We start from the raw sequence: 57,671 nt of genomic DNA, 5'->3' as shown, positions 1-57,671 counted from the left end.
TCGCTCGAGGTCGCGCCGGACGTCGTCGTCGGCACGCCGGGCCGCATCCTCGAACTGATCGCCGAGAACGCCTTGTCGCTCGAACAGGTGGCGACGTTCGTGCTCGACGAAGCCGACCGCATGCTCGACATGGGCTTCGTCGAGGACATCCGCACGCTGGCCAAGCGCCTGCCGAAGACGGCGCAGACGCTGCTGTTCTCCGCCACCTTCAGCAAGGACATCCGCGCCATCGCCGCGACCTTGCTGCGCGACCCTGTCGAGATCGCCGCCGCGCTCGACGACGCGCCGAAGATCGACGAGTGGGTGCATGTGGTCGAAGGCGGCCAGCGCCACTGGGCCGTGATGCAGGTGCTGGCCGACAAGGCCCCCGAGGCCACGCTGGTGTTCTGCAACACGCGCAAGGAAACCGCCGCGCTCACCGAAGCGCTGCAGCGCGAGGGCTTCGCCGCCGATGCCCTGCACGGCGACCTCGAACAGCGCGAGCGCGAGGAAGTGCTGGCCCGCTTCGCCAACGGCAGCCTGCGCGTGCTCGTCGCCACCGACGTGGCCGCGCGCGGCATCGATATCGCCGGCCTGCCGATGGTGCTCAGCGCCGAGATCGCCTCGGACGCCGACCAGCACGTGCACCGCATCGGCCGCACCGGCCGTGCCGGTGAGACGGGCCTCGCCATCAGCATCGTCACGCCCTCGGAAGGCCACTGGCGGCGCAGCATCGAAGCCGCGCGTGGCGCACCGTTCCAGGAACGTGGCCTGCGCCTCTCGCAGCAGCGTCCGAAGCCGCTGCCCGCCGCGTTCCGCACGCTGCAAATCGACGCCGGCCGGCAGGACAAACTGCGCCCCGGCGACGTGATGGGCGCACTGACCGGCGCCGCCGGCCTGCCCGCCGAGGCGGTGGGCAAGATCAGCCTGTACCCGACGCGCTGCTACGTCGCGGTGGCGCGGGCACAGGCCGAAAAGGCGCTGGCCAAGCTGCGCGAGCAGGGCATCAAGGGCCGCAAGCTGCGGGTGAAGGCCATCGGCTGACGGCAGCGATGGCTAGACTGGGCGCATGAGCCCGACGCCCTCGCGAACCCTCGTCCTCCTCGCCCATCCCCGCCTTTCCGCCAGCCGCATCAACGCGGCACTGCGGGAGGGCCTCCGCGACCTCGACGGCGTCGCGGTGCACGACCTCTACCACGCGTATCCGGACGGCGATATCGACGTCGCCGCCGAGCAGCAGCGACCGCTGGCGCACGACACCGTCGTGCTGCAGTTCCCGATCCAGTGGTACGCGATGCCCGCGCTGCTGAAGCACTGGTTCGACGAGGTGCTGCAGTCGGGCTGGGCCTATGGGCAGGACGGCCATGCGCTGAGGGGCAAGGGGCTGTTCGTCGCGGCGACCAGCGGCGGCGACCCCGCCGGCTACGGCCGCCACGCGGCGCAGTTCACGCTGGCCGAGCTGTTCCGGCCCATCGAAGCCAGCGCCCGCTACTGCGGCATGCGCTGGCTCGGGCACGCGGCCTATGGCGCGAGCGAACGCATCAATGCGCGGCTGCCCGAATTCGCCGCCGACTACCGGGCGCGACTCGCGGCATTCACGCGTGGCGACGCCCACCCCGAACACGACAGCCGCTGAGGGCCACCCCATGCTGCACGACGCCCTGATCTACCTCGCGGCCGCCGTCATCGCCGTGCCACTGTTCAAGCGCCTCGGCCTCGGCGCCGTGCTGGGCTACCTGATCGCCGGCGTGCTGATCGGCCCCTCGGTGCTGCGCCTCATCGACGATCCAGAGACGGTGCTCAAGTTCTCCGAGCTCGGCGTCGTCCTGCTGCTCTTCCTCGTCGGCCTGGAATTGAACCCGCGCAAACTCTGGCAGCTGCGTGTGCCGATCTTCGGCATGGGCAGCCTGCAGGTGTTCGGCACCATCGGCCTCGTCGGTGGCGCGCTGTGGGCGCTGGGCACGCCATGGCCGGTGGCGCTGATCGTCGGCATCGCCGCGTCGCTCAGTTCCACCAGCCTCGGCCTCGCATTGATGGGTGAACGCGGCCTGCTGCCGACGGCGGGCGGGCGCAGCGCGCTGTCCGTGCTGCTGTTCCAGGACATCCTCGTCATTCCCATCCTGCTGCTGGTGGCCTGGCTGGCGCCGCCCGGTGCGGCCCACGCCGACGGGGGCGGCCATGGCCCGTTCTCGCCGCTGGCCGCTGCCGGCCTCGTCGTCGGCATGGTGGTGCTGGCGCGCTTCGCCATGCGTCCGCTGCTGCGCTTCATCGCCAACACCGGCCTGCGCGAGGTGTTCGTCGCCTTCGCCCTGCTGCTGGTGATCGGCGCGGCGCTCGCGGCTGAAGGCGTCGGCGCCTCCGCCGCGCTTGGCACCTTCCTCGCCGGCGTGCTGCTCGCGGAAAGCGAATACCGCCACGAACTCAACATCGTCATCGAGCCCTTCAAGGGCCTGTTGCTGGGCCTGTTCTTCATCGCCGTCGGCATGGGCGTGCAGCTGTCGCTGTTCGTCGAGCAACCACTGCTCGTGGTCGGCGGCACCGTCGCCTTGGTCGCGGCCAAGCTCGCCGTGCTGTTCGCCGCGGCGCGGGCGTTCCGCCTCTGCGGCCAGGACGGCCTCGTGTTCTCCGTCGTCCTTTCGCAAGTAGGTGAATTCGCCTTCGTGGTGCTCGCCGCGGCGCGCGCCAACGGCAGCCTGCCTGCCGACGTCGCGGCCACGATGAACGCGATCGTCGCCGCCAGCATCCTCAGCACACCGCTGCTCTTCCTCGCCGTCTCGCGCTTCGTGATGCCGCGGATGAACCGCGCCGAGGCCCGCGAGGCCGACGCCATCGACGAGCGCAATGAAGTGATCGTCGCCGGCGTGGGCCGCTTCGGCCAGGTCGTCTCGCGCCTGCTGATCGGCCGCGGCTACGGCGTCACCCTCATCGACCACGACCCCGAGCAGGTCGAGCTGATGCGCCGCTTCGGCTTCCGCACCTACTACGGCGACGCCGCGCGCCGCGACGTGCTGGAGGCCGCGGGGATCGAGGAGGCGAAACTGCTGGTGCTGGCCTTCGACGACCCCGAGCGCGTGCACGAGACGGCGGCGCTGGTTCGCGAACGCTTCCCGCACCTGAAGCTGATCGCCCGGGCACGCGGCCGCACCGAAGCCTTCGAGTTGGCCGAGCTGGGCGTGGCGTTCGAGCGCGAGACCTTCCGCGCCGCCGCAGCCGTCGGCGAACGCGCCCTGGTGGCGCTCGGCGAGCACCCGCACGACGCGCACCGGGCGCAGCAGGCCTTCGTGCGTCACGACCTGCAAATGCTGCATGAAGCCGCCAAGGTCCGGGACGACGACCAGACTCTCATCAGCCTGGCCGAACGCGCCCGCGCCGACCTCGCGCAACTGCTGAAGCGCGAAGGCCTGCCGGACGCCGCGGACGGCGATGGTGAAGGCGCGCCGATACCGGGCGACTGGACGCGCTGAGTCCCGGCGCGGTGCTAGGCTGGCTTATTGGGGATAGCACGCAGGGAAGGCCATGACGGCGCAGCCGAGGCGATCCGCGAGGGAACGGTGGAGCCGCACGCTGCTGCTCGCCGCCGCCCTGTTCGCCGCGGCGCCGTCTCAGGCGGCGGATCGGGCGCTGCAGGACCTCTACCGCGACCACTGGACCACCCGCGACGGCCTGCCGCACAACTCCATCAACGCCATCGCACAGACGCCCGAAGGCTATCTGTGGTTCGCCACCTGGGAAGGCCTGGTCCGCTACAACGGCCAGTCGTTCACCCAGTTCGACCGCCGCCAGATCCCGGTGCTTCAGGATGGCGCGCTTCGCGCCTTGCACGTCGATGCCCGCGGACGCCTCGTGGCAGGCGGCGCCCGCGGCAGCCTGGTCCGGCAGGACGGCGAGGGCGGCTGGGAGCCCCTGCCTTCCGCGCCCGTCATGGTCACCATGATCCACGGCGGGCCCGACGGCGGCCTGTGGGTGGGCACGGAGACCGCGGGCGTGGTGCATCTGCCCGCCGCCGGCGCCGCGCAGGTGCTGGAGCCGCCGGCCGACGATCCGGTCGGCAGCAGTTTCGATATCGCCGTCGATGCGCGGGGGCGGCACTGGTCGGCCCACGCAGGCGGCCTCCGCCGCGTCGACGGCGATGGCTTGCGACGCGCGGACGTGAGCGGCCTGCCCGACGGGCCGATCACCGCGCTGGCCAACGATGGCACCCGGCTGGTCGCCGGCAGCGCCCGCGGTGTCTACGTCGCCGACGGCGCCGCGGAATCGCTGGTGTTCAAGGCCCTCGACCCCGCGCTCGACACCGTGAGCATCTCGCGCCTGCTGCCGGACGGTGCCGGCGGGCTGTGGATCGGCACGCTCACCGACGGCCTGATGCGCTGGACCGCGAACGGCCTCGAACGCCTGGGCGTGGGGCCGGACCGGCCGAGCTCGCGCATCGTTTCGCTGTTCGTCGACCGCGAAGACAACCTCTGGGTCGGCACGAACAGCGGCCTGTACCGATTCACCGATGCGCCGTTCTCCAGCATCGTGCGCCAACACGGCCTGCCCGACGACTACGTGCGCAGCGTGCTCGCGCGCGACGACGGCAGCGTGCTCATCGGCACCGCCCAAGGGCTGGCGAGCAGCCGCGCCGACGGCACGGTGACGCGGCTGGGTGCCGGCACGACGCTCGCCGACGCGTCGGTGCTCAGCCTCGCCGATGCCGGCGGGGGCCGCGTGTGGGTGGGCACCTACGACGACGGCGCGATGCTGTGGGATGGCGAACGTGTCGTCTCCCGGCTCGATACCGCGAATGGCCTGCCCGCGAACGAAGTGCGCGCCCTGGTCGCCGATGGCGACGCCCTGTGGCTGGGCACCTCCCGCGGCCTCGCGCGCTGGTCCGACGGCGCCATGCAGCAGTGGACCGAAGCGCAGGGCCTGCCGACGAACTTCGTCATCGCCCTGCATCGCGACGCCCGGGGCCGGCTCTGGGTGGGCACGGGCTTCGGCGCCGTCATCGTCGAGAACGCACGGCTGCGGCCCATCGACCTCCGGGCGAATGAGGACGCGGAGTACGCCTTCGGCTTCCTCGAAGACCGGCAGCGTGGCGCGATGTGGATCGCCTCCGACCGCGGCCTGCTTCGCTTCGACGCCGACGGCCGGCCCACCGGTGCGGTCGGCCTCGCCGCGGGCCTGCCCTACGAGAAGGTGTTCGGCCTGCTGCTCGATCCGCAGGACCAGCTCTGGGCCAGCGGCAATCGCGGCATCCTTCGCATCGACATGGGTCGCGTGAATGCGGTGGCCGATGGCAAGGCCCTGCCGCTCGACGTCGAGCGCTTCACCGAAGCCGACGGCATGGCCAGCGCGCAGTGCAACGGCGGTTCGCAGCCGGTGGTCGCGCTCGACCGCGGCGGCCGTCGATGGTTCGCGACCTCGGTCGGCGCCACCCACGTCGATCCTGCCGACCTGCAGCGCCACACCCGCCATGCGCCGCCCGTGGTGATCGAATCGGTGATCGCCGACGGCCGTGCGCTACCGCTTTCCTCCCAGGCCGAAGTGGTGCTGCCTGCCGGCGCACGCCGGCTGGAACTGCGCTATGCCGGCCTTGGTTTCGTGCTGCCCGAGCGCCTGCGCTACCGCCATCGCCTCGACGGGTTCGACAGCGACTGGGTGGAGCGCGGCAGCGAAACCTTCGTCGAATACACGCGGCTTCCGCCCGGCCGTTACGCGTTCCTGGTGGAAGCCGCCCACCCGCGTGGCGCCTGGGGCCAGAGCCGCGCCCGCGTCGTGATCGAGGTGCCGCCCTTGTGGTGGCAGCGCACGCTGGTGGTCTGGAGCTTTGCGATCGCCGCCGTGCTGGGCGCTGGCCTGCTGCTGCGCTGGCGCCTGCACCGCCTCGCCGCCAACGAGCGCCACCTCGCGCAGCTGGTCGACGAACGCACGCTGGAGATCGAGCAGCAGAAAGCCCGCCTGCGCCACCAGGCCGAGGAGTTCGCACGCCAGGCGCGCGAGGATGCGCTCACCGGCATCAGCAACCGCCGCGCCTTCGACGAAGCACTTTCGCGCGAGTTCGCCCGCGCCAAGCGCAACGACGCCCCGCTGAGCATCGCCATCGTCGACCTCGACCACTTCAAGCAGGTCAACGACCGCTTCAGCCACGCGGTCGGCGACGTCGTGCTGAAGCGCGTGGCCGCCCGCCTGAAGGCCGACTCGCGCGGGTTCGACGTGGTGGCGCGCTGGGGCGGCGAGGAATTCGCCCTGCTGTTGCCGGAAACCACCCTCGAGGCCGCGCTGGCCACCGGCGAGCGCCTGCGCCAAGGCGTGATGGCCATCGACTTCAGCGACATCGACCCGACGCTGGGCATCACCGCCAGCTTCGGCGTGGCCGAAGCGGCCGGCGCCGACACCCATCACCGGCTTCTGCTTCAGGCCGACGAAGCGCTGTACCGCGCCAAGGCCAACGGCCGCAATCGCGTGGAAGGCTGAGCCGGCACCACGCGCCGGCTGCCACCCTCAGTGCAGGTTCGGGTCGGGCCCGGCGGCCACCGCGGCGGCGCGCTTCTTCTCGGCATGCTCGGCGCGCTCGGCCTCCAGCATCGCCAGCCATTCCTCGAGCGTGTGCCCGCCCTCGGCGGCTTCCTCGGCAGCGGCCTTCTCCAGCACCGGCGACATCCGCAGCGTGGTGCCGCGGCCTTCCGATTCGCAGCGCGACGCCGTGTGCTTGAGCATGGCGATCAGCAGGCCCGGGCTGTCGATGCCGTCCAGGGCGCGCCCCGCCACCACCATCACCCACTCGTCGCCGTAGAGCCCGCCCGCGGCCACGAGGGCGTCGGCGTCATCGACGAGTTGCGCATGCGCGACGAAGGGCGTGCCGGTGCGGCGAGAGGCCGCCGCGTTCGCGGCCTTCTTTTCGCGCTTCTTTCGGGCCGCGCGCTTGGCCTGGGAGTGCTGGGACATGCAGGCATCCTACAATGCCCCCATGCCCCACCTCGAACTCTCCCTGCGCTGCCGAGCCAAAGACGAGCCCTGGCTCGAGCGCGCCCTTACCGACCTCGGCGCGATGAGCGTCACCCTGCTCGATCCGCAGGCCGACACCACGAACGAGCAGGCCATCCTCGAGCCCGGCGTGGGCGAGACGCCGCTGTGGGCGGATTGCCTCGTGGTGGCGCTGTTCGATGAAAGCGTGCCGCGCGAACCGCTGCTGGCCGCGCTGGAATCGATCGACCCGCGCGCCGATCTCGCCTCCGCCTCGTTCCGCGTGGTCGACGACCAGGATTGGGTGCGGGCGTGGATGGACCAGTTCCAGCCGATGGCCTTCGGCACGCGCACGTGGATCGTGCCGTGGGATCACGAACTGCCCGGGGCTGCGCAGGCCGCGAACGCCGCCGTGGTGCGCCTCGATCCCGGCCTCGCCTTCGGCTCGGGCACGCACGCCACCACGGCGCTCTGCCTCGAGTGGCTCGATGGCCTCCATCTCGCTGGCAAGACCGTGCTCGATTTCGGCTGCGGCAGCGGCATCCTGGCGCTCGCCGCGCTGAAGCTGGGCGCGGAGCGCGCCGTCGGCGTCGACAACGACCCGCAGGCCATCCTCGCCACCACCGACAACGCGCTGCGCAACAGCGTGGCGGAGCGGATGAACGTCCATCTGCCGCCGGAGGAGCCAAAGGCGACGTACCCCGTCGTCGTGGCCAACATCCTTGCCGTCGCCCTCGACGCGCTGGCCGACGTGCTCGCCTCGCGCGTGGCGCCGGGCGGCGTGATCGCGCTCTCGGGCATCCTGAAAGGCCAGGACGAGGCGCTGGTCGAACGCTATTCGGCCTGGTTCGACGACCTGGTGGTGACGCAGCGCGAAGACTGGGTGCGCATCACCGGGCGCCGTCGGCCGGACTGAAGCCTTTACACTCCGCCGCCATGCCGCGCCCGCTGCCCAGCTTCGTCCGCCCACCGCCGAAAATCGCCCCACTCTCGCGGGCGGGACGGTGGCGCGTCGGCGCCCTGCTGGTTGGCGCGGGCCTCCTACTGCTCGTGCAGATCGTGCTGGCCGACCGCGAACGCTTCGCCGCCAGCCCCACGTGGCGCCCGTGGATGGAACAGGCCTGCGCCTCGCTGGGCTGCACCCTGCCGGCTTGGCACGAGCCGCGAGCCTTCGTCGTGCTCAGCCGCGAGATCCAACCCCACCCGACCAACCGCCAGGCCCTGCTGGTGACGGCCAGCTTCCGCAACGACGCGGCCTGGACGCAGGGCTGGCCGCTGCTGGAACTGGCCCTTACCGACCTCGACGGCCAACGCATCGGCCTGCGGCGTTTCCGGCCGGTGGAATACCTCGGCGGCAGCCCGTCCCGGGAGGGCCTGGCCCCCGGCCAATCGGCCACGGTGGCCTTGGAAATCCTCGATCCGGGCAACCGCGCCGTGGCCTTCGAGTTCGATTTCCACTGACACCAAAATCGAGGTCGCGCGGCGTCCGGAATTGGGGCAGACTCCCCCCCCCCGTCGTCCACTGGACGGTCGACGGGTTCGATCCTGGGGTCTCCGTGAACGCTCTCCATTCCCGTGCCGAAGCCGCTCCGGCCGTGCCCGCATTGCGCGAGGCCGTGGCCCGTGCCACGCGCCGCTATCTCAGCGACCGTGGCGACTGCGAGGCGGATTCGCTCTACGCGCTGATGCTGTCCGAAATGGAAACCGGCCTGCTGACCGAAGTGATGAAGCACTGCGAGGGCAACCAGAGCCGCGCCGCGGCCGTGCTGGGCATCAACCGCGCGACGCTGCGCAAGAAGCTCGAAGCCGTCGGGCTGCTGCGCTGATCCTGACGGGACCCGCGCCCGTATAATTCGCGTCTTTCCGCCCGTGATGGGCCGAGGGAGACGCATGACCGACCACCGCCAGCCCGTCCGCCGGGCCCTGCTGTCCGTTTCCGACAAGACCGGCCTGTTGCCGCTGGCGCAAGCCCTCGCCGCGAAGGGCGTCGTTCTGCTCTCGACGGGCGGCACGGCCAAGGCGCTGCGCGAGGCGGGCCTCGACGTCACCGACGTCTCGTCGGTGACCGGCTTCCCGGAAATCATGGACGGTCGCGTCAAGACCCTGCACCCCAAGGTGCATGGTGGCCTGCTCGGCCGCGCCGGCACCGATGACGCGGTGATGGCCCAGCACGGCATCGAAGCGATTGATCTGCTGGTGGTGAACCTCTACCCGTTCGAAGCGACGGTCGCGCAGCCGGATTGCTCGTACGAGGACGCCGTCGAGAACATCGACATCGGCGGCCCCGCCATGCTGCGTGCGGCGGCGAAGAACCACGCCCGCGTCGCCGTGCTCACCGACCCGGCCGACTACGAGGGCTTCCTCGAAGCGCTCGCCGCCGGCGGCACCACCGCCGCGCAGCGCCGCGGCTACGCCGCCAAGGGTTATGCGCACACCGCACGCTACGACGGCAAGGTGAGCATGTGGCTCTCCGCGCGCGTCGAGGACGAGGCCCAGGCCGCCGAGTGGCCGAGCACGCTGAACCTGCAGCTCGACCTGACGAGCAAGCTGCGCTACGGCGAGAACCCGCACCAGCGCGGCGCGCTGTACGTCGAGCGCGGCGCGCCGATGGGCATCGTCGCCACCGCGCGCTTCCTGCAGGGCAAGGAACTCAGCTACAACAACCTCGCCGATGCCGACGCCGCGCTGGAATGCGTGAAGCAGTTCCACCAGCCGGCCTGTGTGATCGTGAAGCACGCCAACCCCTGCGGCGTGGCCGTGGCGCAGGACATCTTCGCCGCCTACGACCGCGCCTACGCCACCGACCCGACCTCGGCCTTCGGCGGCATCATCGCCTTCAACCGCCCGCTCGATGCGGGCACGGCCGAAGAGATCCTCAAGCGCCAGTTCGTCGAAGTGGTGATCGCGCCGGTCGTCAGCGACGAAGCCGTGGCCGTGTTCGCCAAGAAGCCGAACGTGCGCGTGCTGTCCTGCGGCGCGCTCGATGTGCCGGCCAAGGCTCTGGACTACAAGCGCATCGCCGGTGGCCTGCTGGTGCAGGACGCCGACGTCACGCCCTGGGCCGCCGGTGATGGCCGCATCGTCACGAAGCGCCAGCCGAGCGCCGAGGAGATGGCCGACCTCGTGTTCGCGTGGCAGGTGGCGATGTACGTGAAGTCGAACGCCATCGTCTACGCGAAAGACGCGCAGACGGTAGGCATTGGCGCGGGCCAGATGAGCCGCGTTGTGAGCGCGAAAATCGCTGCACTGAAGGCCGAAGAAGCCGGCCTCGTCGTGCCCGGCGCGGTGATGGCCAGCGATGCGTTCTTCCCGTTCCGTGACGGCATTGATGCCGCAGGCAAGGCCGGCATCCGCGCGGTGATCCAGCCGGGCGGCTCGATGCGCGACGCCGAGGTGATCGCCGCCGCCGACGAGCACGGCATGGCCATGGTTTTCACCGGCACCCGCCACTTCCGTCACTGACCGCCGGCCGATGCCGATCCGGACTGCCACCACCGCCGACCACGCGCGCATCGTCGCGCTGAATGCGGCGGAGGTGGCGCAGACCAGCGCGATGGACGCAGCGCGGCTCGCCGAACTCGAGGCCCTCGCCTGCGCGCACTGGGTCGTCGAGCACGACGGCGAGGCCGTGGCCTTCCTGTTGGCGATGAACGAGACGGCGGCCTACGACAACGACAATTTCCGTTGGTTTGCCGCGCAGCTTCCGCGCTTCGTCTACATCGACCGCATCGTGGTCGACGCCCGCGCCGCGGGCCAAGGCCTCGGAAAGCAGCTCTACCAGCACCTGGCCGATCACGCGCGCGAGCGGGGCATCGACGCCCTCGTGTGCGAGTACAACATCGACCCGCCGAATCCCGGATCGAAGGCCTTCCATGATCGACTCGGCTTCCGCGAGATCGGACAGCAACGCGTTGCGGGCGGCCAGAAACTCGTGTCCATGCAACTTTTGAATCTTCGCGAAGGCAGCTCCCCATGAAAATCCTCGTCATCGGCAACGGCGGCCGCGAGCACGCGCTGGCTTGGAAGCTCGCGCAGAGTGCGCGCGTCAGCGAAGTACTCGTCGCGCCCGGAAACTCCGGCACGGCGACCGAGCCGAAGTGCCGCAACGTCGATACGAAGGCCACCGATCTCGACGGCCTGCTGGCGCTCGTGCAGCGCGAGGGCGTGGCGCTCACCGTCGTCGGCCCCGAGGCCCCGCTCGTCGCCGGCGTGGTGGATCGCTTCCGCACCGCGGGCCTGCGCATCTTCGGGCCCACGGCCAAGGCCGCGCAGCTCGAAGGCAGCAAGGCCTTCGCGAAGGATTTCCTGAAGCGCCATGGCATCCCCACTGCCGGCTATGAAGTGTTCACCGAGGTCGACGCTGCGATTGCGTACATCCGCGCGCGCACCACGCAACTGGGCGACACCCGCATCGTGGTCAAGGCCGACGGCCTTGCTGCCGGCAAGGGCGTCATCGTCGCGATGAGCGTCGCAGAGGCTGAAGACGCCGTCCGCGACATGCTGGCCGGCAACGCCTTCGGCAGCGCCGGTTCGCGCGTCGTCATCGAGGATTTCCTCGACGGCGAGGAAGCCAGCTTCATCTCGATGGTCGACGGCGTGAACGCGCTGCCAATGGCGACGTCGCAGGACCACAAGCGCGTGGGCGACGGCGACACCGGCCCGAACACCGGCGGCATGGGCGCGTATTCGCCCGCCCCGGTCGTCACGCCCGAGGTGCATGCGCGCGTGATGCGCGAAGTGGTTGAACCCACCGTGCGCGGCATGGCCAGCGATGGCATCCCGTTCACCGGCTTCCTCTACGCCGGCCTGATGATCGATACCGCGGGGAACCCCAAGGTCATCGAGTTCAACGTGCGCTTCGGCGACCCGGAAACGCAGCCGGTGATGCTGCGCCTCGACTCCGATCTCGTCGGTCTCGTCGAAGCGGCCATCGACGGCAAGCTCGACACCGTGGAAGCCCAGTGGTCGCCCGAACCCGCCCTCGGCGTGGTCATGGCCGCGAAGCCCTATCCCGAAACGCCCATCACCGGCGATGTGATCCACGGCCTCGATGCCGTGCCCGCGTTCGCGAAGGTGTTCCATGCCGGCGCCATTCTCGACGCCGGCACGGTAAAGACGAGCGGTGGTCGCGTGCTCTGTGTGTGCGCCAAGGGCGCCGACATCCGCGAGGCGCAGCGCAAGGCCTACGCAGCCGTCGCCAAGATTTCGTGGGCGAACGAGCTTCACCGCAGCGACATCGGCTGGCGCGCGGTGGCGCGCGAGCAGGGCTGATTTCCACCGCGAATCGGAGGCGACCATGAAGCTCTTCTGCTCCCTGCCCTCGCCCTTCGCGCGCAAGGTGCGCGCCCTCGCCGCCGAGAAGGGCTTGGCCCTCGAACTCGTCGAAGTCGACGTGCTCGATCCCGCCAGCCCGGTCGCCGCGCTGAACCCGCTGCGCAAGGTGCCCTGCCTCGTCACCAATGACGGCGAGGCCTGGTTCGATTCGCCGCTGATCTGCGAGTGGCTGGATGCCCGGCCCGGCCCGCGGCTCATTCCCGAGACCTTCGATGCGCGGATGCGGGTGAAGCGCATCGAAGCCCTCGCGGACGGCTTGCTGGATGCCGCCGTGCTCACGCGCCTCGAGGGCGTGTGGCCCGGGCGCACGCCGGAACAACGCAGCACGGCGTGGATGGACTGGCAGTGGCTGAAGGTCGAGGGCGCCATCGGCGAGCTCGAGCGCCACCTAGCGGCGCGCGCGACGGAGGGCGTGCCGCCGGCCTTCTTCGAGGGCGAAGGCGTGACGCTCGCCGACCTCGCCGTCGCCAGCGCGCTGGAGTGGATCGACTTCCGCCTTCCCGACCGCCCCTGGCGCGCGCAGGCCCCGCTTCTCGCGACCTGGCTGGCGCGTTTCTCGATGCGCCCCGCGTTCGCCGCCAGCGCGCCGGTGCCGCCGAAGCCCTGAGCCCTCGCAGGTTTGCTACGTTCTGCGGGCCCTCGGAGATCCGCATGTCGCACAGCCAGTTCGCGCTGCTCACCCAACGCCGCTTCTCGCCGTTCTTCGTCGCGCAGTCGCTCGGCGCGTTCAACGACAACGTCTTCAAGCAGGCGCTGGTCATCCTCGTCACCGTCAAGGCGGTGGGGCTGAGCAGCGACGAGCGCAGCCTCTGGGCCAACCTCGCCAGCGCGCTGTTCATCCTGCCCTTCTTCCTGTTTTCCGCCACCGCCGGCCAGTGGGCGGAGAAGTACGAGAAGGCGCGCTCGATCCGCCGCATCAAGCTGCTGGAGATCGTCATCGCGGTCCTCGCGGCCGTGGGCTTCTGGCTGGATTCGCTGCCCTTCCTGCTCGGCGTGCTGTTCCTGCTTGGCGCGCAGAGCACGCTGTTCGGGCCGATCAAGTACGCAATCCTCCCGCAGGCGCTGAAGCCCGAAGAGCTCACCGGCGGCAACGGCCTCGTCGAGACCGGCACCTTCCTCGCCATTCTCGTTGGCACGATCTTCGGCGGCGTGCTGATCAGCGAGTTCGAGAACGGCCCCTTCCTTGCTTCCCTCGCGGTGATCGCCATCGCCGTCGCCGGCTACGTCGCCGCGCGCTTCGTGCCCGAAGCCCCGGCCACCGCACCCGACCTCACCATCGACCGCAATCCGCTCCGCGCCACGCTCTCGACGCTGGCCACGCTGAAGGGCCAGCGCGCGGTGTTGAACTCGGTGCTTGGCATCAGCTGGTTCTTCTTCTTCGGCGCGCTGTTCCTCGCCCAGTTGCCGAAGTACGCCATCGACGTACTCGGCGGCGATGCGACGGTGATCCCGCTGCTGCTCACCCTGTTCTCGCTCGGCATCGGCCTCGGCTCGCTGCTCTGCGAAACCCTGTCGCGGCGGACGGTCGAGATCGGCCTCGTGCCGCTCGGCGCCATCGGCATGACGGTGTTCGGCGTCGACCTCTGGCTGGCGCAGCCGCAGGCCAGCGTGCATGCACTGGAAGTCGCCGCCGGAACCGCCAGCGCGCTCGACTGGCGCGGCTTCCTCGCCACCGAAGGCAGCGTGCGCATCGCCATCGACCTCGCGCTGATCGGCGTCTTCGGCGGCTTCTTCATCGTGCCGCTGTTCGCGCTGGTGCAGCAGCGCGCGCCGCGCGAGCAGCTCTCGCGCGTCATCGCGGCCAACAACATCGTCAACGCCCTCTTCATCGTGATCGCCGCGGGCCTCGCGGTGCTGCTGCTCGGCCCCGTGGGCCTGTCGATCCCGGAGCTCTTCCTCGTCACCGCGGCGCTGAATGCCGTCGTCGCGGTGTACATCTTCAGCCTCGTGCCCGAGTTCCTGATGCGCTTCCTGGTGTGGCTGGCGACGCTCGCCATGTACCGCATCGACACCAAGGGCATCGAGGAGAACATCCCGGACGAAGGCGCGGCCCTCGTGGTCTGCAACCATGTCGGCTACATGGACGCGCTGCTGCTGGCCGGCGCCATCCCGCGCCCGGTGAAGTTCGTCATGTACTACAAGATCTTCCGCATCCCGGTCATGAACTGGGTGTTCCGCGCGGCGGGCGCCATTCCCATCGCCGGCAGCAAGGAAGACCCCGAACTGATGCGGCGCGCCTTCGACCGCATCGACGCGGCGCTGGCGAACGGCGAGATCGTCGGCATCTTCCCCGAGGGCGGTCTGACGAAGGACGGCGAGATCGCGACGTTCCGCCCCGGCGTCGAGAAGATCCTCGGCCGCCGCGCGGTGCCCGTGGTGCCGATGGCGCTGAAGAACCTCTGGGGCAGCCTCTTCAGCCGCCGCGATTCCGCGCTGGGCCGCATGCGTTTGCCGCGGCGCTTCCGCGCGGCGATCGGCATCGAGGCGACGACGGCGGTGCCCGGTGAAGTCGCCACCGCGGCCCTGCTCGAGGAGAACGTGCGCGCGTTGCGCGGTGACGCGGCATAGCGGAAGAGCTCGCTGTCGCGCCTGCCGCGCGGACGCTGCAGGCCGCTTTCCGCGGACTCGGGGCTCCGCCGTCTTCCGACACTGATGGAGGATGAGCGAGGCGCGCGCCTTGGCGAAGGCCGCCAGCGAGGCGACTAAGGAGCCCCGGCGCGATCTCCAGGCGCTGCCCGAAGGGTGGCGCAGGATGCGCCATCGATCCGAGGGGCAGGGACGCCCCCTTCGGATCGACCGCCGGGAACGTCGCGAGCAAGGTGACGGGGCGGGCCAGCCTCGTTGGCGGCCTTCGCCATGGCGCGCCTACCCGCCGTCGCTACCCGACAAACCCCGCGACGACGAACAGCGCCAGCACGCCCATCCAGATCACCAGGACGCGCCACACCAGGCTCATCGCATCGCGCAGTTCCAACAGCGCTGGGGCCTGCGCCGGGCCATCGGCCGCGTAGGCTTCTTCCTCGGCGAGTTCGACGGCCACGCTCACGCGCGCGGCGGCTTCCAGGTGGCCGAGGCCGAGGCGCACGCCATCGGCGTGCCAGCGGCGCCAGGCGCCGATCACCGCGTCGAAATCCGCAGCAAGAGCCAGCGTCAGCGTCATCAACTGCGCCACCGGCCAGTCGAGCACGCCGAGCAGAATAGTCGCGGTGCCGCGCTGCGCCTGCGGCAGGCGCTCCTGCGCCGCGCCTTGCGCGGAGAGAGCGACAAGCCGGTAGCCGACCGCGCCGACCGGCCCGAGGACGAGAAACCAGAACAGCGGCCCGAACCAGCGCCACAGGGCGCAGCGGAACACCGCCTCCACCAGCGGGCCGCCCTCGATGACCACATCGTCGCGCTGCGGGAACAGCGGCTTGGCCGCCTCGCGCCGGGCCTCCGCGCCGTCGGCTTCGATGACCGCTTCGACGTCGAGGTCGAGATCGCGCGGGCCCCAGGCGTAGAACACCGCCGCGATGCCGAGCAGCAGGCTCGGAAGGCCGTAGGCCCAGCCCGACAGCCACCATTGCAGCGCGGCGAGCAGAACCAGCGGCAGGCCGAGGCCGAACCAGAGCGCGGCGCGACGGAGGCTGCCGCCTTCGGCGCCCAACACGCCCAGCCACGCGACGAAGCCATCGTGGTGGCGAAGCGCGGCCAGCGGCTTGGCGAAGTGGCCGAGCAGCAGGGCGGCGATGACGGCGACGAGGGTGATGGACATCCGGTCTCGAGGCGGCGGGCTCGTGCGGAGGGGCAGTCTAGCGCGCGGGCGCGAAGGGCTCGTGGGGTCGCGTCAGGCGCCCCCGTTGGCCCAGGCTTCGATCAACGCGCGGGCGATCGAGAGCCGGGGCGCGAAGGCCAGCGGCGGCGGCTCGGCGCCGCGCGGCGTGTCGCCGACCGCCAATCCGGCCAGCACCTCCTCGCGGGTGAACCAGCGTGCAGCTTCCAATTCGTCGTCGACTTCCGGGGCCGGGGCATCGGGCGCGGCTTCGGCATGGAAGCCGAGCATCAGGGCCATCGGGAACGGCCAGGGCTGGTCACCGGCGTAGCGCACGGTGCCGACGTCGATGTGGGTTTCCTCGAACACCTCGCGGCGCACGGCCTGGGCCAGCGACTCGCCGGGCTCGACGAAGCCGGCCACCACCGACCAGCGGCCCGGGGGCCAACTGCGCTGGCGGCCGAGCAACAGCCGATCCCCGGAGCTGACGGCCACGATGATGGCGGGGTCGGTGCGCGGGTAGGCCTCGAGGCCGCAGCCCGGGCAGCGCGCGGCCCAGCCGGCCTGGCGACGCTCCACGGCCGTGCCGCAGGCGCCGCAGAAGCGCGCGCGGCGCTGCCAGTTCAACAGGCCTGCAGCTGCCGCGAACAGGGCAGCCTCGCGGCCCGGCCACTGCAGGCCGGCGCGGCGCAAGTCGACGGCAGGGGCCCCTTCGGCCAGACGCTCCCAGACGAAACAGGGCACGCCGTCGACCAAGCCGATGAAGGCTGCGTCCTCGGGGCGCTCGCTGGCCAGCGCCTCGCCCGAGGGCCAGGTCCCGAATTCGCCGTCCTCGAGGCTGCGCGATTCGGCATCGAGCCGCAGCACGCGGGCGGCGGGCCAAGCAGCGTCGAGGGTTTCGGCCGAGGAACGCAGGTGCGCGGCGCGGTCGAAGCCGCCGTCGATGAAGGCGAAGCCCGAGAGACTCACACCGAGAAGCTGCTGCCGCAGCCGCAGGTGGTCTTGGCGTTCGGGTTGCGGATGACGAACTGCGAGCCCGCGAGGCTTTCGCGATAGTCGACCTCGGCGCCCATCAGGTACTGCAGGCTCAGCGGGTCGACGACGAGGGTGACGCCATCGCGGTGCACCGCCACGTCGTCCTCATTGCTCGCCTCGTCGAACTCGAAGCCGTACTGGAAGCCCGAGCAGCCGCCGCCGGTGATGTAGACGCGCAGCTTCAGTTCGGCGTTGCCCTCGTCGGCGATCAGCGCCGCGACCTTGGCCGCGGCGGCGGGCGTGAAGCCCAAGGGGGCGTCGAGATCCTGGTAGCTGGGCGTGTTCATGGGCATGAGGTGGCGTTCGGCGACGTCGGATTCAAGCACGTCGCCCGTCAGGCCGGCGTCGCTTCGCGCTCGCCGGCGGTGCGGGGCGACGAGGCGGGCTTGCCGCCGCCACCGTTGCCGGACGCCACTGCCGCCGAGGACAGCACATGCACCAGTTGCCCCGTCACCGCGGCGCCGGCCGCCATCTCGATGACGGCGTAATGCAGGTTGCCTTCGACGCGGGCTTCCGGGCCCAGCTCGAGCCGCTCGAAGGCATGCACGTCGCCCTTCACGAAACCGTTGATCACGATGACCGGCGCATGCAGCTCGCCTTCGACACGGCCACGGGCCGCCACGGTGATCGTCGCTTCGGTCCCCACCTCGGCCAGCGCGCGGCCGACCAGCTGCCCTTCGAGGTACAGGCCACCGGCGAACTGCACGTCGCCGCGCAGCACGACCTTCGGGCCGATGAGGGTGTCGACACTGCCGCCGGCGCGGGGCGCGCGGGCCTTGGAATCTCTGAAACCGAGCATGGAACGATCCTTTCGGGGGAATCAGGGGGGCGCGCCGCCCTGCCAGGGCAGGGTGGCGTCGATCGGGCCCCCGCCGCCGTCCAGGGTCACGCGGACGCGCTGCGGGGTGAAGCCGGCCGGCAGCACGATGCTGCCTTCGAGCTTCTGGAAGTAGCGGAAAGAATACGCCTGCCCCGGGGCCTTGTCGGCCTGCCGCAACGTATCCCAGTCGATGGTTTTCAGGGCCCCGTCGGCCACGCCTTCCACGGCGAAACGCAGGCGTCCGGCGCTGATCGCGCCGCGATTGAGGTTCTGCGTGAGGGTCAGGGTGTAGCGCCAGCTGCCGCCGGCTTCGGGCTGGAACTCGGCCGCATGCACGGAAAGGCCGCGGCGCTGCCCGGTGGCGCCCACCAGTCGCTCATAAAAGGCCACGTCGGCGCGCAGGGCGGCGATTTCCTCGTCGCGCTCGGCCAGGGTCTCCTGCACTTCGAGGTTCGCGGCGCGACTGATCTGCTCGGAGCGCGACAGCGTCGCCACTTGCTGTTTCGCGGTTTCAAGCTCGGAGCGCACCTCGGCATGCAGCTTCAGGAGCTCGCCGTGCTCGGCCCGCAGCGCCGTGAGCGCCGGCTCGGCGCGCCATTCCATCCAGCCCCAGAGCAGCGCCAGCGACAGGGGCCAGCCGACCAGCACGGCGAGGCGACGCATGCGGTCGGAGGTACGGCGGGGCACCACGATGAAGCGGGAATCGTCGTCGCGTTGGTGGCTCACGGCTCGGATCCGGCACGGGGGCGACCGGTATAGCGGCCCCCTTCAGGCAGGGTCAAGCCATCGCTTCCATACTCGGGCCGTCCCCCGCCGCCCCGTGGAGTGCCGCCGTGCCCGAAGCGCCCCTGTTCGCCCTTGGTCTCGCCCTCGCCTGCCTAGCGGGTGTCCGCGCCTACCTCACGGTGTTCGGCGTCGGCATCGCCGCCCTGCTCGGCTGGGTGTCCCTGCCGGCCGGGATGGACGTCGTCACCTCCCCATGGGTGCTCGGCACCGCCGGCGCCCTCGCCGTGGTCGAGTTCTTCGCCGACAAGATCCCCGGCGTCGATTCCGCCTGGGACCTCGTGAACACGCTCGCCCGCGTGCCGGCCGGCGCCTTCCTGGCCTCGGCGGCGTTCGCGCCGGACGGTGAGTGGAGCATTGCCGCCGCGGCCCTCGGCGGTGCCGCCGCGCTGTCCACCCACACCCTGAAAAGCAGCACCCGCGTGGCCATCAACGCCTCGCCCGAACCGGTCTCGAACTGGGTGGCCTCGGGCACCGAGGACGCCGTGGCCGTCGGCGGGCTGACCCTCACCCTGCTCGCGCCGGTCCTGGCGGCCGCGCTGCTGCTCGTCTTGACGTCCGGCGGGCTCTACCTGGGCTGGCGGCTGGTCCGCGGCTTCAGCAAAAGACAAGAAAACAAAACGCGAACCGCGTCACAAGTGTGAATCTTGATGAACGCGGATTGCCGCGTTCCGGGGGGCGACCAACAATGCGGAAACCCCTTGGAGCACGCCGCCCGTGTCCGTTGCCGCCGCCCTTGAAGCCGGCCGAATCGCGGCCGAAGACCTAGCGCCTGTCCTGCGCCACCGCTGCCGGCTGCTGGAACGGCGCGTGCGTCGTGCGCGCCGCAGCGGCTGGGACATCAATGCCGTCGCCCAGATCCGCGAAGAGCTGGGGCCCCTCGTGCATGGCCTGCACGCGCTCGGCCGCAGCCCCGCCGTCGACACCGCGCTGCTGCTGGCCGAGTCGCTCGCCCGCCCGCTGGAGAAACAGGACCTGCCGGACCCGATCCTCGGGGCCCGGTTCAGTGCCCTGCTCGAGACCCTGATCGACCAGCTGCCCGCCGGCGGCCACGACGAGCTCGAGCGGTCCTTGGTGATGCTGCCGCATCCGCCACGCGCCGAAGCCCTTCCCCTGGGGTTCTGGCGACGCTGGGTGGCCGATGCCGCGCCGCCCCGTTGCGTGCCGGCCATGCCCGTGAATCGCCCCCCGCTCCCCACCTCTGGTACACGCCCGACCCCCGCTGACGCGTCTACACTCGAAAATCCTCGTTTTGGCAATGGATCGCTGCCCATGACCGCACTGCGGCTGTACCTCCTGTCCGACGAAAGCCGCGAGGCCGAGACCCTGGCCGAGCAGTTGCGCTCCCGCCAGTTCGAGGTCGACGTGCTGTCGGACATCGACGAACTCGTCGAACTGATGGGTGCGCTGCCCGCGGACGTGGTGCTGGTCGACCGCATGCATGCGGGCTCGATCGAGCGCATCGGCAACGCGATGAAGCCGATCCGCATGCGCGCGAACCAGCCGATCCGCATGGCGCTCATCACCGACACCGACGACGTGATGGCGCGGCTCTCGGCCCGCCGCGCCGGCATGGACGCGGTGCTGGTCCGGCCGCACGGCGGCATCGACGTGGCCAACCGCCTGCGCGACCTGTTCAGCACCGGCGAGCCGGTCTACCGCGTGCTGATCGTCGAGGACGACCGCGCCCAGGCCCTGTTCGCCGAGGGCGTGCTGCGCAACGCCGGCATGGACACGCGCATCGTGCTCGAGGCGCTCGACGTGCTGCCGACGCTCGACACCTTCGAGCCGGACCTGATCCTGATGGACTTCCACATGCCGGTGGCGAACGGCATCGAGCTCACCGCCCTGATCCGCGAGCGCGAGGCGTTCGCGCATACGCCGATCGTTTTCCTCACCGGCGAACAGGACGAGGAAGTGCGCTTCAACGCGCTCGATGCCGGCGGCGACGACTTCCTCTCCAAGCCGATCCGCCCGAAGCACCTGATCGCCAGCGTGCAGGGCCGCATCCGCCGCTACCGCGACGTGCAGCAGATCCGCGAGCGCGAATCTGATGGCGCCGCCGCAACGTCCAGCAGCGTCGACAGCGGCATCGTCGAGCGCGGCCGGATGATGGCGAGGATCGACCAGCTCATCACCGAGGGGCGTGCCCGCGGCGGCATGGTGTTCCTCGAGATGGAAACGATCGCCAAGCTGCGCGAGCGGCTCGGCCTCGGACAGTTCGAGCGCCTGCACGTCGAAACCCTCGACCTGCTCAAGCCGCTGGCCGGCGAGCGCATGCTGTGCCGCTTCGCGGACGGCGGCTTCCTGGTGCTCGACGCGAGCCTCGACCCCGACGAGCTGCTGATGCTCGGCGTGCAGCTGCGCGAAGCGCTGGTCGCGCACGAGTTCCGCCTCGGCGACCAGAGCGTCATCACCCCGGCCGTGGCCGGCGTCGCCCCGCTGGTGGAGGAGTTCACCGACGCGGGCGCCCTGCTCAACGCCGTCGAGAAGACCGCGCACAACGCCCGCAAGCGCCCCGACCGCATCGACATCTACCGCCCGCTGGCGGCCGAAGAGGCGCAGCGCCAGAAGGCGCTCATCGACGACATGCGCAAGGCCATGTCCGATGGCCGACTGTCGCTGCTCTACCAGCCGATCGTCGCCGTCGCCGGCGGCGAAGACAGCCGCTACCAGGCCCTGTTGCGCCTCGACACCAGCAGCGGCAAGCGCATGACCGCCGCCGAGGTGATCCCGGCTGCCGAGCGTTCCGGCTTCATCGTCGAGATCGACCGCTGGGTGCTGCGCGAATCGATCGCGAAGATCGCCAAGGCGCGCGAGCGCGGCGCGGCGATGACGTTGTTCGTCACCCAGTCGCCCTACACGCTCGCGCACGGCGGCCACGCCGAATGGCTGCGCAATGAATTGCGCGCGCTCGACGTGCCGGGCGGTTCGCTGGTGCTCGAGATGCGGCTGTCCGACGCCAGCGTGCACACCGGCACGCTGCGCGAGTTCTGCTCGGCGATGGTGGCGGACGGCGTGCAGTTCTGCCTGTCGCAGTTCGAGCCGGGCCAGGAGGTCGAATCGACGATGGAACAGCTGCCGCTGTCGTTGATCAAGCTGGCCGGCAAGTACTCCACCGGCGCGCTGTCGTCGGCCGTCCGCGACGAGTTGAAGGTCATCATCGACCGCGCGCACCGGCGGAGCCTCGAAGTGATCGGCCACGGCGTCGAAGACCCGCAGGCCGCCGCCACGCTGTGGATGAGCGGCGTCGACTTCGTGCAGGGCAACCTCGTCCAGCAGGCGGCCGACGCACTCGACTTCGACTTCAACCAGGCGATCCTCTGACGTGCTGCCGCCCCGCCTCCCGAACCGGCTGCTCGCGGGCTGGCTGCTGCTGGCGGCTGCCTGTGGCCTGCTCCTCGCGGTGCTCTTCGCCCTGCTGCCCTTCGGTGGCTTCTGGCCCACCGTCATCGCCGCCTTGGCCTTCACCATCGGCGCGACCTTCGTCGTACCAGGCGGCCTGCGCCAGGCGCGCGAGCTGCTCGCCGAGCACCAGCGCCTCACCAGCGAGAACCAACGCATGGTCGAGACGCTTCAGCAGGAGCTGGAGCGCCACCGCCGCCTCGAGCTCGAGCTGAAGGACGCGAAGAAGCAGACCGAGGCCGCGATGATGGCCAAGGGCGAGTTCCTCGCCACGATGAGCCACGAGATCCGCACGCCGCTCAACGGCATCCTGCCGGTGATCGACATGCTGCTGGCCGCGCGCCTCACCGCCGACCAGGCCGACCTGCTGCGCACCGCGCACGGCTCGGCCAAGCAGATGCTGCGGATCGTCGACGACATCCTCGACTACTCGAAGCTCGAGGCGAACAAGGTCGACCTCGAAACCACCGGCTTCAACCTGCGCGAGCTCGCCGAGTCGGTCGTCCGGCTGATGACCAAGCAGGCCGAGACCAAGGGCCTGCTGCTGCACCTCGAGATCGATCCCGGCGTGCGCCTGCCGGTGCGCGGCGACCCGACGCGCCTGCGCCAGGTGCTGTCGAACCTGCTCAGCAACGCGATCAAGTTCACCGACCGGGGCCGCGTCACCCTGCGCATCCAGAAGAACGGCGAGGAGCGCTTGCACCACCCGCTGCGCTTCGAAGTGGTGGACACCGGCATCGGCATCCCGAAGGACAAGCTCTCGCAGCTCTTCGTGGCCTTCTCGCAGGCCGACGCCTCGACCACGCGCATGTACGGCGGCACTGGCCTCGGCCTGGTGATCTGCAAGCGCATCATCACCCTGATGGGCGGCCGCATCGGCGTCGACAGCGACCCCGGCCAGGGCTCCCGCTTCTGGTTCGAAGTGCCGCTGTCCAAGGCCGTCGGCGACCTGCCCGCGGCGCGCGCCGACCTCTCCGGCGCCCGCGTCCTGCTGATGACGCCCGACCCGGCGCAGCGCGAACGCCTCGCCACCGCCATGCAGAACTGGGGCTTGCGCCTGTCCTACTCGAGCACGCCGCCGGAAGCGCTGCAGATGCTGCGTTCCGCCGCGGCCCGCGGCATGGGTGGCGGCTTCGAGGCGTTGGTGGCCGACCTGCGCGACGGCGCCTCCGCCGCCGTGGTGCTGCAGCGTGCGCTCTCGCGCTCGCCGGAAGTCGCGGGGCTGAAGCTGCTGCTCCTGACCGGCGCCGAGCCGCTTCCGCCGGAGACCACCGCCGCAGCGACCGTCGCCGTGCTGCGACGCGACGCCGCGTCGGCCGACCTGAAGTCGGGGCTGGCTGACCTGCTCGTGCCCGACCAGGCCATGCCCTTGCCCGGCGCGGCCGATGCCGAGGACTTCGGCCTCGGCACCGAACCCGCGCCCTCACTGGCCCTGGCCGCCCTGCCGCAAGGCAGCAGCGTCGGCGCGTTCTCGGAGGCCGCCATCGGCCGGCGCGCGCGCGTGCTGCTGGTCGAGGACAACCCCGTCAACCTGCTCGTCGCGCAGAAGCTGATCGCGCAGATGGACCTCATCTGCGAGTCGGCCGGCGACGGCGAGCGCGCCCTGGAGCGCATGGCCGCGGGCAACCTCGATGTCGTGCTGATGGACTGCCAGATGCCGGTCAAGGATGGCTACACGGCCACCCGCGAATGGCGCGAGTACGAGAACGCGCACCGGCTGCCGCGCTTGCCGATCGTCGCCATGACCGCGAACGCGATGGCCGGCGACCGCCAGCGCTGCCTCGATGCGGGCATGGACGACTACCTGTCGAAGCCGGTCGATCGTTCACAGCTCGAGGACACCCTGAAGCGCTGGCTGCAGCGTGGCGCACTCGCGCGCCGCAACGCCGCTCCGGCCGCTCCCACACAGGCGCCTGCGCCGGCCGCTCCGGCCCTCGCCCCGACCCTGCCCACCATCCCCGGCCTGCAGAGGCCCGAGGCGCCGCTGCCGCCGGCCGTTGCCCCCGCGGCCGTCACCCCGCCCTCTCCGGCGCCGGCGACCCCAGCGCCGAACGTGCTGGACGACGACGTGCTCGCCGAACTGCGCGAGGTGATGGGGGCCGAATTCGGCAACCTCGTGCAGATGTTCCTGGTGGATGCGGCCAAGTACATCCAGCAACTCGAGGAAGCCGCCGCCGGCAGCGACCTGGAGAAGTTGATCGCGCCGGCGCACACGCTGAAATCGTCCAGCGCCAACCTCGGTGCGATGGCGGTCTCGGCCGCCGCGAAGCGCATTGAGGTGGGTGCCCGCGAGGGCGCGCTGCCGCGGCCTGCGGTGGCCGTCGCCGTGCTCGAGGCGGAGTTCCAACGCGCCGGAGAGGCGCTGCGCAAGCTGGTGGCCTGAAACGCGAACGGCCGGGTCGCCCCGGCCGTCCGCTTCTCCTCGCGATGCCGCGTCGCGATCAGTCCTTCGACAGCGTCGTCTGCAGGTAAGGGCCTTCGCCAAGCCGTTTGATCAGGTCGAGCTGCGTTTCCAGCCAGTCGACGTGCTCCTCTTCGGACGCGAGGATCTTGGCGAACAGGTCGCGGCTGACGTAGTCACCCACCGATTCCGCATGCGCGACGCCGGCCTTCAGGTCGGGGATGGCGATCATCTCGAGCTTGAGGTCGCAATCGAAGACTTCCTTCGGGGTCTCGCCGATCATGATCTTGCCGAGGTTCTGCAGGTTCGGCAGGCCCTCAAGGAAGAGGACGCGCTCGATGACCCAGTCGGCGTGCTTCATCTCGTCGATCGACTCGTGATACTCGTGCTCGCCGAGTTCCTTGAAGCCCCAGTTCTTCAGCATGCGCGCATGCAGGAAATACTGGTTGATCGCGGTGAGTTCGTTGTAGAGCACCTTGTTGAGGTGCTGGATGACCTGCGGGTCGCCCTTCATGTCGGCTGCTCCTTGGCGCGTGGTGCGCGAAGCCTAGCGCCGTGCAAGGGACGACGCGTAAACGCGAATCGCTGCGCGAGATGGACGCGAAGTGAAGACCGGCTCGGTGTGGCGCCGCGACGACGCCTCAGGCGGCGATGGGCAGACCGAGGCTCTTCGACTTGGCCTGGAGGATCGCTTCCTCCGCGTACTCGCGGCAGCAGCCGCAGGTGCTGCCGCAACCCGTGCGCGCGGCAAGCGCGTCGAGGCTGTCGCAGCCCTCGTCGACGGCCCGCTGGATATCGCGATCGGTGACCCCGTTGCAGACGCACACGTACACGGCTTGCATCCAGTAATACGAACAGTTCGCATTACAAAACGCAATCTGCGGGCTGTCAAGGGCCGGGGCCACCCGGCCGTGGCCGGATTCAGCCCCGGGTCGACGGCGTGAAGGCTCAGGCCTGGCGGCGGTTCCGCGCTTCGCCCAACGGCGCCGGGAAGGTCGGCTCGGGCACCGCCTCGTTGCCGGCCAAGATGCGGGCGGCCGGGGCCACGTGGCACAGCGCCCGCGTGTAGACGTCGCGCTTGAAGTGCACGACGTGCTCCAACGGGTACCAGTAGTCGACCCAACGGAAGCGGTCGAACTCGGGTTTCTCGTTGGCGTCGAGGCGCACGTTGGATTCGCAGGCCACGAGGCGCAGCAGGAACCACACCTGCTTCTGGCCGATGCAGCGCGGCTTCTCGCCCTGCCTCACGCAGCGCGAGGGCAGGCGGTAGCGCAGCCAGCCGGGCGTCGAATGCATGAGCTCGACGTGCTCGGGGAGCAAGCCGGTCTCTTCCTGCAGCTCGCGGTACATGGCCTCGAGCGGCGTCTCGTCGCTGTTCATTCCGCCCTGGGGGAATTGCCAGCCGTCGCGATGCACGCGACGGGCCCAGAACAGGCGGCCGTCGTCGCGCATCAGGATGATGCCGACATTGGGGCGGTAACCGTCCGGATCGATCACCGTACGGGCTCCAAATTCAATGGGCTCACCATGCCACAGCGGCGAGAGAAGCCTCAAGCCTCGGTGTGTCCACCGAGACGATGCAAAGCCTGTTCGCCGAGATGGCGACCGGCCTCGTGCAGGGTGAGGTGCGCCTCGTCCGCGCCATCGGCACGCAGCAGGGCCACGTGGTCGGCGTAGAGCGCGTGGGCGACGATCGGGCCGCAGAACCCACGGGCGCGCAGATGACGCGCGGCCGCGCGCTTGGCGTCGATGGCATCCATGGCCAGCACGGCCACGCGCAGCGACGCCAGGTCGGCGATGCGCCAGACGTCGGCGTCCTCGGCATCCACCATCACCACGTCGCGTCCGGCCTCCTGGTGCTCGCGGATGCGGAACGGGTCGGCATCCAGGCCAACCACCCCGCCCATCGCATCGCGAAGGCGATCGTAGGCCGCCGTGCCGGTGCGGCCCATGCCGAACACCAAGGCATGGGCATGACCGAGGCCGGGCGCGATCTCGTCGGGATGGCGCGTGTGGCGCTGGAAGCGCACCAGCCAAGGCTCCAGGCGGTCGTACAGGCGCTGCGCATGGCGATTCAAGGGCGCGGCGACGGCGAAGGACAGCGCCACGGCCAGGGCCAAGGGCGTCAGCCAGCCGTCGAGGCCGGCGACGCCCGCGGCAACGATCAGACCGAACTCGCTGTACGCCGAGAGCGACAGCGCGGCGAGGAAGGCATTGCGCGCGCGCAAGCGGAACGCCAGCAGCAGGGCGAAGAACAGGATCGATTTCAGCGGCAGCGCGAGCAGCAGCAGCGCGGCGACAAGCCAGTCGCGGCCGGTGGGCAAGCCCGCGAGGCCGATCCACAGGAAGAAGGCGACGAGGAAAATCTCCTTCATCGCCCACAGGTCGTGGCCCAATTCGCGCGCCCGCGCGTGGCCGCCGACCAGCACGCCCACCACCAGCGCACCGAGCTCGCCCGACAGGCCGAGCGCGGCGAAACCCATGCCACCGAACACCACGGCGAGCCCGAGGCCGGCGAGTACAAGCAGCTCGTCGTGGCCGCAGCGGTCGAGCAACCGGTACAGGAGCGGGCGCAACAAGGGCAATCCGAGCAACAGCAGGGCCCAGGCCGACGGTGTCTTGCCGCCCCAAAGAGCGAGCGCCGCGAGGGCGACGAGGTCCTGCACGATCAGGATGCCGATCGCGATCCGTGCGTAGAACGCCGAGAGTTCGCGCTTGCCCTCCAGCATCTTCGCCGCGAGCACCGTGCTGGAGAACGACAGCGCGATGGCGACCAGCAGCGCCTCCTTGCCACCGGCGCCGGCCAGTAGCACGAGCAGCGGCGCGAACACGGCCGCGATCACGACGCCGTGCGCGAGACCACCGAAGAGCACCGCGGGCTGCGCGATCTGCCCGGGCTTCAGTTTCAGGCCGACGGTGAACAACAGCAGCAGCACGCCGAGGTGCGCGATGCTCTCGACCGTGGCCACGCCGGCGTCGCTGATGACATTCCAGCGCACATCGATGGCATGGAGGGCGAAGCCCGCGGCGAGGAAGCCGACCAAGGGCGGCAAGCCGACGGCGCGGGCCACCAAGCCGAACAGCAGGGCCGCGCCGATGCCGAGCGCTTCAAGCACGTTCAGTCGCCCACGACGCCGGCGGGAACGCGCACGTGGCCTTCCATCAACACGCGGGCGCTGCGGCTCATCAGCGCGCGGCGCACCAACCACTGGCCGTCCACCTGCTCGGCCGCGGCGCCGACGCGCATCGTGCCGCTCGGGTGGCCGAAGTTGACCGCCTCGCGCGCGCCACCACCGGCCGCTTCGTTCACCAACGTCCCGGGGATGGCGGCCGCCGTGGCGATCGCCACCGAAGCCGTACCCATCATCGCGTGGTGCAGCTTGCCCATCGACAGCGCGCGGGCGACGAGATCGATGTCGGCGGCCTTAACGGCCTTGCCGCTCGACGCGACGTAGTCGGCCGGCGTTGCGACGAATGCGACTTTCGGCGTGTGCTGGCGCTTGGCGGCTTCTTCCGGCGCCTTGATGAGGCCCATGCGCAGGGCGCCCGCAGTGCGGATGGCCTCGAACATGGCGAGGCGCTCGCGGCTCTCGTTGATGGCCGGCTGCAGCTCGGTGCCGGCGAGGCCGATGTCGGCGGCACGCACGAAGACGGTGGGGATGCCCGCGGTGATCATCGTCGCCTGCAGCACGCCGACGCCCGGAACGTCGAGGTCATCCACCACGTTCCCGGTCGGGAACATCGCCCCGCCCTCGTCGCCTTCGTCCACTGGATCGAGGAACTCGAGCGGGATCTCGGCACTCGGGAACGTCACGCCGTCGAGCTCGAAATCGCCGTCTTCCTGCACCTCGCCGTTCGCGATGGGCACGTGGGCCACGATCGTCTTGCCGATGTTCTTCTGCCAGATGCGCACCGTGCACACGCCGTCGCGCGGAATGCGATCCGCCGGAATCAAGCCATTCGCGATGGCGAAGGGACCGACGGCGCTCGACAGGTTGCCGCAGTTGCCGCTCCAGTCGACGAAGGCGCTGTCGATGCTGACCTGCCCGTAGAGGTAGTCGACGTCATGGCCAGCCTGCGTGGCTGGCCCGATGATCACGCACTTGCTGGTGCTGCTGGTGGCGCCGCCCATGCCGTCGGTGTGCTTGCCGTAGGGGTCGGGCGAGCCGATCACGCGCAGCAGCAGCGCATCGCGCGCCGCGCCGGGCGCGCGCGCGGCCTCGGGCAGGTCGGCGAGGCGGAAGAACACGCCTTTCGACGTGCCGCCACGCATGTAGGTCGCGGGGATGCGGAGCTGCGGTAGACGCGTGCTCATGTCAGGCCGCCTTGGTCGCTTCGAGGAAATCCTGCGCGAAACGCTGCAGCACGCCGCCGGCCTCGTAGATCGCCACTTCCTCGGCGGTGTCGAGGCGGCAGCGCACCGGGCACTCCACGCGCGTGCCGTCCTTGCGATGCACGACCAAGGTCAGCGTCGCGCCCGGCGTGCGGGCGCCGACGACGTCATACGTCTCGGTGCCGTCGAGGCCGAGCGTGAGGCGCGTGGTGCCGGGCAGGAGCTCGCAGGGCAGCACGCCCATGCCGATCAGGTTGGTTCGGTGAATCCGCTCGAAGCCCTCGGCCACGATCGCCTCGACGCCGGCGAGGCGCACGCCCTTGGCCGCCCAGTCGCGCGAGCTGCCCTGGCCGTAGTCGGCGCCGGCGATGATGATCAGCGGCTGGCCGCGCTCCATGTAGGTCTCGATCGCTTCCCACATGCGCAGCGTCTTGCCCTCGGGCTCGACGCGGGCCAACGAGCCCTTGCGGACCTTGCCCTCGGCATCGCGGACCATCTCGTTCTGCAGCGTCGGGTTCGCGAAGGTGGCGCGCTGCGCGGTCAGGTGGTCGCCGCGGTGCGTGGCGTAGGAATTGAAGTCCTCTTCCGGCAGGCCCATCTTCGCGAGGTATTCGCCCGCCGCGCTGTTGAGCAGGATCGCGTTCGACGGCGAGAGATGATCGGTGGTGATGTTGTCGCCGAGGATTGCCAGCGGACGCAGGCCGGAGAGCGTTCGCGGCTTGGCCAGCGCGCCCTCCCAATACGGCGGGCGGCGGATGTACGTGCTCTGTGCGCGCCAGTCGTACAGCGGCTTCACCGCTTCGCCGTGCTCGACGACCACGCGGAACATCGGCTCGTACACCTTGCGGTACTGCTCCGGCTTCACCGAAGCCTTCACGACGGCGTCGATCTCGGCGTCAGACGGCCACAGGTCCTTCAGCAGGATCGGCGTGCCATCGGCGCGATGGCCCAGCGCGTCCTTCTCGATGTCGAAGCGCACGGTGCCGGCGATGGCGTAGGCCACCACCAGCGGCGGCGAAGCGAGGAAGGCCTGCTTCGCGTACGGGTGGATGCGGCCGTCGAAGTTGCGGTTGCCCGAGAGCACTGCCGTCGCGTACAGGTCGCGGTCGATGATTTCCTTCTGGATGGCCGGATCGAGCGCGCCGCTCATGCCGTTGCAGGTGGTGCAGGCGAAAGCGACGATGCCGAAGCCCAGCGCCTCGAGCTCGGTCTTCAGGCCGGCCTCTTCGAGGTACAGCGCCACGGCCTTCGAGCCCGGCGCCAGCGAGGTCTTCACCCACGGCTTGCGCACCAGGCCCAGCGCGTTCGCCTTCTTCGCCAGCAGGCCGGCGGCGATGACGTTGCGCGGGTTCGAGGTGTTCGTGCAGGAGGTGATCGCGGCGATGATCACCGCGCCGTCCGGCATAAGCCCTTGCGCTTCCTGCGCCTTGGCGGCGTCGAGGTTCCCCGCGATGCCCTTGGCCGCGAGCTCGCTGGTCGCGACGCGCGCATGCGGGTTCGACGGACCGGCCATGGTGCGCACCACGGTCGAGAGATCGAAGTGCAGCGTGCGCTCGTACTCGGCGGTCTTCAGATCGTCGGCCCAAAGGCCGGCGGTCTTCGCGTAAGTCTCGACCAGCGCCACCTGCTCGTCCGAGCGACCGGTCAGTCGCAGGTAGTCGAGCGTGTTGCCGTCGATGAAGAACATCGCGGCCGTGGCGCCGTACTCCGGCGCCATGTTCGAGATCGTCGCGCGATCGCCGAGCGTCAGCGCCGCGGCGCCTTCGCCGCGGAACTCAAGGTAGGCCCCGACCACTTTCGACTTGCGCAGGAACTCGGTGAGCGAGAGCACCACGTCGGTGGCGGTGATGCCCGGCTGCGGCTTGCCCGACAGCTCGACGGCGATGATGTCCGGCAGGCGCATCCACGAGGCGCGGCCCAGCATCACGTTCTCGGCTTCGAGACCACCGACGCCGACGGCGATGACGCCGAGCGCATCGACGTGCGGCGTGTGCGAGTCGGTGCCGACGCAGGTGTCGGGGTAGGCGACGCCCTGCTCGATGCCGATCACCGGCGACATCTTCTCCAGGTTGATCTGATGCATGATCCCGTTGCCCGGCGGGATCACGTCGACGTTCTTGAACGCGCGCTTCGTCCAGTCGATGAAGTGGAAGCGGTCCTCGTTGCGGCGGTCCTCGATGGCGCGGTTCTTCTCGAAGGCGTTCGGATCGAAGCCGCCGCACTCGACGGCGAGCGAGTGGTCGACGATCAGCTGCACCGGCACCACAGGGTTCACCTGCGCCGGATCGCCACCGAAATCGGCGATGGCGTCGCGCAGGCCGGCGAGGTCGACGAGCGCCGTCTGGCCGAGGATGTCGTGGCAGACCACGCGCGCCGGGAACCACGGGAAGTCGAGGTCGCGCTTGCGCTCGATGAACTGGCGCAGGTAGTCCGGGACGCGCGCCAGCTCGGCGCGGCGGACGATGTTCTCGGCGTGCACGCGCGCGGTGTAGGACAGCGTGGCCCAGGCGCCGGGACGGATCGCATCGACGGCCTCGCGGGCGTCGAAATAGTCGAGGCGGGTGCCGGGCAGCGGCTTGCGGTGGGCGGTGTTCATGGCGGGCGTCGGCTCGAAGCGCAGGCGAAGCCCACGATTATCGATGATCCCGCGTCGCGGCCGGGTCGGACGACCCCCGTTCAGTTGTCCGGTTGACGCGCCGGCGGGCGGCATGGACAATGCCCGCCCCCGTGGCTATGTAGCTCAGCCGGTTAGAGCACAGCACTCATAATGCTGGGGTCGGTGGTTCGAGTCCACCCATAGCCACCACATCTAACCCCGCGATTTTGCGGGGTTTTTTGTGCCTGTCGTTTGGGCTTGGGAGCCTCCGATGGGCGCGCTGTGACGTTCCTGTGCCACTTCTGTGCCCAAACCGGATGGCCGAATTCAAGCGCGCGATTGAAAACGACCCAAGCACGCTCCTTGAACTGCCTCTTGTCCACATCGACCCAAGCACAGAGCGTGTCAGGGTCGGACTAACGAGGGGCGACCCCAGCATTTCCGTGGCGATTTCTCTGGGCTGTGACAGTGCCTGTGAAGGTGAAATGTTCAATCTCGAACCCTGAGATCGAGATCTTCGATACTGCGGACTCTGGATCCCAGACTCAGGAGTCCCGCATGAAGGTCAAACTGGTTGTCGAAGACGAGGGCCGTGTTGCCGAGTGGGAAATCGGCCACAGCTTGGTGGCGGGCTTAATTGGGTACGACTTCCCCTTGCCGCCTCCGGACCATCCCCTCGTCGATCTCCTGTCTCGGCATCCGTCTTCCGCCGTCAGAAAGCAGGTGGCCGAATCGTTCGAGCTGCCCGAGGACGTACTGAAGCGACTCGAGGCGGATCCGATCATTTCGGTCCGAGAAGGGCTGGTAAGCGGTCACTCCACGACCAAGGAGCGGCTGTCGCATGCGTTCCTGACGCGGATCATCCAAGAGTCGATTGAAGCGGCAGACCGAGTGATTTTCGATCTCAGCGAGTTTGGTGAGGCCGATATGGCCGAGATCACGAAGGCCCTGATCTCTCATTCTGATCCCGCCGTCAGGAAGCGTGCCGCAGAAAATGATGTGGGATCGAAGGCAGGGAAGAAGAAGCTCAAGGCCGATGATGATGTCGAGGTTCGGAAGGCGGCAAAAGACAGATGAGCCAAAAGTTGCGGGGTACGGATTGGCCCATCAAGGCCTCGTGAGCCATCAAGGGAACTTGCGCCAATGCCCAAGCAGCACTGCCCCGTTTGTCAAAACAGCATCACGCCTGTCGCCCGCTACCCGAACTACGTGTGCGCCGAATGCGCCACTCTTGCTGAGAGCGCCGATGGTCGCCTCGTGGAGATCACCAACGCCAACATTTGGGGCGGAATCCAATTGCGCTATCGAGACACTGGCGAGCCCCATGAGGAGACGCAGGTATTCATCCGGGGTATCAAGTGCGAAGCGAGAGAGGCCCGCTTCGGCGGCGTCGTGATTCAGGCACTCGCGTCCGATGGAAGGGCGCGGCCGCTCCCGGAACACTGACGCATCAACCGTCCGTCGTCAGGCATCGAGGCCGCGAGCAAGGTGAATCTTCACCACACGAACTTCCCCAGCGACTGCAAGCGGTTGGACGTCGATTCTTCTCGGCTGACGCCTCTAGCCACAATCGTGCACAACCATCCCTCGGGCCTGATGCATGAATAGAATCCGCAGACCGAAGACAGCGCCACTCCGGAATCGGGCAAAGCTGGCGACGCCAACGACGTCGATTAGCGATCAAACCAAGGACGAACGATGAAACACCAACGCATCCTCGACAGCATTCTTGCCGGAAAGTTTGGTCGCGCCGAACTTCTGCGCTTACGGAAAAATGCGGCGTCTCTCTTGGCCAAGGGCGACAAGGATGCCGCCACAGTGATCAGCGCAATTGATGAGAGTGTCCCGACTGACACCTCGATCATCTTCATGGGCTTTTGCCCTGGCGCGACCCTTGAGAACCGACTCGACATCGAGTGGAAGGAGAAGGGCATCTGCACCTTCATCTTCCTCGAAAGCGAGGTTCAGGTGGACCGTTTCAACGACATCTGGCCAGGCGACCTGATCGTTCTGAAGAAGCGGCACAAGTTTGGGGAGAGCATGCGCCTTTACGGCCATGGACGGGCCCGTGCAGTGCGATATGACGAGAACGGCCACCGATACCTTGAGATGGACTGGTCCACGCAAGAGACCATCCTTGAAGTGCCCTTGATGGGATGCAACTCGACGGTTGATGTCCGGTCAATGGAGCAAGTGACTGATGCCATGCCTCAAGCATTTTTCGACTGGCTGAAGTGACGGGAGACGCCTCAAGTAGAGGCGCCGCCCTCGTCTACCGCACGATAGTCAGCGCCACCCCAGAGAAAATCCGAAGCGTCATGCGGGACTCCCCGGCGATCAGCTGACCCAAGCGTCAGCCAACAGCTCAGCCTGCGCGATGACCTTTTCCGTCGCCGCAGGCTGAGCATCCGGCGGGTACTTGTAGATCACGAGCAGGACTTTCACCGCAGCAAGCATCTTCGCCCGCGAAGAAACGCGGTTCTGCCAGTTGATGGTGGCCGATTTCCTGAGCTTTTCCGTCAGCTCATGCGCCAGCTTCTGCAACGTCGGATGCCCCATCTCCCGTACGGCTGACTCGTTCTCGCAGAGCGCCTGATAAAAGGCGTACTCCTCTTCAGTCATGCCATCCGGCGGTTTGGCCGCATTGATCTCCTTGGCCAGCTTGATCAGCTCTTCAATCACCTCGGCTGTCGTCAGTGCACGGTTCTGGTAGCGCGTGATCGCGTCCTCAAGCTTCTCGGTGAACTCCTTGGCCTGCACCTTGTTCTTCGCGCCGCGAGCCTTCACTTGGTCGGCGATGAGCCTCTCAAGCAGTTCGGCGGCGAGGTTCTTGGTCGGCATCTGCTGGATCTGCGCGAGGAAGTTCTCGTCCAGAAGCGAGATGTCTGGCTTGCCAAGCCCGAGGGTGCCGAAGACGTCCTTCACGCCCTCGACCAGAACACCCTTGGCGACCAGTTGGCGCAGGGCGGCTTCCTTTTCGAGGCGCGTCCGGATCTCTGCGGAGCGGGTGAGCTTGATCAGGCAGACCCGGACAGCCTGGAAGAAGGCGATCTCTTCGCGGACCGCCATGGCCGCCTCGCGGGTTCCGGCCAGGCTCTGGGCCTTGGTGAGCTTGAGTACCTGATCGAGGTAGGCGCGAACGCCACGGTTGCGCCCCTTCTCGTCGGGTTCGGGGTCGACGGACAGCACGTGCTCCATCGCCGGGCCCAACAGAGCCAACGCCTTCTTGGGATCGGCGAATCCGACGTAGTCAAAGCCGTAGAAAAACTCCTTGCGGATGACATCCAGCGTGTCGAGCAAGATGCGAAGGGCTTCGCCGGAGGTGTCGACCGGTTCCCGCTCGGCCCCGGCGTCGCGGGTGTACTGGCGGATCGCCTTCTTCAACTCCTCGCCGATGCCGATGTAGTCGACGATCAGGCCGCCGGATTTGTCCTTCCAGATGCGGTTCGTGCGGGCGATGGCCTGCATGAGGCCGTGGCCCTGCATGGGCTTGTCGACATAGAGCGTATGCACCGGAGGGGCGTCGAAGCCCGTGAGCCACATGTCGCGGACGATCACGAGGTCGAGCGGGTCGTCCGGGTCCTTGAAGCGCTTCTCCAGCGTCTTGGCGCCGGCTTTGTCGGTGCGGTGCGGCTGGAAGTGGGCGGGATCGGACGAACTCGAGGTCATCACGATCTTGATTCGGCCCTTGGCAATGTCAGCATCACCCCATTCGGGGCGCAGCTTCACGATGGCGTCGTACAGGCGCACTGCCGCTTCGCGGGAGACGGCGACGATCATCGCCTTGCCGTCCATCTGCTCCTTGCGGGCCTCCCAGTGGGTGAACAGATCGGCGGCGAGGATTTCCAGCCGCCCGTCGGCCATCGCCAGGCCTTCGAGGCGGGTGAGACGGCTGGCGGTCATCGCCTGCTCGTCCTCATCCTCGTCCTCGGTTGCCTCCAGGAACTCGTCCAGCAGGGCCTGCTTCTCGGCCTCGTTGAAGCGCAACTCGATGATCCGGCTCTCGTAAGACACCGGCACGACGGCCTCGTCCTCCTGCGCCGCGATCATGTCGTAGACATCGACGTAGGTCCCGAAGACCGCCTCGGTATCGCGGTCATCCAAGCTGACCGGCGTGCCCGTCATACCGAGGTAGATGGCATTGGGCAGGGCGTCGCGCATGTACTTGGCCAAGCCGTACTTGGTCTGCCCCGTCTGCGTGTCCAAGTCGGCGCGGAAGCCGTACTGCGTGCGGTGGGCCTCGTCGGCGATCACCACGACATTCGACCGCTCGCACAGCACCGGGACGCTGGTCTTTCCGGCCTCGGGGGCGAATTTGTTGATCGTCGTGAAGAACAACCCGCCTGCGACGACGCTGGTCAGCTTCTGGCGCAGGTCGTCCCGGCTGTCGGCCTGCACTGGCGAAGCACGAAGCGACCAACTGGCGTCGGCGAAGGTCTCGAACAGCTGTCCGTCGAGGTCCTTCCGGTCGGTGACCAGCACGATCGTCGGATTGGCGAAGGCCGGGTGGTCCCGCAGGGCCATCACGTAGAACAAGGCCAGCAGGGACTTGCCCGAGCCCTGGGTGAACCAGATGACGCCGCCCTTGCCGTCCTTGCGCTGGGTGAGGGCCTCGACGGCGCGCTCCAGTGCCTTGCGGACGCCGTGGTACTGGTGCCACTGGGCGATGATCTTGAAGCTCGCCCCACCGTTCGCGCCGCCATAGGCGACGAAGCCGCGGAAGAAGTCGAGCAAGGTGACGGGATTCAGCAGGCCGCGAACGAGGGTCTCGAGCTCCAGAGCACCCTTGCCGGCCTTCTTCCCGTCTAGGAGGCGCCACCGCGAGTGGCGGGACAGGTCGGCCGAGACCGAGCCGTACCGGGCCACCGTGCCGTCGGAAATGACGTTGAGCAGGTTGAAGGCGAACAGCTGGGGGATGTCGGCCTTGTAGGTCTGGATCTGGTGGTAGGCCTTCTCGACGTCCGCGTTGAGGTCGGCCGGATTCTTGAGCTCGATGACGACCAACGGCAGGCCGTTGACGAAGAGCACGATGTCCGGCCGCCGGACCTTCTGGCCATGGACGGTGAACTGCCGAACGGCGAGCAGGTCGTTGGGGCCGGTGAGGTCGAGGACAGGCACACGAATCGCAGCGCGGCTGCCATCCGAGCGAACCTGCTCGAGCGGCACCCCGTTCCGGAGCCATTCGTACATCTGGCGGTTTCCGTCGACCAGCGACTGGGAGGCAAAGCGGGCGACGGTGTCGACGACTTCCTCAACCTCGGCAGGACTGAGGGACGGGTTGAGCCGGGCGACTGCCGGGGACAGTCGGGTACGGAGGACGACGTCTGAGAACGCCGCACGGGCAAGCTCCTCGCCGCCTGGCGAAACGACATCGCCGTGCAGTGGCGTCCAGCCCAAGGAGGCGAGCCAGTCGAGGGTGGCGATCTCGAGGTGGTTCTCGTTCACCGATCACCCCTCGAAATCGCCGATCACACTGGCCTCATCTCGCATCTCTTCCCTCAGTCGCGGTGCAATTTGTGCATACAACAGCGCTAGTTTCTGGCCCAACCAGCCATAGAGAGAGGGCCAACCGTCCTCATCCTCTGCGTCCGCACTCAGAGAAATGGTCATCGAACGCGGATGACTGTCGTTTTGCGGTCGGTCAAATGTCCAGCGGTCATTGATCAATCGATCAATGTCCTCTTGATCCAGCAGAAATCGCTCCCAGAGTGGGAATGATGCTTCGCGCCAAAAGTACACATCAATTGCGACTTCGCTCGGCCGAAGTTGGTGGCGTATCTCAAAGCCGACATGTGGAACTCCAGACTTGAGCCTGATCGCTTTGTAATGCCGGGGGTCGAAGCTCGAAACTTCCGGATGCGTCTTTCTGACGTGCTCGAGAAAGCCACTCCAGAACTTCTTTCGCACATCATGTCGATTCAATCGACCGTCAGCCTCCTCTTCCCCTGACTCATCCTTTGCTTGCCACGGCTCTTTCGGCCCGACCCACAGATTCAGTGCAGCCTCAGCCATCAACTCGCCACGTGCGCGAATTGCATCTTCGCCCCAAGTTGGCTGATCCCCTAGCGCTCGCGTCATCACCACGTTGCTCTGAGAGAACCGCGCCCGCTTCAGCTCGAAAGGCTGATTTCCAAGCTCTTGGTTGTAGGCGCTGAGCGTTAGATTGCCCGGTCGGTGCAGCCAGTCGGCGTGAATGCGTGCAGCATTCTCTCCTAGCAGCGCATTCCACTCCGGCCGCAGGGTCTGCGGCATCACGTGTTCGATCTGTGCTGCATGCAAGGCAGCCTGCTCCTTGTGGCCATAGGAACGCTCGATCGTCAAAAGCACCTCGCGTGCATAGCCACGCTTGTAGAGCGGGAATTGCACGAACGCCTCCATGAAGCGTCGATCATCTGGCCAACCACGCTCGAGAAGATAATTCTCCAGCGCGGCCACGGGGTCGCCTTCATTTCGCGCCAACGCACGCACGAACATCTGACCGTAACCCCGAGAACTTTCCCCACAGACGAAGCGGCGCAGGATGAAGCCCTGCAGCATCTTGATGCAGCGCGCGAGCTGACCAGAGTCAACAACGCCCTCGGCGCGGTAATGAAACAGGGCCAAAAGAAGCGGGTACGTTGTCGAGCTCTCTAGCAAGTTAAGTCCTTGCAAGGCATCGGTCACTTCAGCACTGACGTCAGAGCAGCGTCCAGCGATTGCGCAATAGTTCTTGGCTTTTTTCAGAAGTTCCTCAGCCAACTCGGCCGGACGAAAGCCCGTGGCCTCATATCTCGACTCAAAGGTGGCGAAGGTATCCTTGGGCTGCACGTAGCGCCCATCCATCATCAGAACGTCCCGGAAGAAGCGCGAGAATGTGTCTTCGTCGAGCCGGCCAGTGTTGTCGGCAAAAAGCGCCTCCAAAGGCGCCCACTTCTCCCTCTCAAAGGCGTCCTGATCGTCCGGCCTGACATGCATGAACACGAAGTTTCGGATCAGGTCGGATGGACCCAGTGGTACGCCGGTTGAGTTGAGACTCTTGAAGATGTTGTAAGCGCTTTCAGCCTCTAACGTCGCGCACATGAACTCAAAGCGCTGGGCAGCTGCGCTTAGCACGCGCATCAATGAAACCGGATCAGCTTCTACTTCGGCCGATACGCATCTCTCGAAGAACGAGACGGCATCTGCCATCCGACCTGAATCTGGAAGACTCTTTACTAGCGCAGCAAATGTCCCGCCATCCTGTGCCTTCGGAACAAGACGGCCAACTTCTTTGCCATCAAGAAGCTGATGAACGATGTACTTCTCGTGTATGCGACGTGCTAGATCGGACTCACCCGCGCGCCGAGCAACGTTTCGCAGTGCGATCATTAGCAGAAGGCTGGTGGTCAAGCGCTGCTGGCCATCTACCAGATGGAATCGCGAATAGTCCTGGCCCGGGAGTGGCACCCCGGGAACGAACACCAGGAAGCCCATGAAGTGATTTCCAGTCTTCTCAGGCCGCCGGATTTCAGCAAGGCTCGCCCAGTACTTCTCCCATTGCGGCTGTTCCCAGCGGTACCCGCGCTGAAAAATCGGAATGATGTACTGGCTGTTTTTCGAAAGGATGTCGCCTAGTGTCGATATCGACGGGATCATGCTTTTTCCTCCTCAACAAACTCGCTCACATCGGGCATGCGAAGCTTGCCGGAGATCAGACGGGGCAGAAGGGTGTCGCGCAGATCAGCCAGAGCGCGGGCGTGCGCGCCCCCCTCGCAAACACGCGCCATAAGTGGGTTTGCGAGTTCAGAGAATCTGCGAAGAGTGTTTGGACAAGGAATTATGCAGGGCGTTTCGGCAACCACTGATGGCCGAACTGCCGGATACGCTCCGCCATCCGCGAGGTTCTCCAATCGCGCAATCGCTTCTTCGCGTGTCGCGGCAAGATAGACGAAGCTGGATAGGTGTTTGTACTTCGGCGAAAGAACCGCGAAACCTGTGCTGCCGGTTAGCGTTGCCTCCGGCTCGTGGATGTAGGCGAATGCTCTGTTGCCGGGACGAACAGTGCCAATAATGGTGTCGCCATCACGCAAGTGATGGCGAGCACGGCTGGGGGCCTCGCCGAAGATATAGAGAGTCGATTGGTCGATTCGATTCTGGCTGACTCCGCTCAAATCGATGTAGCGGATCGATTGAGGATGATTCTTGCTCGTCCACTTCGAAGCGTTCAGGACGCTGAAATCGCTCAACAAGCCGGCGCGCCACCCCTTCGGAATCAACCCCAATTCCGACTCATCGAACTCGCTTGGGAACAGCGCCGCCGTTTCCGCATCCATGCCCTCGGGCTCGCGACCTTCAGCCTTGGCGCGCACGGGGTCGAAGTCCACGAACCACGACTTGAACAGGGCGTGGGCGATGGCTTCGAGGGTGTCGTTGGTTTGGCGGAATAGGTCGATGCGGTCGTCAATAGTCCCTAAAACCGCCGCGATGCCTCTCTGAACATCGAGCGATGGAATCGGGATCCTAAGCGAGCGAAGGATCCCGAGATTGATGTGCGGGACGCCAGCAGCAACAGCGTTATCGAAGACCTGCCTAGTGAAATCAGCAGAGATACACGCGTAATAGACGAACGCACTATCGGCCTTCGCAGGATCGACAGTCAGCTTCATCTGGCTCTGCGAAATTACGTAGCGGTCAAAAACCCCACCAGGAACCAAGGCCACTTGTCCTAGCGTGCCGCGCTGGGTAAAGACAACATCGCCAGGCTTGGCTGTATTGGTTCTGAGTGCTTCCGCTTTCTCGGGCGTGACGAAGACAAACTCACCGCCTACCCAGCGTGACTGGAGATTCTGTCCTCGAATCACTGGGACCCCCGATTCAACGTAGTCCCGCGAAACCAGGTTCGAGCCAAAGGGCCCGGCGGCAGTTGCATTTGCTGTCTGGGCGGCGATTTCCATGATGGAGGCCGTTGCTGCTTCAGACGCCATAGCCCAGAGCCCCCAGCTTCTCGCGGATCACTGCATCCAACTCTGCCCCCTTGGCCATCTGCTCAGCGAGCTGAGCAGTCAGGCGCTCCATCTTCTCGCCGAAAGCCTCGTCATCGTCATCCGCCGCGACCACACCGACATATCGACCAGGCGCCAGGACAAAGCCGTGCTTCTCCACATCCGCCAGTGAGGCCGAGTAGCACCACCCCAGTTCATCGGCGTACTCGGCTCCGTCGCTGAAATCAGTGCCACGCCAGCGGTGGTAGAGCTGGCCAAGTGCCTCGATCTCGGCGTCGGTGAATTCGATCTGCGTTCGGGAGATGCGCTGCGCGCCCATCTTTCGGGCGTCGATGAACAGGATCTGCTTCCGGCGGTCGATACGGCCGTTGACGCCCGGCGCCTTGTCCTTCGACAGGAACCACAGACAGACCGGGATCTGAGTGTTGGAGAACAGCTGCCCGGGCAGAGCCACCATGCACTCCACCACGTCACCCTCGACCATAGCGCGGCGGATGTCGCCCTCACCGGACTGCTGCGAGCTCATCGAGCCATTGGCGAGAACGACGCCGGCGCGGCCACGCGCGGAAAGCCTGGCCAACATGTGCTGCAGCCATGCGAAATTGGCATTGCCCTTGGGCGGGATGCCATAGACCCAGCGCGGGTCGTCCGCCAACCGCTCACCGCCCCAGTCACTGATATTGAAGGGCGGGTTGGCCAGCACGTAATCGGCGCGAAGCGTCTTGTGCTGGTCGTTACCGAAGGTGTCGCCGTAGCTCTCGCCAAGGTTGCCGTCGAGGCCGTGTACCGCGAGGTTCATCAGGCACAAGCGACGGGTCGCGGCCATCAGCTCCTGGCCATAGATGGCGAGGTCGCCGCGGCGGCCCAACTTGGCCTGGTGGGCATCCTTGAACTTGGAGGACTGCACGAACATGCCGCCGGAGCCGCAGGCGGGGTCATAGATCGTCCCCTTGAAGGGCGCGAGGATCTCGACCAGCAGGTTGACCACGTTCTTGGGCGTGTAGAACTCGCCGGCCCGGGCGCCTTCCTTCAGGGCGAACTTGCCGAGGAAGTACTCGTAGACCTCACCAAAGACGTCCCGGCTGCCGTGGTCTTCCGGATTGAATCGGATGCCTGCAACCAGGCCCATCAGCTCGCCCAACTTGCCGGGCTCGAGCTCGAGGCGGCCGAACTCGCGGTAAAGCACACCCTTCAGTCGCGGGTTCTCGGCTTCGATATCGCCCATGGCGCGGTCCAGCCGTTGGGCCAGATCCGGCGCGGAGGCTTGGGACAGCAGGGTCGTGAAGTGGGCAGACGCGGGGATCCAGAAGACGTTGTCCTGGTCGTAGAACGTCTTGTCCTTGGCGAATTCCGCGGCTGCGCGCTCCCGAGTTTCGGGATCGTCGATGTAGTAGTCCGACGTCGGCTCGGCAATGCGGTGGCGGATCACCTTCGCTTGGGCATCGAACAGGTCGCTGACGTACTTGAGGAACACCAGCCCGAGGACCGGGTACTTGTACTGGGCAGCGGAGACGGAACCGCGGAGCTTGTCGGCGGTGTCCCAAAGGGCGGACGTGAAGTCGTTATTGGTCATGCGTGCAGTCCTTGCGGTGGTGCGCAGGTTTGGCGATTCATGTCTCAGGCATCGCGACGCGGGCTGAGGCGATAAACCTATTCGTCGATGAAAAGCATCAGCTCCCCGGGCTGGCACCCGAAGTACCGGCAGAGCTTGTCGATGATCTCGGTGCCGATGTTCGCCCCCGGCTGATTCGCGACCTTCGATAGCGTGGCCCGATGGATGCCCGTGGCTTGGGCGATCTCGGAGACCGTGACCACCCGCCGTTCCTTGAAGGACTTGTCGGCAATCAGCTCGGCGAGGCGGAAGCGAATCATATGAATGAATCCTAAATGATGTCGCTCATAAGCGACACCTGTCGTTGACAGACGCCCACCGTCGTCTATTATAGCCACCAGATGTCGCCTATACGCGACATCCGTCGAGACCAGACAACAGGAGTAAAGTGCCGTGCAAACGTACCTGACCACCGAGCAGCTGGCTACCCGCATCCACTACGACCCGCGGACCATCCGTACCCGGCTGAAGGACGCCGTCCTGCTTGAAGGCGTGCACTACATCCGCCCCTTCGGCGGGCGGAAGCTGCTCTTCATCTGGGAGACGATCCAGCGAGATATCGGCAAGGCCTCGGCGACGCCGCTGATGGGCATCCCGATGGCGAACGGAGGCCTGGCCAATGCCTAAGATCAACGTCCGCGCCCGCCCGGAGACGGGGGCGCTCTACTTCGACTTCTTTCATCGCGGCGTCCGCTGCCGCGAGCAGACGGCACTGGCCGACACGCCCGAGAACCGCAAGCGGGTCGAGGCGCTGGCCAAGCGCATCCAGAAGGACATGGCGAACGGCACGTTCGACTACGCCACCTACTTCCCGAACAGCCCGCGGGTGGACCAGTTCGCGGGGAACGACGGCGGCGACTCGACCGCTGCGGCCTCTCACGCCGCGCCCCTGAGCCAATCCATTGCGGTGGCCGTCGCGCCGGAGCGCCGCACGCCGACCTTCAGCGACTTCGCCGAGCTCTGGTACCTCGAGATGTCGCCCACCTGGCGCGCCAGCCACCGGCTGGGCGTGCGCGAGGTACTGGACAAGAACCTGCTGCCCGTCTTCGGGGAGCGGCCGGTGCACACCATCACCAAGGCCGACGTCCTCGGTTTCCGCGCCGCCTTGGCTAAGCTGCCGGGCCGCAAAGCCGCCACGCTGGGTGCTGCGCGCATCAACAAAGTGATGTGTTTTCTGCGGCAGATTTTGAATGAAGCCGCCGACCGCTTCGAATTCACTCCGGCGTTTCGCAGCGTGAAGCCGCTCAAGCAGAAGCGCACTGACGTGCAACCCTTCACCTTTGACGAGGTGCGGCGGATCCTCGAAGCCGTGCGTCCCGACTTCCGCGACTACCTGCAGGTGCGCTTCTTCACCGGGATGCGCACGGGCGAGATCAACGGGCTGAAGTGGAAACACATCGACCTCGAGCGCCGCCTGATCCTGGTGCGCGAGTCGGTGGTCAACGGCGAGGAAAACGACGGCGTCAAGAACGACACCTCGGTGCGCGACATCGAGATGCTGCCCATGGTGTGGGAGGCCATCCAGAACCGGCTGAAGGTGAAGCGGGCCGACTGCCCGTGGGTGTTCAGCACCATGGACGGCAGCGCGATCAACGCGAACAACTTCTGCAACCGGCTCTGGTACCCGCTGCTGCGCTACCTCGACCTCGAGAAGCGGCGGCCCTACCAGACCCGCCACACGGCCGCGACGCTGATGCTGGCCGCCGGCGAGAACCCGGAGTGGATCGCCAAGGTGATGGGCCACGCCAGCGTGGAGATGCTCTTCAAGGTGTACAGCCGCTTCGTGCCGAACCTGACGCGCCGCGACGGCCAGGCCTTCGCTGGGCTGATGCACAGCCGGATGGGTGCGCCGCCGGAGGCCTCCGACACGACGGCCGCGCTCACCGTGCTGAAGACCCTGAGCCCCGAACAGCTCGCCGCCCTGATGGCGCAGATGACGCCCCCGACCGCCCCGCCCTCCCCCTGATCTGGAGCCCCCATGCTGGACACGACCCTGAAAGCGCCGCAGACCATGCGCTATGCGGCCATCCTCGAACCCCTCACCGACGCCGACGCCGAGGGCGCGCGCTTGTGCCGCGTGCACCACCGCAACGGCACGCTCGAAGCGTGGACGTGGCTCCCGGCCATCGACACCAGCGCCGCGATGACCGGCGAGGTGACCACGATGGAGATCCAGTGCGCCGACACCGAATTCCTCGTGCTGGGCTTCGAGCCCCTGCCCGAAATTCCGCTCGCCGAAGCCCTCGACGAGCAGCGCTGCCCGATCCCAGGATTGGTACCGCAGGTCAGCGACCTGATCGAGAGCCTGCGCAGTGCCGCCTTGTACCGCTTCGTCCGCGAAGCGCTGCTGCATCCGCAAGCGCTGGCGCAGTTCTGGACCAGCCCAGCGTCGCGTCGCGACCACCACGCCCATGCGGGCGGGCTCGCCGCGCACACGCTCGAGGTCGCGACCATGGTCGCCAGCTCGACCGGAGTCCCCGCCGACGACCGCGAGATCGGCATCGTCTACGCCCTGCTCCACGACTACGGGAAGCTGTGGTGCTACGGCGCCTCTGCTTGGGGCCGGGACAGCCGGGCGCACGAGCAGATCGGCTACGAGGCGCTCTTGCCTGCCCTCGACCGGCTGATCGAGGCCGAACCGGAGGCCGGGGCGAAGCTGGCCGAGCTGCTGGGTGGCCCGAGAGCCCCCCGGGACACGCCCTATCCGCTCGCCATCGGCAAGATCGTCCGCGCCTTCGACCAGATGAGCTGCGAGAAGACCCGGCGCCCAGAACTTTCTCCCCCAACTTTTGGATGGCCCGCGTCGCTGGATGGTGGGTGAGCTACTCCACCAACAAGGACGCTTAGATGCCAAGACGCCCCCTGCTCTCCCTTTTCCATCGACTGCTCGCCGCCCTCCGCATCGCGCGGCCTTGGCACCCCGGCTTGATCCGGGGCGGCCAGGGGCGACTTCCGAAACGGATCAAACGCCCGCGAAACCCGGTGAGTCCGCCGGACGCGCCGCAGCGGATCGCCGCGTCGCGAGCGGTGCGACGGCTCTTCACGACCCTGCACATCCCCTTGGCGAAGTCCGCCCCCCGCGCTGATCTGAAAGGAGACTCCGAATGACCATCCCCCTCGAACGAAGCCGCGCCGTCCTCTGGGCCGGTGGCCTGCTCGTTGCACTCAATGGCGACCGCCGCGTCCCGATGGCGTACCGGCGGATGGCCACGGCGATCGCCCGCCACTTCCCGACCGTCGAGGACGTGGCACATGCCGCCATCTTGTCCTTGCTCCGCGATGCCGGCGGGATGTTCGAACACCCGCGCGACTGCGGGAACTGGCAGGACACCTGCCCTGGGTCGTCGCTGACGCACCACACGCGACTGAACTGGCCCTCCGAGGACCGCGATGACGGCATCGAGGGCGATACCGGTGAGCCGGCAGGTATCGAGATGGACGGCGAAGCGACGCGTGAGGACCTCGAGGAACAGATCGAGTCCGTCGAGCGCGCCGAGATCGCACTTCGGCGCCGCATCGGCCGTCTCTACACGACGTGCGTCCACCTGCATCCGAGCCTGAAAGCCTTCTTCACGGCGATGGCGTGGAAGGAGCAGCAATCCATCGCCTGGATTTCTGGGGCGCATTTCGACGGCGGGACCAAGACCGCCGGCCATCTGATCCTCGAAGACCGCCACGAGGACCTCGACGATCAGCTCTCGGGGCTGCTGCGGCAGTACCCGGCCGGCTAATGCCGCTGGGACTGCCCGCCCGCAATGCCATCATTCCACCCCGTACCGCCCCCCATCCACGCGCCGCGATCCCAAGGAGCCTCCATGTTCGGTTTCCGCTACATCAAATCCGCCCCCAGTGATTACCTGATGCAGGTGCGCGATGGCCAGGTCGTGCGCGAAGGCGCCGGTCTCGCCTTCTTCTACTTCGCCCCGCGCTCCACCCTCGTCAGCGTGCCGACGACGGTCAACGAGGTGCCCTTCATGTTTGAGGAGATCACCCGGGACTTTCAGTCCGTGACCCTGCAAGGCCAGGTGAGCTTCCGCATCAGCGACCCGAAGCTGATCTCGCAGCAGATGAACTATGCGCTGCTGCCCAACGGCAACAACGCCTCGGACGAGCCGGAGAAGCTGCCGCTGCGCGTGCTCAACGCGGTGAAGGCGCAGTTCCGCGGCATGCTGCAGGAGCTCGACCTGAAAGGACTGCTGCAGGCCACCGAGCAGCTCGCCCACTCGGCCCGCCAGCGACTGTCGAACGCCCCGGCCATCCGCGAGCTCGGGCTGCAGGTGATCGACCTGAGCATCCTCGCGGTGAAGCCGACCCCGGAGACCGCCCGCGCCCTGGAAGCGCCGGTGCGCGAGACCATCCTCAAGGAAGCCGACGACGCCACGTACGGGCGTCGGAACGCCGCTATCGAGCAGGAGCGGATCGTCAAGGAGAACGAGCTGCGCAGCGAACTGTCGGTCGAGCAGAAGAAGCGCGAAGTGCAGGAGAACCGGATCGAGTCCGAACGTGCCCTGCTTGAGAAGCGGCAACAGGTGCAGGCGCAGGAGATGGCGGGCAAGGTGAAGCTGGAGCAGCAGAACGCCGAGCTCGTCGCGCTGGAAGGCGAGAACGAGCGCCGCGAGGCCGAAACCCGCGCCTACGGCATCAAGACCATGGCCGACGCCCTGCAGGGGATGGACGCCCGCACCTTGCAGTCCCTCACCATGGCCAACGCCAGCCCTGAGGCGATGATGGCGATGGGCTTCCAGAACCTGGCCGACAACGCCGCCAAGATCGGCGAGTTCAACTTCTCGCCCGACCTGCTCCGCCAGCTGGCCTCGAAGAAGGCCTGAGGCCGTGGACATCACCGACCGCAAGATCGTCCTGGTAACGCGGAAGACGCGTCTCCAGGACATGGTGGTCCGCTACAACACGGTCGAGCAGGCCAAGTTCCAAGCCGAACATCTCGGCTTGGACTTCTCCGACTTCCTCGCCGAGGAGCGGACCTACGCCGAGGCTTTGGCCTCGGTGGCCGAGGTTCTCGAGCGACACGGGAGGCTGCAGCGGCTGGACCGCGGCTTCCTGCCGAACTTCCTGTTTCCCCCGGGCTGCCTTGTGGTGGTGCTGGGGCAGGACGGCCTCGTGGCCAACACCCTGAAGTACCTCGACGGCCAGCCCCTGCTCGCCATCAACCCCGACCCGGCCCGCTGGGACGGCCTGCTGCTGCCCTTCACCGCCGAAGACCTCCCGAAGATCATTCGCGAAGTCATCGTCAACCGCCGCAAGCACCGCGAGGTCACCATGGCCCGGGTGCAGACCAGCGACGGCCAGGTGCTTCGCGCCGTCAATGACGTGTTCATCGGCGTCCGATCGCACGTGTCGGCCCGCTACGAGATCCACCACGCAGGACGCAGCGAGCGGCATTCGTCGAGTGGCGTGATCGTCTCTACCGGCCTGGGATCGACCGGTTGGCTGCGCAGCGTGCTGACCGGCGCCATGGGCGTGAGCGGCAAGGTAGCGAAAGAAGCCAAGCAGCTTCGCGAACACGGCTTTCCGGCTTCGGATCCGCGACTAGTGTTCAGCGTGCGCGAACCGTTTCCGAGCAAGTGGAGTCAGGCCGAGATGGTGTTCGGCCAAGTGCAGGCAAACGAGCCGTTGCGAATCCGCTCCCTGATGCCGGAGAACGGGGTGATCTTCAGCGATGGTATCGAGGCGGATGCGCTGGACTTCCGGGTGGGCATGGAGGCGACGATTGGGGTGGATCCGAGCCGAGGCAGGCTGCTCCTCTAGGCAATGACAGCCTCACGACGCGCTCCCGCCTTGCGAGCAGCACTCGCCTATAGGGCAGTTGAAGAGCAACCGGCTCCTGTGCTCAGAATGCAAGGCAGACAACCGCGCATCCACTACCAGGGACACCGTATGCCTCGCCTCGTCGGAAACTCAGTTCCGGATAGAAAGAGCTGCCTAGCCAATCTGGTCGTCGAGCATCTGGCAGCTAAGAATCTCGATGGTCTCGCAACGGTACTTGTAAACCGTACGAATTCTAGGGGGCACACGGATCAGGTACTGGTAAAAAGCCCGCGATTTGGGCTAATTCACGTCATGGCACTCAGTGGCACTGACCCAAACGGCAGCATTCCGTTCCACCGTGAGGGCGCGAATCATGATTGGCTTGCCGACAAAGCGTACGTAGCGTTTGGTTGGAACGACCGTGATGACAGAACGTTGATCCACTTTGTTGAAGCGGAGACTGTTCGAGCAACGCCGCCGGGGAACAAAGAAAGCGTGAGGCAGATTGCTACTGGCCACCTAACTGCTACGTTTTGGCCGCAACCGGATCAAGCAGCGCCCGAGTGATTTACTAAAGGAAGTTTCCGGCGCCGCAACCTGATCAGGCCTGAAGGGCCTGCCCGAGGCTTTGGAGGCGGTGTTTCCGGCCACGACGCTGCAGACCTGCATCGTTCACCTGATCCGCAACAGCAAGGATCATGACTGGCCTGCCGAAAAAGCGTACGTCGCGTTCGGCTGGAACGACCGTGATGACAGAACGTTGATCCACTTTGTTGAGGCGGCGAAGGTTCGAGCAAGGCTGCCGAAGAACAAAGAAGGCGTGAGGGAAATAGCTGCGGGCCACCTGACCGCCATGCTTTGACCACGGATGGATTCAGCGGCTTCTGACTACTCAGCTTGTGCGGGCAGAAACGCTGACGCTACGCCTCCGCCGGTTGCAGCTGAAAGATCAAGGCATCAACTGAAGTGGGACAAATGAAGGACCCTCCAAAGCGAACGCCCAGCAGATCAGGGTGCATTGCGCGCCAGCGTCGCCAAGCGCATGGCGGAAAAAATACTTGCCGGCCTCACCCTGCTCTTTCTTCAGATCAGGGCGCGTATCGCGAACAGCCTCGATCGCAGTATTGATCGCCTTCGCTATCTTTTCATTCGCTTTTTTGCGATCAAAAAATAGCTTGTATCCACCTTTCTCGCCAAGGTTCTGATTATGGATGGCAGCGAGGTCCGATGACAGCTTGTCACCGTAATCGAGAGAGACCAAGAAGTGGACGTAGACATAGATCGCCTCTGAGCGAGGCGGAGTCGATCTGACTATAGCGCTTGAGCCCAATGCTGCCGCGACTTCCTCTTCGTTGCCTGAGCGTTGGCTGATGAGTTGCTGCCTTGCCTTCTCCATTTCGTTGGCAATTCCGCGTGCTTGATTCACGAAGTTATGCTTGAACTCGACAAACGCGGCCGGAGTGCCGCTCCGACTATCGATCAACTTCAGATCCGCTCGCTTCTTCTTATTTGCCTGCTCAGTGAATGCAACGCAATTTGTCGCTTTTTCGATCCTGTGATTCACCAAAGCACGAAGCAAAGACTCCGAGCCTCCATTACGGAGCGCCGTCAGCATCATCGGAAGCTCGCAGGCCTCGCTCAGCGCTTCACCTACTCCACTGGCAATTTTCTTCGCGAAATCAGGGTTGCACATAACTGGTTCTCCGGCGGATTTATTCAAGCTTCGGTTGGCCGGCTTGAGCATTGAACAAGACACGAGATCTTTCCCAAAGCAGGACCCCATCCACGTCGCCCTGATTCACTCTCGAGGGGAGGAAATGGCCGTAGATCGATCCAGACCAGTTGACGCTTTCACGAGTCCGGGACCACGTAGTAGCGTCGGCACGCGACCATCACCTCGCACCCGGATGCTATCGCCTCGGAAAATCCTTCTTCCCGGTAGTCGAGCGAGTCCAAAGCTGCGACGAACTGCGCAGGCGGCAGCTGCAATCGACCTTCCCGCTTAGCCCACTCGAATAGGTCGCGAACATTTGGCGACCAGCAGAACTGGAACCCGCCGATCGGGAAGATCTTATGGACGTAGCCATGCTCGTCGGCTTGTCTACGATCACCTGTGCAGAACACACCTGCACCGCGATACCGCACGCCAAACTTCTCGCTAAACCAAGCATCGACTGCAGCGTGAATCGTTCTCGGCATTTTCGTCGGCTGGCGATCCCGCTGGACATTCAGCACTGCAAGGGGATCATGCTGCTCCCTAATCCCGCGATAAAGCGGTCGACCACCGGCGCCGAGCAGGGAAAGAAAGGGCTTGCAATCCCGCTGGACGACGTCTTCCTTCATAACTCTACTCATGTGCGCAATTCTTCCTTGATTCTTCGCTATCGATCTGTGCTCGCTGAACGTTCGTGATTGCATCACCATAGCCCCGCAACCACCGCTCCAGCATCAGCGTTTCCACCACCGTCGCCGAGATCCGATAGCGCCCTTTCGGCAGCAGCACCACGTCCTGATCAGCGGATAGCGGCGCCTCGATCAACGACAGGGCTTCATCAGCAGCGATGTCGAACGTCAACCGGATTCTCTTTCCGGTCTGAACGCCGAATCTGCCGTCCTCGTCAAACTTCCTGAGGTCGAATCCGCCGGGCCGCTTGAAGCTCTCCGTCGTCATCCGTGCGGCCTGGATGCGGTGCATCGCGAGAGTGCGCTCGTTGTCGTAGCCACGGTATCGGCAGACGAGGTAGAGGATGGGCCCCTGCTGCGCCAAGCCCAAGGGCATCACCTCGACGGTCGATTCCTTTCCTGATGCGTTCCGGTAATCGAGTGACAGCCAGCGATTCAGGTAGAGCGCCTCGCTGACGGTGTCGAAGACCGCAGGCGCCACCTGCGCCGGAATCCTCGGCTGGCCCGTCGCGACGACGCGGACCTTGCCTTTCCACTCGCGTTCCAGGGCCGCCGAGCCGTCGTTCGCCAAGTTGCGGCGAGCTTGCTCGAAGAAGCCCTCCATCGAGCGCATCAGCTTGGCCGGCAACAGTGCCCGAAGGTGATCTTCCGCGAGGCCCAGCAGTAAGGATTCCTGCGGCGTCAGGTGCGGCAGGGTCATGCCCTTGGCCCGATCGAGCCAGCGATAGCCGAACGGTTTGCTACGCTCGTCGCGCTCGATCTCGAAGTGCTCGCTCAGCATTTCGAGCTGGCGCTGAATGGTCCGCAGATCCCGATCAATCCCGGCATCCTGCAACTGCTCGTGCAGTTCCTTGGCCGTGATCCTCCGGCCGCGCGGAATGCGGCGGAGGATCTCCAGCGCCAGGACCAGCGTCTCGACCGACTCAGGCCGCTTTGGCACGGGTTACTCCTGGAGCTCGCGACCGAGGAAGAACGCCCACAGCTTCACGGTCGCCCACGTGTCCAGCGCGCAGTAGCGAGTGAGCTCGGCGGCAATGGCCTCGCGCCGTTCTTCGGTCGTCTTCGGATCCGTCGCTTCGAGGTACGCCGCCATCGCCATGCCGCCGTCCTTCACGCCATCGAGGTCCTCGTAGCGCAGCTCCGGGAACACCGCCGGCAGCACCACCTTGATGCTCCAACTGCCCTGCTGGCTCGGGTGGTAGTAGTGGTCCCGGGCGACAGGCAGCAAATCCACGACGCGATCATGGATGCGCATCAGCCCTTCGGCGTACGTCGGCACCCGCTCGGCCAGTTCCTTCAGCACTCGCTTTTCGAAGGCTTGGTTGTAGACGTATACCGGCCCGTTAGTCCCGCACGTCGCGACGAGAGCGGCAGCACAGGCCTCGGAAGGGTCGCCGCCGGAGAGATCCAGGAAGCCCTCATTCGCGATCGCGCCGTCCTCGCCCACCCGGTGGACGCTGAACTGGAAGGCCGCGATCTGGTTCGGGCGGAAGCCCTTCCACACCGGGACCACATGGCTGATCGTCTCGAAGTCGAGGAAGTAGGCGGGGAGCCCGTGGCTGGCCAGTGCCGCCCTCGCACCCTCCTGGTCGAAGAAGGGCTCGCCGGACAAGGTGCAGTCCCGTACCCGACGTTGCCGCTCGGTCAGCACTTCGTCGGGAATCTGGACCATCTCGGTCACGCCCTCGACGTCGATCAGGTGTGAGAGCGGCTTGGTCGGATGCGGCAGCCATTCCGCCGGGTGCGTCGGCACCGGCTCCCGGCTTCGACAGTGGGCGAAGAAGCCACACTCGTACGGCTCACGACAGTGGCGCCCGGTGCGGAGCTCCGGCGCGGACGGCGCGGTGACAATGCGCTGGGCCTCCTGCACCCAAGCCACCACCTCGGATTCCCGTGCACGGGCGTCGTCGGTCAGATCGGCCTCGACAAAGAGCCCGTCGTAACGATCGTCGCCCGCATAGACCCACGTACTGTCGATGTGGCCAAGGGCGACGCGTGAAATCGGCACGCCGGCGGCTTTCGCGACATACGCTTGAACAGCAACGTCATCGCGGTGGTAGTCCTTCACCGACGTGGCGGACTTGATCTCCACCATGCGCCACGCGTCCCCGTCGGGCAGAAGCACGTCCGCCATGGCGAAGGCACCGTTCGCCTTGAACGCTGCCTCGAAAAGCGGCTGACGCGAGGCCAGATGCGCTTGGGTCAGTCGCAACGCCTCGTCATAGCCGATCACCTTCGGGTCGATCAGCGTGCCCTGCCCTTCCGGGTCATAGACCCGCTGCGCGACCGCTCCCACGCGGTGGCCTGCCGCAAAGCGCTGCTGGCTTTCGGGCGAGTCCTGTCGCAGTTCGGGTTGATGAACCTCCAACCAAACGCGCTTGGGGCACTGGCGGTAGGCCAACAGCTTGGATTTCGAAAGCGTTCGCATGGTTCGTCCTGTCCTTTGTCGATGAAGATCGATCGTTGCCGGATCCCGCTCCCGGCGAGCGCCTAGTGAATGAACCCGATGGGCCGCTTGGCCTCCCCCTTGAGGGCACATTCGGCCTCCAAGGCTTCGACCAGACCGGCGGGTGACGCCACAGGCTGGAACCGATGCTGCCTTGAGACGGCAGCGAAATCACCGGGGGTGAGGCGCGTCAGCGCGCGGACCCGCCGGTCCTCATCCGCACCCGGCGCCGGGAGCCCCAGCGCGGCGCAGTGGCGAGCAAGGAGTTGGGCCGCCTGGCCCCCGGCGAGGTAGTCGAACTTCACCTTCAGGTCGAAGCGCCGCAAGGCGGCCGTGTCGACGACGTCGGCCAAGTTGGTGGTTGCGATGAGGATGCCGTTGAAGGCCTCCATCTGGGTCAGCATCTCGTTGACCAGCGTGGTCTCCCAGGCGTATTCGGATCGCCGGCGATCCCGGAGGAAGCTGTCGACTTCATCGATCAACAGAACGGCCCCCTCGCGAGTGGCCGCGGCGAAGGCTTTGGCGACGTTGCGCTCGCTGTCACCGACCCATTTGGACAGGAAGTCGGACGCGCGCTGGACATGGCAGGGCAGGCCCAGCGATTCCGCCACCCACTGGCCATACGCCGTCTTCCCGGTTCCCGGCGGACCGTACAGGCACAGTCGCCCCGACGTCGTCCGGCCCAAGCCTTGCGCCACGGCGGCCAAGTCAGCGCTCGCCCGGATGAAGGCCGGGTCGTAGGTCGCTGGCAGGCCGACGCCCTCGCTCTTGCGGGTCGGGGCATGCCCCTGGGCCCGGAGCGCACCATCGATGAGCAGCTGGAAGGCATCGCCCACCATCCCCGGGTCGACGCGCTCCTTGATGAAGCGCACGGTGTCCGCGGCGCGAGAGATCAGCGCCGGCGCCAGGTCTCCGGACTGCGCCAACTGCGACGCCCGACGGTCGTCGATCAGATCGGCGTAGCGTTCCTTGAGCAGGCGCTCGCGTTCGCGACGCGGGGGGACCGGCACCTCGATGACCATGTCGAAGCGTCGCAGGAAGGCCGGTTCCAGTGCATCGATCTCGTTGGCGAGCCAGAGGGCCGGCACGCGGTTCTCTTCGAGGACGCGATTCATCCACGCCTTTCGAGCCTGGGCGGACCCGCGACGCCACCCGTCGCTCCGCGATTCACCGAAAACATCCTCGACCTCATCGAACAGGATCATCGACGACCGCGTGGGCACGAGGTTCTGGGCAAGGCTGTAGGCCCTCAGCCGGCGCTCACCGCTGATGGGGTCACCATCGCCGTCCTCGCTGGCGACCTCGAAGAGGGCCCCGCCGGCCTCGCTCGCGAGGATCTTGGCCAACTGCGTCTTCCCGGTGCCCGGAACCCCGTGCAGCAGCACGTTCACGCCCGGGCGGCCCGAAGCACGCGACTCGCGCAGGTACGGCACCAGAACGCGGAGCGACTCGGCGAGGTACGGATAGTCGGCAAGCGCCAGGGTCGCTGGCGAGGTGGTGCGCGCGGTGCCGCTCAAGAAGGACAGCGGCTCGGCGTCCTCCGCCGCGACGAGCTGCGCGAAGCGCGGGGACAGCACCTCCATGGCCTCTTCCAGCCCGGCGTCGTTCGACCACGCGAACTGCAGCAGACCCGAGCGATGCAGAACCCCCTGCGGGCTCAAGGCTTGGCGGATCGCCTTGTCAGGGATCTCCAACGCGACAGACAGGGCCGTGACGAGCTTCGCGGACGGCAGGCTCCCCATCCAGCCGGCCACTTCCTTCAATGCGAGATCATTCGAAATCCGGACACCGAAGGCCAGCAGCTCACGGTCGGCAGGCGACAGCCCCACCAGATCGGACAGTCGATCGATGTTTCGCCGTAGCGGCGCCTCAGCGCGCACCGCCACGTCGCCCTCGATCCGAGCAAGGTCATCCTCCAACAGCGCCAAGACGTCCTTCGGCGAGAAAGCCTCGAAGTCGACCGTCTCCGCGTCCGGCAGTCCCAAGGCGTGGGCCAGGGCGTCGTCTCGGTAGCCGGCGGCACCGATCAATTCGCGGTAGCCCCCCAGATGAACGAGCAGGCGCAGGATCCAGAGCCGGGTCTCAGACTCCAGCTCCAGTGCACTCTTCACGAACGGCGATGCCCGGCGAAACCCCATACCCACCCCCATCATCGAATCCAGAGGGACTATTGTCCGGATGGGTGCGACACGATGTGTCGCAGCCAACCGCGAGTCAAGGTGGGTCAGAGGCTCAGATTCGGCAGATGCTCGACGCTTTGCAGGAGGGGGCCATGACGCTCCCGAAAGCGCTGCGTCAAGGCCTCAAACAGCGCCGCTTCGTCTTCAGGGTCGAAGAGGGCCGGCGGCTGCGGGACATCGTGACTACGCCGCGGGATCGCGGTGAATCTCTCGTGGATGCGTTCTGACCAGTCGCGTGGGAACCGCAGATCCACGAGCAGGACCTGGAACGCCACATAGACCACGACGTCCACGGAGCGCCCACCGTCCACATATCGCCAGACCCCCGTGCAGCACCGCAAGCACCCGGCCGGTCCGGGGCACGCCCCGAGACTGCACCGCCAGTTCCCGAACTCCACCATGAAGAGCGAACGACGATCGTCAAGGCGGCCGGCTGCCTCTAGGGTGCAGTAGTCCGTATCGATCGACCGGGGCTTCGGGAGCGTTATCGTGTCGCTATCGTTCAAGGAATCACCTCGATTGGATATCCGACAGGGCAATTGCTTCAGCGTTGGCCAAGCAAGCTGAGGGAATTGAGTGGAGTTCATCGGAAGGAGCCGCTCGAACCCATCCGCTGCATCGAGGGGAGAGCTCGCTTCGTCCGTGATGAGTGGCTACTGCGACGCATAGCGTGTTCATGAACGCTGGGAGCATTCCAACTTCCTAGGAAAGCGATTTGCTCAAAGCGACGAGAAACTTCTCGGCGATCTCCGGATCCAGAAGATCGTCGCGGCGCAAAAGAAAAACCAATGCGACCCCAAACGTCTTCAGTTCTTCTTGTGTGAACACAGAAAGCTTGAATGGCACGCCAGTAGACTCTCTCCAACCCGCCATCGACCGCTGCTCGGCCACCGTAAGTGGCGAGAGCCTCCAATCATCAATCTCTAACAAGGATTCGATGATCGCCGCCCCTGAAGATCGTGAAATCGAAATCCGAAAAGTCGTCTTTTCGCCAGACTCCGAGACATCATGCAACACGCATTCCGGAAACCGCTGAAGCAGCTGCGCCACGTGAAATGACGCTCCTTCTCGCATAACCACCTCATTCCTTGTCTGCCGCAGATCGGTACCCATCAGCAGCGCGCGGGAGTTCTATCACTTCGTCCGCGCGCAACTCCTGAGCTGGACAACCGAATGCCGGCGAGTGGCCATAGATTCCGTTCGGCGGCGACCGGATCGTGGTCTCTAGCGCCCATGCCCGCGCACACCAACGAACGACGACACCCTGCGAAATCCCAGGCGCAGCGCTCTCGGCAGAGTCACGGGGATCAGTGTCCGGACGGCTGGGACACTATGTGTCGCAGCGAATCACTAGGTGGACATCACGGCCCGCATGGTGTTCACGTGGAGATCGATCACCTTGGACAGCGGGTCCTGATAGCCGCCCGCCAGCACCCAAGCCACGGGAACGCCACGATCCTTGAGTCCCTTGAACACCTGGGCGTCTCGCTCGGCCATCTGTTCGGTCGTGAGAAAGCCACCGAGCGGATCATCGATGTGGGGATCGGCACCGGCTTGGTAGAGCACGATGTCGCACGCTGACAACGCCACGAAGTCACTCCGTATCTAGGCGTGTCACGATCGCTCAGGGCGTCACCGCGATATTGAATCCACAGCTGCTATCCGGTCGGATCGGATAGTCGCAATTCACTTCACGCGATTGGATCCGTCCGTCGCTGGTTGGATAGAGCCACACGGGCCAGATCGCGTTGTCTGAGAAGCGCCCTGAGCGCTCCAGTACGGTCGTCACATTCCACGTCACCGGGTCGATCCGCCTCACCGCCATTCGCGGCGTACTGGAACCAGGGGTCTCGTGATGGAAGTAAACCGATCCATTGATCATGACGAAATCGAGCGCACCACCGTAGTAATCGCCATTTTCAGCACGGAGCAGCGGAAACTCGACCATCGGCGACCGGTTGAAGTAACCGCTTCCGTCATTAAGCATCACCCCGTTCTTGGCACACGCCGTGCAGCCCTTGGCGAAACTTTCGGGGACAGCGCCGACGAACAAATGCGGCTTTCCATCACCACGAACGTCGATGAGCTCAAGCCCGTAGATTCCCCAGTACTGTTGAGACTCAAATCGATTGTCCACCGCCACGGGGAGCCGAGTCATGTCGACACGGAAGCGCCCGTTGCCCTCATTGATCAGCACGTAGGGTACGGAGTTGGTCACTGCGTCCGGATTGCAGTAGGGCTCGCTCGACTGGCAACTCGTGTTGGTCACCACCACGTCAGGGAGACCATCGCTGTTCAGATCTGCTGCCGTGGCTCCATGGCCGTAACCCACGAACGGAAGCTTGATGTTGTCGTATCGACCGTCGACGCGACTCAACAGGAGCCGCTGATGGTCTCCATAGGGCGGTCGATCGGGGATGTTTGGCTCACCGTCAAAGCCATGGCAGGCGTAGAAGACGTCCGGCTTCCGGTCGGCATTAAAATCCGCGACGACGGCTTTCCGTGGACTGATGCATCCCGTCGTGTCTGACAGCAGCCGCGCCGTATCGTCGAACCAACGGCCCTGGGCGTCGCGGCGGAAGAAGTAGATCTTTCCTGGCGCATTCTGGGGCATACGCCCCACATCAGCCGCGCTCTTCCACATCGTGAGCTGGGCAACCACGCTATAGGTGCGGTCTTGGAAGAAGTCGGCGAAGCCTGCCGACCCGCCCTGGAACCATGGGTGCTGAGAGCTCTCCGGTGTAGGAACGATGCCGAGGGCCGTTGGGCGCGGAAGATTCGGATCTGAATCGCCCCGGCTTTCGTGGACACCTAGTTGCCTGAAAGCCCTGCCTGCCTTTCGAACTCTACCGGAGAGACGCCTCCGATCGTTCCGTGTCGGCGTTTCGGGTTGTAGAACATCTCGATGTAATCGAACACGTCGCT

General features: G+C 66.7%; 51 protein-coding genes, 1 tRNA gene and 1 pseudogene (1 of these 53 running past the window's edge). 26 read left to right on the top strand and 27 right to left on the bottom strand.

All coding sequences use genetic code 11. From position 1 onward, the window contains the following. The 4 genes in view from dbpA to O9280_RS16035 are tightly spaced (at most 52 nt apart) and all read left to right on the top strand, a layout consistent with a single transcriptional unit that may run on beyond the window. Positions 1 to 1,023 carry the 3' portion of an ATP-dependent RNA helicase DbpA gene (gene dbpA, locus O9280_RS16050; RefSeq protein WP_298345081.1) on the top strand. Its footprint begins 351 nt before the window's first position, so only the last 1,023 of its 1,374 coding nucleotides appear in the window; its start codon lies off the left edge, out of view; its stop codon occupies positions 1,021 to 1,023. 25 nt (positions 1,024 to 1,048) lie between these two features. Next, positions 1,049 to 1,615 carry an NAD(P)H-dependent oxidoreductase gene (locus tag O9280_RS16045; protein WP_298345078.1) on the top strand — a complete coding sequence of 189 codons (567 nt, stop codon included), beginning with the start codon at positions 1,049 to 1,051 and terminating at the stop codon, positions 1,613 to 1,615. 10 nt (positions 1,616 to 1,625) lie between these two features. Continuing rightward, the gene (locus tag O9280_RS16040; RefSeq protein WP_298345075.1) at positions 1,626 to 3,443 is read left to right on the top strand and encodes a monovalent cation:proton antiporter-2 (CPA2) family protein; all 1,818 of its coding nucleotides are present in this window, start codon (positions 1,626 to 1,628) and stop codon (positions 3,441 to 3,443) included. Between the two features lie 52 nt (positions 3,444 to 3,495). Beyond that, positions 3,496 to 6,435, top strand: a complete 2,940-nt coding sequence (locus tag O9280_RS16035) for a ligand-binding sensor domain-containing diguanylate cyclase (protein WP_298345072.1) — start codon at positions 3,496 to 3,498, stop codon at positions 6,433 to 6,435. Positions 6,436 to 6,462: 27 nt separating this feature from the next. Here the strand turns inward: O9280_RS16035 and O9280_RS16030 are convergent, their stop codons facing one another. Further along, a complete protein-coding gene (locus O9280_RS16030; RefSeq protein WP_298345069.1) occupies positions 6,463 to 6,906 on the bottom strand; it encodes a hypothetical protein in 444 nt (147 codons plus the stop codon). A gap of 22 nt (positions 6,907 to 6,928) precedes the next feature. Between O9280_RS16030 and prmA the strand changes: the two genes are divergently transcribed. The 8 genes from prmA (at position 6,929) to O9280_RS15990 (ending at position 14,826) form a co-directional block, all read left to right on the top strand. Beyond that, on the top strand, positions 6,929 to 7,840 hold the full coding sequence (gene prmA, locus O9280_RS16025) for a 50S ribosomal protein L11 methyltransferase (RefSeq protein WP_298345066.1): 912 nt from the start codon (positions 6,929 to 6,931) through the stop codon (positions 7,838 to 7,840). A 20-nt stretch (positions 7,841 to 7,860) separates the two neighbouring features. Then, a complete protein-coding gene (locus tag O9280_RS16020) occupies positions 7,861 to 8,385 on the top strand; it encodes a DUF3426 domain-containing protein (protein WP_298345063.1) in 525 nt (174 codons plus the stop codon). 95 nt (positions 8,386 to 8,480) lie between these two features. After that, positions 8,481 to 8,750, top strand: a complete 270-nt coding sequence (locus tag O9280_RS16015; RefSeq protein ID WP_298345060.1) for a helix-turn-helix domain-containing protein — start codon at positions 8,481 to 8,483, stop codon at positions 8,748 to 8,750. Between the two features lie 64 nt (positions 8,751 to 8,814). Next, on the top strand, positions 8,815 to 10,386 hold the full coding sequence (gene purH / locus O9280_RS16010; RefSeq protein ID WP_298345055.1) for a bifunctional phosphoribosylaminoimidazolecarboxamide formyltransferase/IMP cyclohydrolase: 1,572 nt from the start codon (positions 8,815 to 8,817) through the stop codon (positions 10,384 to 10,386). A gap of 10 nt (positions 10,387 to 10,396) precedes the next feature. Continuing rightward, positions 10,397 to 10,900 carry a GNAT family N-acetyltransferase gene (locus O9280_RS16005; RefSeq protein WP_298345052.1) on the top strand — a complete coding sequence of 168 codons (504 nt, stop codon included), beginning with the start codon at positions 10,397 to 10,399 and terminating at the stop codon, positions 10,898 to 10,900. Continuing rightward, entirely contained in the window at positions 10,897 to 12,195 is a 1,299-nt protein-coding gene (gene purD, locus O9280_RS16000; RefSeq protein WP_298345049.1) for a phosphoribosylamine--glycine ligase, read from the top strand. The genes O9280_RS16005 and purD overlap by 4 nt, the downstream gene beginning before the upstream one ends. Before the next feature lie 25 nt (positions 12,196 to 12,220). Continuing rightward, positions 12,221 to 12,865, top strand: a complete 645-nt coding sequence (locus tag O9280_RS15995) for a glutathione S-transferase N-terminal domain-containing protein (RefSeq protein WP_298345046.1) — start codon at positions 12,221 to 12,223, stop codon at positions 12,863 to 12,865. Positions 12,866 to 12,909: 44 nt separating this feature from the next. After that, positions 12,910 to 14,826 carry an MFS transporter gene (locus tag O9280_RS15990; protein ID WP_298345043.1) on the top strand — a complete coding sequence of 639 codons (1,917 nt, stop codon included), beginning with the start codon at positions 12,910 to 12,912 and terminating at the stop codon, positions 14,824 to 14,826. Between the two features lie 310 nt (positions 14,827 to 15,136). Here the strand turns inward: O9280_RS15990 and O9280_RS15985 are convergent, their stop codons facing one another. The 5 genes from O9280_RS15985 to O9280_RS15965 all read right to left on the bottom strand — a co-directional run bounded on the left by O9280_RS15985 (position 15,137) and on the right by O9280_RS15965 (position 18,524). After that, complete coding sequence (locus O9280_RS15985; RefSeq protein ID WP_298345040.1) at positions 15,137 to 16,009, bottom strand: hypothetical protein; 873 nt, start codon at positions 16,007 to 16,009, stop codon at positions 15,137 to 15,139. A 72-nt stretch (positions 16,010 to 16,081) separates the two neighbouring features. Then, complete coding sequence (gene nudC / locus O9280_RS15980; protein ID WP_298345037.1) at positions 16,082 to 16,975, bottom strand: NAD(+) diphosphatase; 894 nt, start codon at positions 16,973 to 16,975, stop codon at positions 16,082 to 16,084. Then, a complete protein-coding gene (erpA, locus tag O9280_RS15975) occupies positions 16,972 to 17,334 on the bottom strand; it encodes an iron-sulfur cluster insertion protein ErpA (RefSeq protein WP_298345136.1) in 363 nt (120 codons plus the stop codon). The genes nudC and erpA overlap by 4 nt, the downstream gene beginning before the upstream one ends. 41 nt (positions 17,335 to 17,375) lie before the next feature. Next, on the bottom strand, positions 17,376 to 17,840 hold the full coding sequence (locus O9280_RS15970) for a polymer-forming cytoskeletal protein (RefSeq protein ID WP_298345034.1): 465 nt from the start codon (positions 17,838 to 17,840) through the stop codon (positions 17,376 to 17,378). Between the two features lie 21 nt (positions 17,841 to 17,861). After that, complete coding sequence (locus O9280_RS15965) at positions 17,862 to 18,524, bottom strand: DUF6776 family protein (protein ID WP_298345134.1); 663 nt, start codon at positions 18,522 to 18,524, stop codon at positions 17,862 to 17,864. A gap of 170 nt (positions 18,525 to 18,694) precedes the next feature. Here O9280_RS15965 and O9280_RS15960 point away from each other — a divergent pair, with 170 nt between their 5' ends. The 3 genes from O9280_RS15960 to O9280_RS15950 all read left to right on the top strand — a co-directional run bounded on the left by O9280_RS15960 (position 18,695) and on the right by O9280_RS15950 (position 24,432). Continuing rightward, positions 18,695 to 19,288, top strand: a complete 594-nt coding sequence (locus O9280_RS15960; RefSeq protein WP_298345031.1) for a DUF4126 domain-containing protein — start codon at positions 18,695 to 18,697, stop codon at positions 19,286 to 19,288. A gap of 73 nt (positions 19,289 to 19,361) precedes the next feature. Then, positions 19,362 to 21,971 carry an EAL domain-containing protein gene (locus O9280_RS15955; protein WP_298345028.1) on the top strand — a complete coding sequence of 870 codons (2,610 nt, stop codon included), beginning with the start codon at positions 19,362 to 19,364 and terminating at the stop codon, positions 21,969 to 21,971. A 1-nt stretch (position 21,972) separates the two neighbouring features. Beyond that, on the top strand, positions 21,973 to 24,432 hold the full coding sequence (locus O9280_RS15950) for a hybrid sensor histidine kinase/response regulator (RefSeq protein ID WP_298345025.1): 2,460 nt from the start codon (positions 21,973 to 21,975) through the stop codon (positions 24,430 to 24,432). Between the two features lie 58 nt (positions 24,433 to 24,490). On the opposite strand, the gene bfr is transcribed toward O9280_RS15950, so the two are convergent. From bfr to acnD, 6 genes are all read right to left on the bottom strand, one after another. Then, on the bottom strand, positions 24,491 to 24,964 hold the full coding sequence (bfr, locus tag O9280_RS15945; protein WP_298345022.1) for a bacterioferritin: 474 nt from the start codon (positions 24,962 to 24,964) through the stop codon (positions 24,491 to 24,493). 127 nt (positions 24,965 to 25,091) lie between these two features. Beyond that, on the bottom strand, positions 25,092 to 25,292 hold the full coding sequence (locus O9280_RS15940) for a (2Fe-2S)-binding protein (RefSeq protein WP_298345019.1): 201 nt from the start codon (positions 25,290 to 25,292) through the stop codon (positions 25,092 to 25,094). 106 nt (positions 25,293 to 25,398) lie between these two features. Further along, a complete protein-coding gene (locus O9280_RS15935) occupies positions 25,399 to 25,947 on the bottom strand; it encodes an RNA pyrophosphohydrolase (RefSeq protein WP_343228771.1) in 549 nt (182 codons plus the stop codon). 53 nt (positions 25,948 to 26,000) lie between these two features. Then, positions 26,001 to 27,566 carry a cation:proton antiporter gene (locus O9280_RS15930; protein WP_298345016.1) on the bottom strand — a complete coding sequence of 522 codons (1,566 nt, stop codon included), beginning with the start codon at positions 27,564 to 27,566 and terminating at the stop codon, positions 26,001 to 26,003. A gap of 2 nt (positions 27,567 to 27,568) precedes the next feature. Then, positions 27,569 to 28,765 (bottom strand): 2-methylaconitate cis-trans isomerase PrpF, encoded by a 1,197-nt coding sequence (prpF, locus tag O9280_RS15925; protein WP_298345013.1) that lies wholly within the window; start codon positions 28,763 to 28,765, stop codon positions 27,569 to 27,571. Between the two features lies 1 nt (position 28,766). Then, positions 28,767 to 31,379 (bottom strand): Fe/S-dependent 2-methylisocitrate dehydratase AcnD, encoded by a 2,613-nt coding sequence (gene acnD, locus O9280_RS15920; RefSeq protein WP_298345010.1) that lies wholly within the window; start codon positions 31,377 to 31,379, stop codon positions 28,767 to 28,769. A gap of 133 nt (positions 31,380 to 31,512) precedes the next feature. On the opposite strand from acnD, the gene O9280_RS15915 reads away from it, so the two are divergent. The 4 genes from O9280_RS15915 to O9280_RS15900 all read left to right on the top strand — a co-directional run bounded on the left by O9280_RS15915 (position 31,513) and on the right by O9280_RS15900 (position 33,617). After that, positions 31,513 to 31,589 (top strand) — tRNA-Met (locus O9280_RS15915). Between the two features lie 348 nt (positions 31,590 to 31,937). Further along, positions 31,938 to 32,456 (top strand): hypothetical protein, encoded by a 519-nt coding sequence (locus O9280_RS15910; protein WP_298345008.1) that lies wholly within the window; start codon positions 31,938 to 31,940, stop codon positions 32,454 to 32,456. Between the two features lie 66 nt (positions 32,457 to 32,522). Next, the gene (locus tag O9280_RS15905; RefSeq protein ID WP_298345005.1) at positions 32,523 to 32,825 is read left to right on the top strand and encodes a hypothetical protein; all 303 of its coding nucleotides are present in this window, start codon (positions 32,523 to 32,525) and stop codon (positions 32,823 to 32,825) included. 252 nt (positions 32,826 to 33,077) lie between these two features. Further along, entirely contained in the window at positions 33,078 to 33,617 is a 540-nt protein-coding gene (locus O9280_RS15900) for a hypothetical protein (RefSeq protein ID WP_298345002.1), read from the top strand. A gap of 99 nt (positions 33,618 to 33,716) precedes the next feature. Here O9280_RS15900 and O9280_RS15895 read toward each other — a convergent pair whose 3' ends face one another. From O9280_RS15895 to O9280_RS15875, 5 genes are all read right to left on the bottom strand, one after another. Next, positions 33,717 to 36,824, bottom strand: coding sequence for a type I restriction endonuclease subunit R (locus O9280_RS15895; protein WP_298344999.1), 3,108 nt, complete (start codon positions 36,822 to 36,824; stop codon positions 33,717 to 33,719). A gap of 3 nt (positions 36,825 to 36,827) precedes the next feature. Further along, a complete protein-coding gene (locus O9280_RS15890; protein WP_298344996.1) occupies positions 36,828 to 38,993 on the bottom strand; it encodes a DUF4268 domain-containing protein in 2,166 nt (721 codons plus the stop codon). After that, a complete protein-coding gene (locus O9280_RS15885; RefSeq protein ID WP_298344992.1) occupies positions 38,990 to 40,291 on the bottom strand; it encodes a restriction endonuclease subunit S in 1,302 nt (433 codons plus the stop codon). The genes O9280_RS15890 and O9280_RS15885 overlap by 4 nt, the downstream gene beginning before the upstream one ends. Before the next feature lie 19 nt (positions 40,292 to 40,310). After that, positions 40,311 to 41,912, bottom strand: a complete 1,602-nt coding sequence (locus O9280_RS15880) for a class I SAM-dependent DNA methyltransferase (protein WP_298344989.1) — start codon at positions 41,910 to 41,912, stop codon at positions 40,311 to 40,313. Positions 41,913 to 41,989: 77 nt separating this feature from the next. Then, on the bottom strand, positions 41,990 to 42,211 hold the full coding sequence (locus O9280_RS15875) for a helix-turn-helix transcriptional regulator (RefSeq protein WP_298344986.1): 222 nt from the start codon (positions 42,209 to 42,211) through the stop codon (positions 41,990 to 41,992). 133 nt (positions 42,212 to 42,344) lie between these two features. Between O9280_RS15875 and O9280_RS15870 the strand changes: the two genes are divergently transcribed. From O9280_RS15870 to O9280_RS15840, 7 genes and pseudogenes are all read left to right on the top strand, one after another. Beyond that, positions 42,345 to 42,578 carry a hypothetical protein gene (locus O9280_RS15870; RefSeq protein WP_298344983.1) on the top strand — a complete coding sequence of 78 codons (234 nt, stop codon included), beginning with the start codon at positions 42,345 to 42,347 and terminating at the stop codon, positions 42,576 to 42,578. After that, positions 42,571 to 43,917, top strand: a complete 1,347-nt coding sequence (locus O9280_RS15865) for a DUF3596 domain-containing protein (RefSeq protein ID WP_298344980.1) — start codon at positions 42,571 to 42,573, stop codon at positions 43,915 to 43,917. The genes O9280_RS15870 and O9280_RS15865 overlap by 8 nt, the downstream gene beginning before the upstream one ends. 12 nt (positions 43,918 to 43,929) lie before the next feature. After that, positions 43,930 to 44,772: a TraI domain-containing protein gene (locus tag O9280_RS15860; RefSeq protein ID WP_298344978.1), complete on the top strand. Its 843-nt coding sequence runs from the start codon at positions 43,930 to 43,932 to the stop codon at positions 44,770 to 44,772. Between the two features lie 283 nt (positions 44,773 to 45,055). Next, positions 45,056 to 45,682, top strand: a complete 627-nt coding sequence (locus O9280_RS15855) for a BPSL0761 family protein (RefSeq protein ID WP_298344975.1) — start codon at positions 45,056 to 45,058, stop codon at positions 45,680 to 45,682. Positions 45,683 to 45,766: 84 nt separating this feature from the next. Continuing rightward, positions 45,767 to 46,780: an SPFH domain-containing protein gene (locus O9280_RS15850; RefSeq protein WP_298344972.1), complete on the top strand. Its 1,014-nt coding sequence runs from the start codon at positions 45,767 to 45,769 to the stop codon at positions 46,778 to 46,780. Between the two features lie 4 nt (positions 46,781 to 46,784). Beyond that, a complete protein-coding gene (locus O9280_RS15845; protein ID WP_298344969.1) occupies positions 46,785 to 47,717 on the top strand; it encodes a sugar kinase in 933 nt (310 codons plus the stop codon). A gap of 604 nt (positions 47,718 to 48,321) precedes the next feature. Then, positions 48,322 to 48,417, top strand: a pseudogene (locus tag O9280_RS15840) (transposase); the annotation flags it as partial. Between the two features lie 249 nt (positions 48,418 to 48,666). Here the strand turns inward: O9280_RS15840 and O9280_RS15835 are convergent. The 10 genes from O9280_RS15835 to O9280_RS15790 form a co-directional block, all read right to left on the bottom strand. Beyond that, a complete protein-coding gene (locus O9280_RS15835; RefSeq protein ID WP_298344966.1) occupies positions 48,667 to 49,461 on the bottom strand; it encodes a hypothetical protein in 795 nt (264 codons plus the stop codon). Positions 49,462 to 49,568: 107 nt separating this feature from the next. Then, on the bottom strand, positions 49,569 to 50,060 hold the full coding sequence (locus tag O9280_RS15830; RefSeq protein ID WP_298344963.1) for a hypothetical protein: 492 nt from the start codon (positions 50,058 to 50,060) through the stop codon (positions 49,569 to 49,571). A 4-nt stretch (positions 50,061 to 50,064) separates the two neighbouring features. Beyond that, entirely contained in the window at positions 50,065 to 51,060 is a 996-nt protein-coding gene (locus O9280_RS15825; protein WP_298344959.1) for a WYL domain-containing protein, read from the bottom strand. Positions 51,061 to 51,063: 3 nt separating this feature from the next. Then, positions 51,064 to 52,548: a DUF2779 domain-containing protein gene (locus tag O9280_RS15820; protein ID WP_298344957.1), complete on the bottom strand. Its 1,485-nt coding sequence runs from the start codon at positions 52,546 to 52,548 to the stop codon at positions 51,064 to 51,066. Positions 52,549 to 52,610: 62 nt separating this feature from the next. After that, entirely contained in the window at positions 52,611 to 54,677 is a 2,067-nt protein-coding gene (locus tag O9280_RS15815) for an ATP-binding protein (RefSeq protein ID WP_298344954.1), read from the bottom strand. Positions 54,678 to 54,790: 113 nt separating this feature from the next. Next, positions 54,791 to 55,039: a hypothetical protein gene (locus tag O9280_RS15810; RefSeq protein WP_298344951.1), complete on the bottom strand. Its 249-nt coding sequence runs from the start codon at positions 55,037 to 55,039 to the stop codon at positions 54,791 to 54,793. Between the two features lie 409 nt (positions 55,040 to 55,448). After that, the gene (locus O9280_RS15805; RefSeq protein ID WP_298344949.1) at positions 55,449 to 55,796 is read right to left on the bottom strand and encodes a hypothetical protein; all 348 of its coding nucleotides are present in this window, start codon (positions 55,794 to 55,796) and stop codon (positions 55,449 to 55,451) included. Between the two features lie 300 nt (positions 55,797 to 56,096). Beyond that, positions 56,097 to 56,336 carry a hypothetical protein gene (locus O9280_RS15800; RefSeq protein ID WP_298344946.1) on the bottom strand — a complete coding sequence of 80 codons (240 nt, stop codon included), beginning with the start codon at positions 56,334 to 56,336 and terminating at the stop codon, positions 56,097 to 56,099. Between the two features lie 34 nt (positions 56,337 to 56,370). Then, positions 56,371 to 57,408, bottom strand: coding sequence for a VCBS repeat-containing protein (locus O9280_RS15795; protein WP_298344943.1), 1,038 nt, complete (start codon positions 57,406 to 57,408; stop codon positions 56,371 to 56,373). A 149-nt stretch (positions 57,409 to 57,557) separates the two neighbouring features. Beyond that, positions 57,558 to 57,671, bottom strand: a 114-nt coding sequence (locus O9280_RS15790; protein ID WP_298341118.1) for an IS3 family transposase, incomplete at its 5' end; no start/stop codon positions are given.

The sequence above is a fragment of the Silanimonas sp. genome (assembly GCF_027531545.1).
Taxonomy (GTDB): domain Bacteria; phylum Pseudomonadota; class Gammaproteobacteria; order Xanthomonadales; family Xanthomonadaceae; genus Silanimonas.
The sequence above is the reverse complement of the archived record's forward strand: the minus strand, read 5'-3'. Positions and strand labels throughout refer to the sequence as shown.

Coding starts and splice junctions, on each gene's coding strand:
- O9280_RS16045 (WP_298345078.1), top strand. CDS start 1,049: ATGAGCCCGACGCCCTCGCGAACCCTCGTCCTCCTCGCCCATCCCCGC.
- O9280_RS16040 (WP_298345075.1), top strand. CDS start 1,626: ATGCTGCACGACGCCCTGATCTACCTCGCGGCCGCCGTCATCGCCGTG.
- O9280_RS16035 (WP_298345072.1), top strand. CDS start 3,496: ATGACGGCGCAGCCGAGGCGATCCGCGAGGGAACGGTGGAGCCGCACG.
- O9280_RS16030 (WP_298345069.1), bottom strand. CDS start 6,906: ATGTCCCAGCACTCCCAGGCCAAGCGCGCGGCCCGAAAGAAGCGCGAA.
- prmA (WP_298345066.1), top strand. CDS start 6,929: ATGCCCCACCTCGAACTCTCCCTGCGCTGCCGAGCCAAAGACGAGCCC.
- O9280_RS16020 (WP_298345063.1), top strand. CDS start 7,861: ATGCCGCGCCCGCTGCCCAGCTTCGTCCGCCCACCGCCGAAAATCGCC.
- purH (WP_298345055.1), top strand. CDS start 8,815: ATGACCGACCACCGCCAGCCCGTCCGCCGGGCCCTGCTGTCCGTTTCC.
- O9280_RS16005 (WP_298345052.1), top strand. CDS start 10,397: ATGCCGATCCGGACTGCCACCACCGCCGACCACGCGCGCATCGTCGCG.
- purD (WP_298345049.1), top strand. CDS start 10,897: ATGAAAATCCTCGTCATCGGCAACGGCGGCCGCGAGCACGCGCTGGCT.
- O9280_RS15995 (WP_298345046.1), top strand. CDS start 12,221: ATGAAGCTCTTCTGCTCCCTGCCCTCGCCCTTCGCGCGCAAGGTGCGC.
- O9280_RS15990 (WP_298345043.1), top strand. CDS start 12,910: ATGTCGCACAGCCAGTTCGCGCTGCTCACCCAACGCCGCTTCTCGCCG.
- O9280_RS15985 (WP_298345040.1), bottom strand. CDS start 16,009: ATGTCCATCACCCTCGTCGCCGTCATCGCCGCCCTGCTGCTCGGCCAC.
- erpA (WP_298345136.1), bottom strand. CDS start 17,334: ATGCCCATGAACACGCCCAGCTACCAGGATCTCGACGCCCCCTTGGGC.
- O9280_RS15970 (WP_298345034.1), bottom strand. CDS start 17,840: ATGCTCGGTTTCAGAGATTCCAAGGCCCGCGCGCCCCGCGCCGGCGGC.
- O9280_RS15965 (WP_298345134.1), bottom strand. CDS start 18,524: ATGCGTCGCCTCGCCGTGCTGGTCGGCTGGCCCCTGTCGCTGGCGCTG.
- bfr (WP_298345022.1), bottom strand. CDS start 24,964: ATGAAGGGCGACCCGCAGGTCATCCAGCACCTCAACAAGGTGCTCTAC.
- O9280_RS15940 (WP_298345019.1), bottom strand. CDS start 25,292: ATGCAAGCCGTGTACGTGTGCGTCTGCAACGGGGTCACCGATCGCGAT.
- prpF (WP_298345013.1), bottom strand. CDS start 28,765: ATGAGCACGCGTCTACCGCAGCTCCGCATCCCCGCGACCTACATGCGT.
- acnD (WP_298345010.1), bottom strand. CDS start 31,379: ATGAACACCGCCCACCGCAAGCCGCTGCCCGGCACCCGCCTCGACTAT.
- O9280_RS15910 (WP_298345008.1), top strand. CDS start 31,938: ATGAAGGTCAAACTGGTTGTCGAAGACGAGGGCCGTGTTGCCGAGTGG.
- O9280_RS15905 (WP_298345005.1), top strand. CDS start 32,523: ATGCCCAAGCAGCACTGCCCCGTTTGTCAAAACAGCATCACGCCTGTC.
- O9280_RS15900 (WP_298345002.1), top strand. CDS start 33,078: ATGAAACACCAACGCATCCTCGACAGCATTCTTGCCGGAAAGTTTGGT.
- O9280_RS15890 (WP_298344996.1), bottom strand. CDS start 38,993: ATGATCCCGTCGATATCGACACTAGGCGACATCCTTTCGAAAAACAGC.
- O9280_RS15885 (WP_298344992.1), bottom strand. CDS start 40,291: ATGGAAATCGCCGCCCAGACAGCAAATGCAACTGCCGCCGGGCCCTTT.
- O9280_RS15880 (WP_298344989.1), bottom strand. CDS start 41,912: ATGACCAATAACGACTTCACGTCCGCCCTTTGGGACACCGCCGACAAG.
- O9280_RS15875 (WP_298344986.1), bottom strand. CDS start 42,211: ATGATTCGCTTCCGCCTCGCCGAGCTGATTGCCGACAAGTCCTTCAAG.
- O9280_RS15865 (WP_298344980.1), top strand. CDS start 42,571: ATGCCTAAGATCAACGTCCGCGCCCGCCCGGAGACGGGGGCGCTCTAC.
- O9280_RS15860 (WP_298344978.1), top strand. CDS start 43,930: ATGCTGGACACGACCCTGAAAGCGCCGCAGACCATGCGCTATGCGGCC.
- O9280_RS15855 (WP_298344975.1), top strand. CDS start 45,056: ATGACCATCCCCCTCGAACGAAGCCGCGCCGTCCTCTGGGCCGGTGGC.
- O9280_RS15850 (WP_298344972.1), top strand. CDS start 45,767: ATGTTCGGTTTCCGCTACATCAAATCCGCCCCCAGTGATTACCTGATG.
- O9280_RS15835 (WP_298344966.1), bottom strand. CDS start 49,461: ATGCTCAAGCCGGCCAACCGAAGCTTGAATAAATCCGCCGGAGAACCA.
- O9280_RS15830 (WP_298344963.1), bottom strand. CDS start 50,060: ATGAAGGAAGACGTCGTCCAGCGGGATTGCAAGCCCTTTCTTTCCCTG.
- O9280_RS15820 (WP_298344957.1), bottom strand. CDS start 52,548: ATGCGAACGCTTTCGAAATCCAAGCTGTTGGCCTACCGCCAGTGCCCC.